The following is a 57,671-nucleotide window of genomic DNA, read 5'->3' on the forward strand; positions in this document are numbered from 1 at the left end:
TGGGTCGCATATTATAACTTTCTAAGACCTCATCCATATAACTATTGGAAACCACTTAATGAACTTGAAGCTCTTGATGGTATCGATAATATGCCTGCCAAATGGCAAATATTAATCAGATTAGGACAGCAAGCTATTTTAGATATCCAAGAAAAAAATGCTTCCTAACGGATTATATAACCAAATATAAATTTTTTTGCCTTCATTAAAGGTCTTTTTGTCATGCTTAAATTTAAATTATTTCTTTAATTTACTACCTTAAATTTTCAAAATGGTAGTGTTTTTTGTTATATTATTTTTTCATAGCAAACTTTACACTATCTATTCTAAAGATTATACCAGATATCCGGCGTATGTCAAATTTTTGAATATATGTAAAATGCGTCGCCTATATTTTCTAATTTTCTTAAACATAATTTACAAATAAATTAATATTTTCACCACTATTGTCATATTTTTAAAATTGCTATACTCTGTCTATAGATAATATGACTTATGTCTTTCACACAAACCTACATAAATTAATATAATATATTATTACTTTATGTATCTAAAAACTCTAAAAGGAGAAGAAATACTATGGATAAATTTAAATCTTCAAAAGAAATCGTCAATTCTATGGGTGTAGGTTGGAATTTAGGAAATTCTTTAGATTCTTATAGCCCATGGATTACAAGTAATAACCCTACTGATTATGAAATGTCTTGGGGCAATCCTGTAACTACTAAGGCTATGATAGACAAAGTTGTGGAAGGTGGTTTTAGAACCATTAGAATTCCTGTAACTTGGGACACTCATATAGGAGAAGCACCAGATTATAAAATCAATGATGCTTGGATGAAGAGAGTTAAAGAAGTTGTAAATTACGCTATATCAAACAATGTATATGTTATATTAAATTTGCACCATGAAGATAATTGGCTAATTCCTTCGTTGGAAAAAGAAGCTGAAGTTACTAATAAGCTTGAAAAAATATGGTTTCAAATTGCATATGAATTTATTAATTATAATGATCATTTACTTTTCGAATCTTTCAACGAAGTAAGAGAGAAAGGCTCTCCTCTTGAATGGATGGGCGGTACTAAAGAAGGTCGTGCCATTGCAAATAGATACAATGCTACTGCTGTAAAAACTATTCGAAATACCGGTGGAAATAATAGCAAACGATCTATATTAATACCAACCTATGCTGCTTCTGGATCATATGAAGCTATAAAAGATCTTATTATACCAAATTCTAAAAATATTATTGTATCAATCCATGACTATTTTCCTTATAATTTTGCTATGAATTGCTCTGATGAATATGCCACAGATAAATGGGGATCTATTGATGATAAAAAAGAATTGATAGAACGCCTCAATTCATTCTATTACACTTTTGTATTAAGAGGTATTCCTGTTATAATCGGTGAGTTTGGCTCTACTAATAAAGATAATTTGTCTTATAGAGTTGAACATGCCAAATCCTTTATTTCATATGCAAAGAAAAGGCATATTGGTTGTATTTGGTGGGATAATAATTCAAATTCTATTGGTGCTGAAAATTTTGGACTATTTGATAGAGATGCTCTTAATTGGTATCATCCTGAAATTCACAACGCTTTAATTAACTCATACAACAACACTTCTATTTAATAATAAAAGTAGGTATCGCATTAACAAATAAAAATTTGTTATTGATACCTACTTACTATATGACAAAAGATCCAGCCCTCTGATATCTCTATCCAACTTCTTTTTATTAACTTTCTATTTCTTCCTTTAACATATATTGAACAAATATCTTATGTGAAAATGACATTATCATAGAACGAAGTATTTCACTTTCATTACTTTTTACTTTAGCTGAACTAGCTGCTGAAAAATCCCTTGTAGTAAAAACTGATTTTAAACTTTCTTCTAACTCTCTACAAAAATAATCATAGCTAATTTCCAAGCTACAAATATCTTTTTGCATCTCAAAAAGTCTGTGAATTTCTTCTAGAGTAAATATTTGCTTCATTGTACAAATTACTATTAAATATGCAATATGTTCTCTATCATATTTTTTATCAATTGGTGGCAATATAATCTTCTTTTTAACGTAACTATTTATCATTGTCGCTGTTAAAATCTTTTCCTCTGAATCATCAAAGACATCAAAAACACTTTCTACAAACTTAATAACTTGATCCTTATATAATGGTATATTCGGTATTTCGTTATATCTCGGACAATGAAACTCTAAAATTTTCGTTATATTATCATCGTAGTCAGCAATCATCTAATTCACCTACTATACTTCTAAATATTAAGCTTTTTTATAGCTTGTATTGAAACCGCTCTTGGTCCTCCCTGCGCCACAAAAACTGGTCCTAATATATTAATTTCTATATCTGCCTCTGGAATCCTCTTATATATTATATTTTTAGCATCCATAGCAAGATTTTCTGCACAACCATGAGAAATATAGATCTTATAGCTACTATCTACACCTTCTTCTATTAATGATGCACATATCTTATCTATAGCTTTTTTAAAAGTTCTCTGTGTTGAGAATTTTACTAATTTCTTAGCATCATCAGCTAAAGTCATTACAGGTACTAATTTAAGTTTTTCTCCTATATTACCTACTAGTGAAGATACCCTACCCCCTCTAATTAAATATTGAAAATCATTTGGTATAAGAAATGACTTTGTTTGTTTCATCATTAAATTTATTGTACTGACTATTTCCTCTTTACTCTTACCATCATTAGCTAAATTAATAGCTGTATCTACTAAATATTTTTCAGGTCCACAAAGTGTTTTTGAGTTAATAACTTCTATCCTGTCTGGATTTTCTACAATAGCTTTTGCAGAGCAAGCTGTACTATAAGTACCAGATAACCCATCTGCCATTGTTATATTAATGATTTCGTCATCAGGGTACTTCTCATAAATATTTATAACATCACCTATAGCAGGTTGTGATGTTATTGGTAAATGTCCCTTATTTATTATATCTATAAATTTCTCTGTTGTAATTTCCTCATTTTCCTTATATGTATCATTGTCTATTGTAACTGAAAGTGGTAAAATCTCTACTCCTATTTCTTTTCCTTCTTCTATTGAATAAAGTGTGGACGAATCTGATACTATCCTAATCATTATATACCCTCCAATTTAAATTGCCGTTCTAATAAATCTATTTTTTCATTCTAATACATCTAGTTACCAAAACTATATGTATTAGAATATCACTCTAAAATGCTTTTGTCAACAAAAATAGGACTGCTGCACAATAAATCAATCTTGTACTTCAGTCCCAATTATTTAATATAATTCTTCTTTATCAAAACATCTCCACTTGCCAATTTCTATATCATTAAGACATAGGTTTAATATTCTTATCCTTTTAAGAATAACTACATTATATCCTAAAGTTTTGCACATCCTTCTTATCTGCCTATTTAGCCCTTGAGTCAAAATAATTTTAAATGTATCATCACTTACCTTTTCCATTTTACATGGTCTAGTTTTTACTCCTAAAATTTCTACCCCCGCTGCCATCTTATTTAGAAATTCTTCATCGTAACTTTTATCAACAGTAACTACATATTCCTTCTCATGCATATTTTCCGATTCTAATATTTTATTTGCCATTTCTCCATCATTGGTTAATATTATAAGTCCTTCAGACTCTTTATCTAATCTTCCAACAGGAAATATATAATCTGGATAATTAATATAATCTATTATATTATTTTCTACATGAGAAGCAGCAGTACATACTACTCCTACCGGCTTATTAAATGCTATATAAACTTTCTTTTTCGGTAGTAGTTTTTCATTATCAAGAAGAATATCATCACTTTCTTCTACCCATTGCCCTTGTATGCACTTACTTCCATTTACTATTATTCTTCCATCTTCGATTAGCTTTCTAGCCTCTTTCCTAGAACATATACCATAATTACTTAATAATTTATTTATTCTCATTTGTTTTTCCTTTATATCTTTTTATATTCCATTCATCTTCTAGCATAGACATTATAATTACATCATGATAATGTCCATTTATCAAAACTCCATCACGTCTACGCCCTTCTTCTACAAATCCTACTTTTTTATACATAGCCTTTGCTCTATTATTATAATCAAAAACTTCTAACTCCACTCTATGTAATTTTAATTCTTCAAAAACAAACCTTACAGCTTCTTTCGTTGCCTCGTATCCTATCCCCTGTCCAAAATATTGTGATTTAAAAATAGCTATACGAAAAATGCAGCTACTATTCTCATCATCAATATCCATTAAAGATATCTCTCCTAATAACTTGCCTTCTTTATTTCATATAAGAAAATGACATCTTTCTTCTTCATTAATTATTTTACGCACAAATGATATTATCCCCATTTTTGGATTTTACTAGTAGTTCTAGTATAATAGAGCATTTCTTTATCAGGATTTTTGAACCCTTCTTCCCAATATTGCTCTATATCTTCCTCTTTAATTTTTCTTAAAAAAATCTCCATAATAGTATTCTCTCTTTCGTTTATTACCAATGACGAGGTCTTTTAAGTGACTTCGGAAGTTTTGTATTACTATCTCCTTTTGCACTATTAACTTGTCCTTGCGTAAGATATATAGCTTTCTCTAAATTTGCTCCACTTAAATCTGCATCTCTAAAATCTGCTCCTAAAACATCCACATATGATAAATCACTTTTTCTAAGATCTGCTTCAATAAGTAAAGCTCCACTGAAATCTTCACCTACTAAATTTCTATTTCTAAGATTTGCTCCCATTAGATCCAATCTTCCTGCTATCATTCTACTTCTTTTCACTTTACTATTGCTACTTTTATAATTCCTTTTTCTTAAACTTTCACTAGTAGTGAGTAGCAGAGGGTTTACTTTTTTTCTGTATTCTTTTATATCTATATCTAAAAGTGATTTCCCATCCATATCAGTAAGTGCTATTATTTCCAATATCTCAGTTTCAATATTATTTCTCATAGCTTCATCTTTATTTATCCTATAAGCTTCTTTTAAGTACCATAACATCTCATATAATTGTCTCATTACAACAAAAACATCAAAGATTTCTTTTCTCTTATTAGGGTTATCCCTCCAACTTTCTCTCTTATATGTACTTTCTGCCACCTTTTGCCCTGCACCAAAACAATCATAAGCAATACATCCCTTAAGCCCTTTGCTCTTAAGATCTTCATGGACTTTACATCTAAAATCATCATTTAGATGTACACATGGTTTATCAGCCTCTTTATCTGTTGGAAATCCTTCTGATTTTGAAAAATATAGAGCAACACAACAAAGTCCAAAACATTCATCACAGTTTATTGATAATATTTCATCTAAATTAAACTTGTTAATCATATTATTTATCCCCTTAAATTAATTATATTATTTTATAAACTTAGTACAATCTCTTTTTCATAATAGTAACTAAAATGGTAGCTTCAAAAACAGTGTAAATTATCATTGTTATTATAGGCATTAATAACTTTATTAAAGAAAAATGATGTAAATGAAGAAATATTTCCGTAAACATATTTATAGGCGGCAAGATCCATATAACAAACTTCAAAAATGCTACTTCTTTTATTATTTGTTCCTTAAAAATAGATATAATTACTAGTAAAAAAATCAATAATCTCGATGTTTTTGTATTACTAATTATTCTTGGTTGAAAAAACATCCCAAAAACAACTCCGATATTTGAAAATACTATATGAATTATTAATATTGAAACTATATCAACTATTGTTAAGGGATATAAAAAACCGCCACAAGTTACTCCAATAATGGTAGAAAACAATGATAATAATACCCCAAAAAACTGTAGCATAAATATCTTTGATAATAAATACTGAGTATAACTTTTTGACTTAAGAATCAATATCTCTTCAGATGTGTTTTGCTCTGCATCAAAATATGTATATCCCATCCATGCCATTACAAAAAATAATAAACATGATGAGAAAATAAAAGTTCCTGTAATATCAATTGGTCTTAATGTATACGTAACAACCATATTTATAAGTGAACTACTCACCACTTACAGAAGTGGGAGCTTCTTGGTCAATATGCCTAATGGCACAAGTTTACCCAAGCTAACAAGGTAGTTCCTACCTCGAGAAAATACCAAAATTACATTACTAATTTCAGTAGATTTATACTAGCATTTATATCTCTATCATGGTTAGTACCACAATTGGACAAGTCCAATTTCTCAATGCTAGGTTTTTTACATCACTATTTTTATAGCCACATTCTGAACAAAGTTGACTACTAGCATAATTTGATGGAGCAATTATAATTTCTCTATCGTGCCAAATAGCTTTGTACTCTAACATTGTTCTAAACTCTGCCCAACTAAATTCACTAATTGCTTTGGCTAATTTATAATTTTGTAACATATTCTTAACTCTCAAATCTTCTAAAACTATCCCTTGGTTTTCGCTGATAATTTTAGTTGATAATTTATGTAGAAAATCTTTTCTTTGATTAGCTATCTTTGGGTGAAGTTTAGCCACCTTTAATCTTGCCTTATATCTATTATTGCTACCTTTAATTTTTCTGCTCAAATCCTTTTGTAGCTTAACTAATTTCTTTTCTGATTTTCTAAGGTTCTTGGGATTATCAAATCTATCCCCATTAGAGCATATAGCAAATTCTTTTAATCCAAGATCTATACCTATCTTGTTATCATTCTTAGGAAACTGTATATTTTCAGTATCTACTAAGATAGAAATATAATATTGGTTGCTTGGAGTTTTAGAAATAGTTGCAGATTTAATTAATCCTTTGAATTTTCTATGCAGAACTATTTTTATTTTAGATTTTAACTTAGGAATTTTAATATAATTCCCATCTATGCTAATAGTCCCTTTTTGATTGTTTGTTGTATAACTAAATCTATTGGTTTTCTTAGACTTGAACTTAGGAAATCCTACTGATTTATCCCTAAAAAAATTCTTATATGCTTTATCTAAGTTTATTTGAGCATTAGCCAAAGCCAAGCTATCCACTTCTTTTAACCAAGGATATTCTTTTTTTATAAGTCTACTACTGGCAGATTTATAAGCATTTATGAATTTAGATATTTCTGTATTTGGTGAACCTCTAAACAGTAAGTGAACATGGTCTTTATCATAATTCCATTCTTCTAAAGTTACATTATACTTAGTTGAAATACACTGAAATTATTCTATTGTTATCGTTGACTGTCGTCAAGTGCTATCCATCTCCCACTTTAGAAGATGGGAGAATTTCGCACATTCCTGTTAAAAATTCATTACTAATATCTGAATTTACTTTTATTGTTGCTTTTTCATCGTCTTCATTAAGACTAAATATTTTTTCATTATTCTCATCTAAAAAACTCTTTAATCCAATATTATTAGCGAAAATCATAGTGGAAAAATTTATTTATCTCTTCAAGATCCTCTTCTGATCCTTCTTTTATTTACTAATCGCCTAAAGTATTTTCAATTACCTTAACTCCAGTATCGGTACCAACAATAATACGATTACAAGTATTGATAAATAGACCTGTTTCTAAAACCCCAGTTATTACATTAACTTTACTATAAAACTCATTAATATTTATTGGGTTTCCTATGTATAAATCAACAATATAATTACCATTATCAGTTATAAAAAACTTATCATCCTGTATCCTTATTACAGGATTTAAAGAATAACTTTCTAATTTTCTAATTACATGTTTATAACCATAAGGTAATATTTCAACTGGCAAAGGAAATTTACCAATCCTATCAACTAATTTGCTATCATCCATAATCCATATTACTTCTTTTGCTAGGCTATCAACAATTTTTTCTCTAAATAATGCTCCACCACCACCTTTAATAGCGTTAAATTCTTTATCTATTTCATCTACACCATCAATTGCTAAATCAATTCTATCTACCTTATCTATAGGTACTAAAGGAATCTTAAATTCTTTTGCTAAGTTCTCTGTACTTTTTGAAGTTGCAACTGCCTTTAAATTCATACCACCTTGAACCATAGCTCCAACTTCTTTAATCATATAATACGCTGTAGAACCAGTTCCTAATCCTAATATCATTCCATCCTTTATATATTCTGTTGACTTTTGTCCAGCAATTCGTTTTTTCTCCATCCATCCACCTTCTAAAAAGTATTTACTATTTGCTTTATCCCTCTATTTTATTTTTATTCTATTGCCACTAACTACTATCCTATCAAAACTATTTAAAAACTTTGAAAATTGATTATATCCTTGTTCTTTAAAACTAAAATTAGGATACTTTCTCTTTATTTCTTCATGAATAATACTCATATTTTTAATTTCTTTATTATTCTTCTGAACGACCTCTATTATGAATTTTTCCATATCCTTTCTATTAACTTTCTTTTCTTTTTCGGATACATAAAATCTCTTAGTATCCTTTTGCAAAATTAGTCCATCGATATTCTCAATGAAAGTTGATAACTTATTATATCCATAATATCTAACATCAAATTCTGAAAACTTCTCATTGAGTTTTCTTCCCAATGTTCCTAAATCTGTTTTGCCACCAGTCTCACTATTACTATGTATTACCTTTACTATAAAACTCTTTATAACAGAGATATCTGTTACTTCTTCTTTTGATTCTTTATCATTATTTCTATTTTCTTCATCAACATTAGTTATAGCACTTTCTACTTCTTTTTCATCATCAGCTTGTAATAAATCTAAATACTTAAACTGATTACATGACCTAACAAAAGGCTTAGGCGTTTTGCTTTCTCCCATTCCAATAACAAACTTTCCCTCTTCTCTTAATCGCATAGATAATCTTGTAAAATCACTATCACTAGTGACTAAACAAAATATATCAATATCTTTTGTATAAAGAATATCCATAGCATCAATAATCATACTGGAATCTGTAGCATTTTTTCCTGTAGTATAACTATATTGCTGTATTGGATTTAAAGAATATTGTAATATACTTTCTTTCCATCCATTATTCCTTGACCAATCTCCATATATTCTTTTATAGTTTGCTACACCATATTCTTCTAGATCATCAAATATTGTTTTAACATAATTGTAGGATATATTGTCCGAGTCAATTAATACCGCTATCTTTCTTTTATCATCCATAATAATCCCTCACCATTCCTCGTAAAATTTCATATACCAAATAAAACCTTATAATTATAATAACGCATGAAAACTTAAATTCTTTATGATATTCATTTAAAATTAACTTATGTCTTAAATGTTCCCTAATATATTACCCACATATTCTGCTATTATTATCAAGTATATATATATAAGTTCTAAAAAACAATCTACATTGATAAGAAACTTATGTTAGAAGTTGTTTATCTTATTTCATTTAATGATGTAGATTTTCAAATAAAACATATATACTAAAAGCACTAAAAAAATTGGAGAAAAATATCATATCAAATTAATTAACTCTAAAAATATCTTTACTATAAGTGATCTTGTATATTGAAGTAAAATATCGCTAATACTAGAAAAGATATTTTGAAAGGACGTGATTCCATGACTATGAATCCATTTTTAGAAAGTGCTGCTTCTGTAGATTCTCACTTTAAAAGTTGGAAAGATATCTATGCAAAAGCTTATAATAAAAATGATGTAGATCCATATACAAAAACAAGGATAATTCTTGTTAATGGAGCAGAGTTTGAAGCTAATTGGTTTTCTCACCAATTCTCAAGACACTGTACTAACAATGAATTAAGAAGAGAGCTATCTCTTTCTAGAAGATTAGATAAACAGCAACAAATGCTAATAGGATCTCTTCGTCCTAAGGATGAAACCATATTGGAAACCACTATAAGCTATGAGCAATTAGCAGTAGATTTAACAGCTAGACTAGCAAAACGTGAACCAAACAAAGCTGTAAAAGATGCTCTTGATTTTGCCTTATTAGAAGATTTTGATCATTTATATAGATATTCTGACTTGCTTTATATGGAATCTGGCGTGAAAGCAGAAAACTTAGTCGGTCATTATACTGAAATAATGCCTGGTAGACCAACTATTTCAGAACACAGATGTCCAAAAGATAATATTAGAAACTTTGTTGATTTCAAAACTGCCGATTTAATCACTAAATTAGATGTATCAATAATAACTGCTGCAGAACAACAAACTATGAACTATTATATGAATATAGCAGGATTTTACTCAAGTGATATAGGAAGAAATCTATATCAAGAAATAGGTTTAGTAGAAGAAGAACATGTATCTCATTATGGCAGTCTTTTAGATCCTAATTGTACATGGCTTGAAAATTTGTTAATGCATAAGTATACAGAAGCATATCTATATTACTCTTGCTATAATGATGAAGTTGATCCTTATATAAAAGAAATCTGGGAACAATTATTTACTGAAGAAGTATCTATGCTTCATCATGCCGCTGACCTTTTAAAGAAATATGAAAATAAAGAATGGCAACAAGTTATTCCAGATGGAACTTTCCCTGAATTATTAACTTTAGGAGAAAATATTGCATATGTACGAGATATATTAAATAATACAGTAAATAATACAACTATAAAAGATGATTATGTTGATGTAAAAACTTTAGGCAATGACTCTTCTTTCTACAAGTTCCAAAGCAAGGTTAATAGTAATATAGAAAATGTACCAAGTCATAAAGTTATTGAAGAATATATCGCAAAATACAATGAAGATTATAGATTCGAAACTGCTGAAAATCCTATTGAAGAACTTAGAAATAGGACATCAGACAATACTAGTGTAGGTAGACTCACAAAATAATATTTCTCTTATTAAATAAAAAGAATGACTTTTCTCAAAGCCATTCTTTTCTACTTAAATCTTTAAATTGCTGCTAACTGCTTACCAAGATTTTTACACTCTTCTAAAACACTTTCATCAGGCATATCTTGACATATCAGTCCTTCTCCATTTAATACTTTTGCTCCCGCTGCAGTCATTCTATCTTCCCAGTCACGCATCCATTGTCCATCTCCCCATCCATAAGATCCAAATAGCGCTATTGTTTTTCCATTTGAAATTTTTTCCACTTCTTCAACAAATGGTTCCATCTCGCTTTCTTCTAACACTTCTACTCCCATCGCAGGGCATCCAAGTGCAAAAACTTGTACATCCTTTAAATCTTTTGCTGCTATCTTTGAAATATCTAATACTTCAGCTTCTTTTCCTGCAGCAATAACTCCTTCTCCTATTGCATTTGCCATAGTTTCTGTATTCCCTGTTTGTGACCAAAATCCTATAACTATTTTACTCATAATTTCTCCTCCTAAATTTCATATCTATTTAATGAACTTGTATAATACAAATCCAATAACTGCAAAATATCTTTCTTGCTTTTAACTGTTCTTATTGCTATCTCTTTTACAAAGTCATATTTTTGAAAAGTTTCAATTGCTTCTAAAAGATTTCCGTATACCTTCCAATATCCAACATATAAAAAATTCATACCTCTATTTTCTATAAAACCTTGTACATCATCTACTGGATATCCTAAGATTAATCCCATTTCATGGGGAAATTTTTCTCTACTACTTCTACAGTTTCTGTACCTTTTTGCAAATTGAATCAACACATCATCTATATTTTTATATCTGTATCCTAATCTATACATCAACTCTTTTACCCTTTCTGATTTTAAATATATTTCTAATTGCTCTTCGCGATAGATCAACAATATAGCTTTTTGCCCTATGGTATACAAGATATAAACATTTATTAATGTATCTCTAAACTTTTTTATTACATCATTTACCTCCAATTTATGAATGATAAGTAGATTTGAAATTTTAATACCTGTAAGTACAGGTGAACATTGCAAAGCAAGCTTCATGTCTAATTCTTGAAAATTATTTTTTTCTATAATTAAAAATCTTCACCCCTATAAAATTTCTTTAGTTAGTTATATCTAACTTAAGTATATTATAACTAACTATTTTCTTAAAATCAACAGATTTTAAGAATTCTTATCAATATTATATTTGATGTTATTTTTCAAATATGATATACTTACTGAAGTTTAAATCAACTAATTTTAACTATATTTAAACTGAGGTGATATATCCATGAAATTGAATGAATCTGCTGAAAATTATTTAGAAACTATATTAATATTAAGTAAATCTCTACCTGTTGTTCGATCCATTGATATTTCTGAGAAACTTGGTTATAAAAAATCTAGTGTCAGTGTAGCTATGAAAAATTTACGTCAAAAAAATTATATTACAGTTACCAAAGAGGGCTATATTTACCTTACCGAGTCAGGTATCGAAATAGCAGAAATGATTTATGAGAGACACAAGCTTATATCTTCTTGGTTGGAAAAAATCGGTGTCAATAAAGAAATTGCCTCTGAAGATGCTTGTAGAATTGAACATGTTATCAGCAAAGAAAGTTTTGAAGCAATAAAAAAATACATAAAAAAGTGATAAATAATAGAATTATTATATTTCAATTTTTATTTTAAAAGACTAATTTTATTAATTAAATTAGTCTTTTAAATATAATGAGAACTTCAATTTCATATATCATAGTTATCTCATTATTTCATAATTATTATATTAAAACCTCAATTTTCATTGTTAATCTCATCCACACTCGCTGTCCGCAGGACTATAATGCTTTTCCATATAGGAAAAGCCACCTTAATTGAGAATTGTGCTTTGTAAATTGTGAATTCTAAAAAGATGCATCTTACTAATCTTATACACATTTATTTAAAATTATATCTCCATAATTTACTTAATATATATTCTATCACCCAAGAGCTACATCCAACACCATCATTATTGCAAATCCTATTGCAAATCCAATAGTACATATATCGGTCTTGTTATCTTTTGAAGCTTCCGGAAGCAATTCTTCTACCACCACATAAATCATAGCCCCTGCTGCAAAAGATAAAAAATAAGGTAAAGCTATTGACATGACTCCTATTAATGCTAATGTAATTCCAGCTGCTATTGGCTCTACGACACCAGACATCATTCCATATAAAAAGGACTTCTTCTTACTATTTCCTTCACTCCTAAAAGGTAGTGATATTATTGCTCCTTCAGGAAAATTCTGAATTGCGATACCAATGGCCAATGCATATGCTGTCATTATGCTAATATCTCCAGTTTGTGATAATAATCCTGCAAACATAACTCCAATAGCCATTCCTTCTGGTATATTGTGAAGAGTAACTGCTAACATAAGCATTGCTGTATTACTGAGCTTAGTTTTAGGTCCTTCTAAAGATTTTCTATCTAAGTGAAGATGTGGAGTGATTTTATCAAGAAGAAATAGAAATGCTATTCCTAAAAGGAATCCAACTACCGCTGGCATAAAAGCAAGTTTTCCCATATCTTCTGACATTTCAATAGATGGTATTAACAAAGACCATACTGATGCTGCCACCATAACTCCTGATGCAAAACCTAATAATGTTCTTCTTAACCAATCCTTCATTTCATTTTTTATTAAAAATACACAAGCCGCTCCTAAAGTAGTTCCCAAGAACGGAATTAGTAATCCTATTATTATTTTCATAATACCAACCTCCTATATCTATTATTCGTCGTTAGTTAGTTTTAACTAACTCTATTGTATACCAAATAATCCTGTTTTATCAACAACAATATAAAAAGGTTGTCAAAATAAATAATCTAAGAACTTTTTATAATCTCAAAACTTCACTTATACTCCTATGACTTAAGACACAGCTCAATTAATCTGTACTCAAAAGTACGTAATGTTTTTATGTTTTTTATTTCCATTAAAGCTTCCTTATTATTCTTTAATCTTTCTATATATAATATAATTGCCATTGTCTTATAATTTACACTATTTCTATAAGTTATAAATTCTTGTTGTGCTTTTGTAAATTTTTCTTCTAATGCATCCATTTTTAATTCACCACCTACATCTAAATACTAACTCCTATTATCTTTGATTGTCTTATACATAAATTCTCTTAAAGCTGCACTAACAGTCTTTCCTTCTTCATTGGCTATTGTTTCAAATAACTTATACTTTTCTAAATCAACAATAAAATGTACATGTTTCTCTTCACCCTTATTAAGTCTTCCCAAAACTTATACCTCCATTTCTAAAAGATCATATGGCAATATTTTTTCAAGGCACCAAACCTCTGCTTCTATTTCACTAATAATCTTAATCCTTGAGCTACCTACTGTTACTATATCATTTATATTTTCCCCAAATATTGTACGCGGTCCGCCACCTTCGAAAATATAATACACTCCTCGCTGATTTTTGTATAATATTTCGAAGTTATAATCTGAAGTTAACTCTTTATCTTTCCACCATTGATATATCATAATATCTTTTTCAGTATCAAATACCTGATCTTTTATCTCTTTTCTCATAATTTCCTCCCTGAATTTTAAAATCTTTATACAACTTATTTATAATTATTACCACATGTACAATTCTTAAACATTTTATAGTTAGTTTTTTAACATTTTATGAATTTTAAATTGAAATTTGATTCTTTATCCCATATAATTTCAATATAAAGGAAGTGACATTAGATTAAAATATGAGGTGTTAATATGAAAGATAAATATGCGATTTTTACTTATGTTTCATCAGATATCGAAGCCACGTTTATAAAAGAAAATGATGTTCATTTTATCCCAATGAAATATATGATAAATTCTGAAGATAAGTTATATACAGGAATATACGATGAAAATATTCTTAAAGATTTTTATCTTGCTCAAAAAAATGGTGCTGTGACAAAAACGACTCAAATCGCCCCTCAAATATATAGTGATATTTGGGAACCGATAGTTAAAGAAGGAATATCTATAATTTACATTTCTTTGTCTAGCGGGCTATCAAGTACTTATCAATCAGCTGTACTTGCCGCTAATGAATTAATGGATAAATATCCTGATATAAAAATAATTCCTATAGATTCATTAGCTGGAACAGGTGGAATGAGTCTTTTAGTAGAAAGAGCTATAGAAAATAAAAAAAATGGAATGACTATTGAAGATAATGCAGCATGCCTTGATGAAATCAAACATAATATATGCCATTGGTTTATGGTAGAAGATTTAATGTACTTAAGACGTGGTGGCCGTATATCAGCAACAACTGCTATAGTAGGTACAACCCTTAATATCAAACCAATATTAAAGATAAATGATGAAGGTAAATTAGTACCTATTGCTAAAAAAAGAGGAATCAAAGCAGCATTAAAGGAACTTGTAAACTTATATGAAATGGCTAGTGAAGGTGGAGAAGAAAGAGTTTATATAACTCATGCCGATTGCATTGATAATGCAAAAAAGCTTGAAAAAGCAATTCTAGAAAAAAATCCAAAATGTAAAATAACTATACTTATGCTAAATCCTATTATCGGAGCCCATACAGGTCCAGGTATGATAGCAATTCTTCATTTTGGAAAGAAAAGATAATGTTATTAAGTAGCTATGACTATATTTTAGTCCTTAGCTACTTTTTCTTTCTCATCTTTTCCTCAAAAGATATTTCTATATCTTCAATATTGTATCTACTGATATCTAAAAATAACTACTTGTAAAATTCTTCAGTGGCATATATTTTGGATCCATTTTTATATACACCAATACCAGTACTAATATACTTGGTAGATAATATATTTTCTTTATGACCTGTTGAATTCATCCAACTTTTCACAAATTCTTCAGCAACTACTTCTGCATTTTCTTCAGCAGTTCTCCATGCAATATTTTCTGCCCATGCTGTATATGTTATGCCTTCTTCTCTCATCTTAACTGTAATCAAATTTCCAGACAAATCTTTATGATCAAAATACCCGTTATCCCCCATATCTTTCGATTTTTCCTTTGCATACTTTGCCATAGTTGGATTATTACTGTACTCTTGAATTCCTATTTTCCTTCGTTCCTCATTAATCTTTTCAAATATTAATCTTTCTACCTTAGTATCAAAATCCTCTTCTATCACCTCAATTTTCGAAATATCACTCATTGCCCTCGTTTCTTCTTCAACAACTACTTCCTCGGTTTTCTCTACCACTTCTTCGGGAATTTTCTCTTCTATAACTTCCGACTTTTTAGTTACTAATTTCTTATCTTCATCTTGTGCCATATGTAAATATAACGAATGAGTAATACAAGATACTGATACTACCACAGCGATTACTTTTAGAGTATTTATCACAAGCTTAGTCATTTTTCCTCCTAATCTACATTACATATCACTTTATGTAAAATTATAAATTATTTTGGAATTATTTTCAATATTTCTTTGATCAAGGATCCCTTTTAATACCTTGAGATTTATAAAATCGTCTACTTTTTATTTATACTTTGAGAACAGCTTATAAAAACAACAACCACTTACAATTTATAAGATCATATTTTAGATTATAGTTACTTTCTATCCCATCAATAATACTACTACAGGTAAACCTCCACATTGGATTTCCCGCTAATGTCTCATATTCCCTATTTAAAACTTTATTTATTTTTATAACTCTTGTATCTTCTTCCTCTTCAACTCTAAATTTTACAGGATTAATTTTACCTTTATCATCAAACCAAGCTACCATTTCCACTGTTTTAGATATTTTATTCATTTTTTGTCACTCCTTATAGTATGCTTCCCATCATCGGGTAATCTTCTTCTCCCACTCCACCATTTAAAGGTTTTACATCTGAATTTATAAATGTTGAACGTATTATAGCTGTATTACCGTATTTATTTCTTATATCATCAACTACTTTATCTATAGCTCTTAACTTATCTACCTTTGTATCATCAAAAAATGTCCTTTGATAAAATTCATTATCACAAAGGTTAGTTAACCTAATACCAATTTGACGAATACTTTCTCCTCTCCAAGTTTCATCAAAAACTTTCGTTGCTTCTCTAAAAATAATTTCTGTTGAATCTGTTATATTTTCTAATGTTTTCTGATGTGAATACCTACAAAAATCACTGTTTTTTATTGATACTACTATGACACTACACATTGAAGCATTATTTCTAAGCCGCATTGCTGCTGTTTCAATAAGAGATAATAATATTTTTAGTGCTTCTTCTCTGTCATTTACATCATGAGATATTGTAATGGAGTTTCCTATTCCTTTAACTTCTATGTAATTTTTATTTCTAACTTCTGAATTGTCTATGCCATTAGCATAATTATGTATTAATATTCCATGACTTTTTAGCTTACATTTTAAAATGCCTACATCACACCTTGCCAATTCCCCTATAGTTCTAATATTAAGCTGCAATAGTTTGCTCTCTGTAGCTCTTCCCACCATAAAAAGATCTCCCACCGCTAATGGCCATAGCTTCTTTGGTATTTCCTCTGTAAATAATGTATGTATTGAATTTTTCTCTTTAAAATCACTAGCCATTTTTGCTAATAACTTATTTGTACTTATTCCTATATTTACTGTAAAACCCAATTCTTTTTCAATTCTATCCTTTATCTCAACAGCCTTTTCCATATAGTTATAGTTAAAATGACTCATATCCATAAAAACTTCATCAACAGAATAACGTTGTATAAGTGGAGAATACTGGCATAATAATTGGTACATTGCATTACTACATTTCATAAATAAATCGTAGTTAGGAGAAAATATCTTAATCTCTGGACATTTTGTAAGAGCCGATAAAATAGTTTCCCCGGTTTGTATGTTGTACTCTTTAGCAGGAATAGATTTAGCCAATACAATGCCATGGCGATCCTCTGTGTTTCCCCCAATTATCGATGGTATCATTCTTATATCAATATCATTTTCTCCATATTGTCTTTGATAGACTGCTGTCCATGACAAATATGCTGAATTAACATCTATGTGAAATATAATCTTTTCCATATAAATCATCCTTTAGAAATATACTTATACATATATATTACAAGAACATTTGTTCGTGTGTAAAGGGGTAATTTAAATATTTGTATTATTGAAGATGTAGTTACCACTGGTGGACAAATATTACTAAGTGCAGAAGATTTGAAAAGTTGTAATGCAAAATTAGGTTCTGTGCTTTGCGTTATAGAAAGAAATCCTGAAGGTAGAAAAAGACTTTCTGAGGTTGGACTACAATTAAATGCACTTTTTACAATGGAAGAGTTAAAAAAATAGATAAAATTAAAATTGGGTTATTATATAATAAATTTAGATTTATAAGGCACATGTAACAGATCACCACTACTTAACTAGAACAGATACTAATATGCACTTAACTGTATATATTAATCCTATGCAAATATACTCAAAGCTACATGAAAGTGCAACTTTCATTAGCTCCATGTAAGACTGTGCTATACTCCCAACTCTAATTATAAAACAAGCCTATGTAATAAACTAATAACACAATACTTATAATCTCAGAAATTCCGCAGGAATTTCCTCCAAACATGTGCCTTGTGCCATGCAACCTGTGACCTGACATACAAATTTTCATTTAGCCACCTAGTAATATAATACTTTTATTATTGCAACATCCTCATTTTTAATTTAAATATCCATAGGACTTTAATTTTCCTACTCTATTGAAAGGAAAAATCGTAAATTGAGCTTTTCCTTCTATATCTTTTTCTTTTATATAAGGACTAGTTACCCACTTTCTAGAATCTTTAGAATTATTCCTATTGTCACCAAGGAAAAAATATGAATCTTCTTGTACTTCATACTTTTGATATACATCACTTACATTTTCTCTTTCATATACATAAGAATCATCTAACTGCTTTCCATTAACCTTAACACTACCATCTTCAAATATTTCTACTGTATCACCAGGCTTTCCTATAAGCCTCTTGACAAATTTTTCATCCTCCTCTTTAAAATAAAAAACTACTACATCTCCCGTTTGTAATTTTTCAGGATTATATACTCTTGTTACAATTAACCTATCACCTTCTAATATCGTTGGTCTCATAGACGGCGTTGGTACTGAAGCAACGGTAAATACATATTTCTTTATAATAACAGATAGAAGAATTGCCGATAATATTGGTATAATCCAATCTAAAAAAATCCTTTTCATATAATCTCTCTCTATTACAATTTTTTGAATACATTATATTAATTGCACTATAAAAATGCCTTTTATGGTATAATTTACTATAACACTTGAAGAATCTTATACTATGAAAGGTTTAATTTTTATGATTTTTATAATGTTTGCTATTTTACTTGGGATATTCTCCATATCTTTCTTCTTTATCAACTTTATATTTTTATTAGAAGATGTCCGAGATAAAAAATCCACATCTAAACAGACTATTAGATGCATAATTTCTTTAATACTACTATGGTTTTCCTCAATTATGATTTTTATTATATAAAATAAGGATAGCTATGTGAAACACAAAGCTATCCTATATATTAAAATTTCACTAAGTATAAAATATAAGCCGCTATCCCTTTAAAAACACTTGATAATGATATACTTAACCAAATTCCTGACACACCTATAAAGTTTACAAATAGTAATGCCATTGGAATTCTAAGAGTAGTAAATATTATGCTAATATAAGCAGGTATCTTAGGCTCTCCCACACCTGTAAATAATCCATTAGATACCATTTCTACTGCACTAAAAACTTGTGATATTGCAATTATCCTAAGATATTCACTAGATAGTTTTATAGTGTTAATATCCCTTATAAATATTTTTGATAAGAATTCAGGGAAAAAAATAAATAACATTGTTGTAATCATAGAATATATAACTGCAATTATAATCGAGCTTTTGTACCCTTTTAATACTCTATCAAGATTTTTAGCTCCAAAATTTTGACCTGAAAAACTAGCTACTGCGCCATTTAATCCGCCTATAATCATAAATGTAATTGACTCTATTTGTAAACCTATTTTCTGTGCTGCAATAGCATCTGATCCAAATATGGCAATAATTCTAGCTAATATTATATTTACCAATGTAAATAAAACTCTTTGAAATGCCATTGGAAAACCTAATACTATTATTTCTTTAATCTTATCTAAATCAATACTAATATTAAAATCATATCTAAAAATATCATTTCCTTTATATCTAAATATAAAAAATAATACTATATTTGATATTAATGTAGCGATAGCTGATCCAATTACTCCTAACTTAAGTCCATATATAAAAATCGGATTTAAAATTATATTAATAACAATACCAATAGCATTAATTTTTAATGCACTTTTATTACTTCCATAGCTATTTAATATTCTAGTATACAAAGTATTAAAAAATATAAATACCATATTAGGACCATTTATAACTAAATACCAATATGCTTTTATCTCAACATCTGGATTATTTAATTTTAAAAATCCAATTAGAACCTTACCGGCAAATATTAATATACTACAATAAATTAACCCTATAATTAAATTAAGTAAAATGCCAGAATTGATGTACTTCTTAATATCTAAATCGTTTTTGCTTCCTATAGAATGAGCTACTTTTATTCCAGTTCCAATGACAACTAATGCATTAATTGAATATCCTAATCCAATAAAGAAGCTTGAAGAACCAATGCTGGCAACAGCATTGCTTCCAAGAGAACCTACACAAAGCATATCTACTAAGTTATATGAAAATTGTAATAATGAGCTTCCCATTATAGGTATTGCTAAAGAAAGTATTACTTTTGTTACGTTACCCTTTGTTAAATCAAACTTTTTCATAGTATCTCCATGTATATTACATTACGATTATAAATTATTATTTTTTATTCTATCTACTAATTCCTTAACTTTACACTCTATCATTATTGCTGTATCTATAAAAGCCTTATCTTCTTTTCCAGTTGGATCTTCAAGTCCCCAATCTTCAATATGACTTGCCGGTAACGATGGACATACAACATTACATCCCATTTTTATAACTATATCTACAGCTGGAATATCACTTAACAACTTTGATTTTTGAGTTTCATTCATATCAATATTATATAGTTTTTTAATTATTCTTACTGCGTCTTGGTTTATTTTAGGTTTTGTTTCTGTTCCTGCAGAGTAACTTTCAAAAACCTCTCCACCATATAGTTTTCCTAATGCTTCAGCCATTTGTGATCTACAGGAATTGTGAACACATACAAATGCCACCTTTGGTTTATTCATAACTTTATTTTCCTCCTCTTTCATTACATATACATTGCTCTGTTTCATTTAGTATATTAGTTAAAAATGATATTAATTTCTCCGTATTATTTTTATTTAACTTATAGTGATTCCATATACCTTCTCTTCTACACTCTACCAAACCACAGTCCATTAAAACCTTCATATGATGAGATAAAGTAGGCTGAGTAAAATTAAAATCTTCTAATATTTTACATGCGCATTTTTCACCACAAGACAATATATCAAGTATCTTAAGCCTATTAGCATCACTTAATGCCTTTAATATCTTTGAATTTTGGTCATATATACTTTCCATAAATCTCTCCCTCATATATAGATATTCATCTATATATAATATAGATGAATATCTATATATAGTCAACAAGTAATATCTTCATAACCTCAAATCCCCATTATAATATTTGTTAATTTTGCCTTAAAATGATATGATGTAATCAGAAGTATCTGAAATTTAAGAAAATCAAACCAGTATGAGAAAAATTAAATCTTACATATAGGAAGTGTGAAGTATGAATTATACAATTGAAAAAATGGAAAAAGAGCATTGGGAAAGTGTAGCTAAAATTTATAAAGAAGGAATTTTAACTAATAAAGCAACATTCCAAAATGCTGTTCCATCTTGGACAGAGTGGGACAATAGTCATCTAAAAGAAGATAGATTAGTGGCAATATTTAACAATGAAATATTAGGTTGGGCTGCTTTAACTAAAGTATCAAATAGATGTGTATACTCTGGCGTAGCCGAAGTTAGTATTTATATTTCTGAAAAGTATAGAGGTCAAGGCATTGGTGAAAAATTATTAAATCAATTAATAATTGAATCTGAAAAAAATGGTTTTTGGACATTACAATCAGGTATCATCGAAGAAAATCTTGCTAGTATAAACCTTCATAAAAAATGCGGTTTTAGAATAATTGGTACAAGAGAAAAAGTAGCTAAAATGTCTAATGGTATATGGCATAATGTTATATTAATGGAGAGAAGAAGTACTACAGTAGGACTTGAATAAAAATTAATATTATGGATATAATCATAGATAAACTCCTTTAAAAAGAACAATTATTTTTATCACATCACCAAAGAAACCACTAACGAAAACTGTTAGTGGCTTTTTTAGATTTAAGATATCACCTACATATAAATTGATGGAAAAAAGTAGATAACCCCACAAATGAAAAATGGTATAATATTTTTACACCTGTATTAAAAGAAGTTAATAAATATGAATTAACAAATATAGCGCCTAAACCAGAATATAAATATAACATAGTAAAAAAATATTAAAGATTGATTAGTTTGAAAGGAATCATATATATGGAATTGACAAATATAACATTTAATGAATTAGATGGGGAACTTAATATTTCTAATACAATAATAATAAATAAAGATACAACAATTCAAAGTTTTCTTGATTCTATAAATAATGAATATGTTGAAGAATTAATAAGAAAAGATGCCAATATGATCTGTACCTTAAAAAAAATAAATTTTAAACTTAATGATGTGTATCTTAAATTTAGAGATAATAGAATTTCATCAATAGCTTTACGTAATTTTCAAGGTGTTATAGGTTGGGAAAATTGGTCTATAGAAAATGTTCGTCATGACTTAGAGATACAAAAACAATGGCTCGAAGATAATATAAATCAACTTCCATCAGTAATTAGTATTGGTGAAGGTTTAGAATCAAAGCGTATTAATTATACTTTTAGTTGGGGTGAGATAACTTCAAGTTATGATAGTAGAAGTGGAGATTCTTCAATATTTATAAAATACAATAGATGTTGAAACAGGTACCATATTGTTGTTTTAACTAAAAATTAATTTTTTTATGTCTCATACCAACATTTAAAACAAGTGCTAAACTCATAAAATATACAAGCATAGAACTACCTCCATAACTCATAAAAGGTAGTGTTATTCCCGTTATGGGCATAAGTCCAATATTCATACCCATATTCTCTAAAATTGAAAATATCATCGATCCAGTTACTCCAGATACCATAATAGATCCAAAAACATCTTTTGAGTCTCTAGCTATATTAATCATTCTAAATAGCATTACTCCATAAAGAGTTAAAAGTCCCACAGTTCCAATAAGACCCCAATCGTCTCCTACTACTGAAAAAATAAAATCAGTCCATGCTTCTGGAATAAATCCTCCTTTAGTTTGAGTTCCATTTAAATATCCATTTCCTGTTAGCCCCCCAGAACCAATAGCTATCTTTGCTTGAATTACATGATATCCATTTCCCAAAGAATCTTCTGATGGATTAAATACTGTTATAATACGCTTTTTCTGATAATCTTGAATTAATCCACTATTCCAAACGGCAGCAATAGTAATAAATAAAATTAAAAATCCACCACCAATAATCTTCCAATCAAGTTTACCTACTACTACCATCGCTAGCACTGTAAAGAAAATTACCATACCCATCCCCATATCTGGCTGTATTATAACTAAAGATGTGGGAATAATAGCATAAATAAAGATAGTTAATAGTTTTTTAAATGAATCTATTTTTCCACCCATATCTTCTATTTTCTTTGCAACGATAATTATTATAGCTAATTTTGCAAATTCTGAAGGCTGTATTGCAAAAGAGCCTATCTTTATCCATGATTGCGCCCCTTTACTCTCTGTACCTATAAATTTATTTATCAATAATAATATAATAGACGCTCCATAAATCACATATGCATAGTTTTTAAAGAACGAATAATCGATAGTTAGGATACAATATACTACAATTAGCCCTATTACAAGCCACATTAGTTGTAATTTTGAGTATCTAAAACCGATAAGCACACCATCTAAAGTTTTATTGTATGTAGCTGAATAAATGTTAAGTACTCCAAAAATAACAATTGCAACTGCTATCATAAGTGTTGTAAAATCTAGTTCACTTATTTGCTTTTTATCTATTTTTAGATTTGACAATATTTTTTTAATTTTATAATTTTGCTTCATTATTTCACCCCCTCTATATATAACTATTTATTTTTTATAGTGTAAAATTATCACTTTATGTGAAAAGGACCAACTAACTTTAAAAATTAAGGCAGTTACAAAGTTTTTTCATTGCACTTATTACTTTTTATAATAAATAAACCAATATTATCTTCTCACCTTATATCACTTGAGTCAAGTAAAAATGTACGTGACGTACATTTGTAATGTTGATGGTGAAATTACTACTGAAATATATCGTAGTGATTTATTAACTTTTAATAGAAACAAATCTAAAACACTAAATAATGGTACTATTAAATTTAAATTAAATAATAACGTAACATATAACTTAAAATCTGAAGGTAGTGTAGCTTATAAAAATGAACCATCTTATGAAAATAAATTTACTGTTAAAAGATATGTTATAGCGAGTAAAAGTAAATATAATACTTGATTTATAATATTGGAAAATATTGTTGACACATTATACTATGTAATGTATAGTATAATGTATAAGGAGGTGTGATATGGATATACAATTAAAAAAGGGTTTGTTGGAATTCTGTGTATTATCTGCTTTACAAAAATCTGATTCATATGGGTATCAAATAATTAAAGATATCTCAAGCTGTATTGAAATATCGGAATCTACATTATATCCAATATTAAAGCGTTTAGAGGCAAATAATTATGTTGAAACATATTCAGTTGAGCATAATAGCCGTTTAAGAAAATATTATAAAATAACAAATACAGGAAAAGAACGTATAAAAGAATTTTTAGATGATTGGAAAGAGGTTATGAAAATTTACTATTTTATAAAGGGGGAAAATTCAAATGACTAAAACAACATTTATTGACACCTTAAGAGGGCTATTACAATCTCTCAATGAAGATGAATGTAATAAATTCATATCTTATTATGAAGAAATAATTGAAGATTATAAGGAAAGTGGATTAACAGAGGAAGAGGTTATTAAAAAAATTGGAACTCCGCAAAGTATAGCAGATAACATTTTGAGTGAACAAGATAGTATTGATATTAAGGTGCCATCATTTAGCAGTAAAATATTAAATGCAATTTTACTAATTTTAGGATTCCCATTATGGGGGAGCTTACTATTAGCGTTAGTTTTACTTATTTTATCTGTATATATTATTATTTGGTGTATTCCATTTACAACAGGAGCAAGTTCTATTGCATTTTTTGTAGCAGCATTAATTAGTATAATAGGATCTCCATTTATGATGGCTGATGTGTTAACTGTAGGTATTGTACAATTAGGCTTAGGGGTTTCATCAGTAGGGCTTTCTATTTTATTAGGATGTATAACTATATATTTATCTAAAAAACTTGTAATTATTACAAAGAAATTAACTTTTAAGATATTTAAATCATTTAATAAGAAAGTGGTGAAAATATGCTAATTAGAAATTTTAAAAGAAAAATTATTAATATAAGTATTGGTTTAATTGTAATAGGATTTATAATATCAATGGTTGGCTTTGGAATAGATGGATTTGATTTAACTTCATTCAAATCAAGTGATACTCACAAATGGTATAGAACAATTAATATTGATGAAAATTCCTTTTCATTTGATATAGGATTTTAGAAAATACTATACATTTTACAAGGAATACCAAAACCCCGCAGCTAGTATGAAAAAAGGGCCTATTATAAGACCCCAGAGTGAATTGCTAAATACTTTGGACAAACAGCTTTGATACGTAACTAGCTATGATTTATAAGAATGTTTAAAGAACTCTTTGTCCAAAGTTTCCTTTTTACATAACCAAAAAGAATGATCCTATAAAACCATCGTCATAATATTACCTATTTGATAATTGTTTTATAGAATGAATTGTCCGATAACATTTTTTTAATTGATCCAAACTTGCAATCGCATAATTTCTCGCATAAACTTAACACTTCATCATTTTTATAATAATTAACTTCATATCTTTTAAAGCCATCTTCTAAGTGAAATAAAAATATAACTTTATCCTCTGCCAAATATTCATTCCAATATTCCACTTCCAAGTGTTCTTTAATAAATTCTTCCCACAATTCTGCTTTAGTCTTTGGGAAAGATACCTTATAATTATCTCCATCATTTTCTATGGAAAATCCATGTTGTTCCAAATTTAAAATACTTTCATCTATCCCCATAACATATGTATGATACACCTTTAATTACCTCCACAAATTCTAATTTGTAATAATATACCTATATTATATACCAACAACTTTTTAGTTCCAATATCCTCTATCCATAACCGCACCGGTTCTCTACGTTCACCCCTGCTACTGTTCTATATAATATCTATACTTATAAGCTTCCTTAAACTTTATATATCTCATGTGCTGAAGCTAGAGCTACTCTCTTAAGACACATCAGATATATAAAAATATAATTTCTTATAAACATATAAATAAAATTATATATAAATTAAATTGCTTATAATTATATTTATATATGTATTCTCATGTGTTCTTGTCAGGAAGTCAAAGATCTTCCCCCTTATTCTGCTGCTAAATACTTTAGATAAACTCTATAAATACATAATTAGATGTAGATTATAAGTAAATCTAAAAAACTTTTTATTCCAAATTTTCTTTCTCTACATAACAAAAAAGAATGATCCTTAAAGACCATTCTTTTTATAAAAAGGAAAATGATTTAAAAAAATTAACTATTATTAACTACAATTACAATATAAGAATTTAATATGAATTTCAAAAGTTACGTCACGTATATTTTTAAACTTACCTTTAGTTTTTTAAAGGTAAGTTAACTTCCTTTAAAATTTTAAATTTATATCCCTATAATAGTGAATACATCATAAGTTTCAAAAATAGTTTTAGCCCAACTATCTACTTCTTTTATAGCCCCCTTTATTTCTCCACCAATTTCTGATGCTCTAAAGCATATTTCATTCCATTGACTTAAAGTTATCTATGTTTCTCCTGACTCATCATATGAAGTAACAACACTATAAAATAAATCTGCCAAATTTAGAATATAAAAAATATCATCGTGTATTAAAAGAGAATCTTTCTCCCCAAAAAAATCATTGAACTTTCCTTTCTGGAATTCATGATAACATGTTCCTTTTCTCTCTAATTCAGTACAACAATATTTCATTAAACATCCTCCATATAAATTTTCTATTTAACTATTAAATAAATGTGTAACTAAAAATTGAACCATTTACACTCTCTATACTTCTCAGGAATATCTGATTTTGAGTTAATCCATCCAATTGTTTCAATTAATACAGATGGCTCATCTGGAAAAATCCATGTGTTAATATATTCAATAAAGTCCTTTTCATTATAACAAACACTACCACCTATGTGATATTTTTTTGCATATGAGCTTTGATATAACCATTTGTTACAGAAATCTATACAGTATTTTTTTAAGTTATTAGCCACTTCATCTGGAACTAAATACACAGATGTATCACTATCAGCACTTAATAATACATATTTCAATTCAACTCACAACCTTAGAAATTTATTAATAATCTTCATTATAAGTCCCTATTTTTTTACTTGTTCTTAAATTCTCATTTGTAGTAATATATCTAAATTATATACTAATACAATTTTATATCCAACTTTTTCTATCAATTGCCGCACTGGTTCTCTACGTTCACCCTTTCTACTGCTCTATATAATCCCTATATTTATAGCTTCTTGAAATTTTCTCTCTTAGTATAAAGTTATAATTATAAAAATAAAATATAATATCTTTTACTTCTATTTTACATTCTCTTTACAGTTTTCATCTATTTCATAAATAGCCTGTAATGGATTATGCCCCAATACCCGATCCTTTACTGCCAAAACAGTAACAGGAGCTTTGGAATATTTAAAAAACAATGAGTCATGTCCCACACATAATCCTAAAACAATATTTAAATCTGTTTGTTTATCATTTAAATATTCTGCTTGAGCTATAGGATTACACATAGGTACTTCACAATTATATATTCCTATTAATTCTCTATTTACTCCCCCTACCTTACAAATAACTGACTCAATATTTAATCCATGCTGTCTTAAAATTTTTTCTACAGCAAATGCTTCCTTTTGTAAACCAATACAAAATGCCAAACCAATTTTTTGATATTTGCATTTTTTTGCAAAATCTATAGTTTCTATGATTCTTGTTTTTGAACCATAATCCTCCATTACTATATTGGCTGATACTTGCGCAATTTTATAGTTTTCTTCTTCTAAATAAACTTGCTCTATTTCCTTACCTCTTTCATTTAAGCTAGGACAATTTCTGGGTGCTTTTTTAAAATCCTTCTTATTACAAGCATGAATATTACAACTTGAACAAGTATATCTCATATAATCACTCCTCATATGCTTTTCTACTTTTATTTATTATAAAAAATATGTTTTCGTAGACACTTAAGATAACAAAATAATCTCATCGCTAAATTAGAATTTATCGCATTTAGAAAATATCAGAATTTTCCTTATAAATCAAATGTTTCTATAAGATAATCTGCTATTCCGTCATTATCATTAGTTCCAATTACTACGTCAGCAATCTGTTTTACATCTCGTATAGCATTTCCCATAGCAATTCCGATACCACATAATTTCAGCATCCCTATATCAACAAAGTCATCACCAAATGCAATGATGTTCTCCGGTACGAATTTACATACATGACATATTTCTGTGATTGCCTTTTCCTTTGTGACTCCTTTTTTAGTGAATTTATACCAATAGCCATCAGAAAATCTGACACAATCACAATCTGTTAAAATACTTTTCAATTTTTCGGCTTTGTCAGAATCAAATATTTCTACACACATTTTTAATGATTCTTGATTAAAATCCTTAAAATCAGTATAAATACTATCTCCCCAACTCTGGTCTTGGTTTTTAGGGTCAATCTTATAATTCCAATAATGATTTTCCATTGTATCCACTGTTATTTCACAATCTGCTCCACATATTTCTCTAACTTTCCTAATCATATAATTTGTTTCTTCTGTTGAAAATTCTGCTTTATAGATGTATTCACCATTCTGTTTTACTAACGCACCTCCACTAGAAATGAGTATATCTGGGAGAAGTTCTGAAAGAAAGGTCATAGAATTTTGTTCACTTCTAGAAGTGGAAACACCTATCATCATTCCTTTACTTCTACAAGCATTCAAAACAGAAAGTGTATGTTCTGATATGGTCTTATCACTTTTTAGTAATGTCCCATCTAAATCAAAGAGTAACAATTTACATTCCATAACTAATATCCTCGCAAATTCCTATTTATCTACTAGCTTTTAAATGCTAATTTGTAATAATATTACTATATTATACACCAAAAACTTTTTATCTCCAATATCTTCTATTCATAACAGCACTGGTTTCCTACGTTCACACCTACTAGTGTTCTAATGACCCTAAACTTCTATAGGGTTTATATATCCCATGTGCTGAAACTAAAGCTGTTCTCTTAAGACGCATCTTTACATAACAAAAAAGAATGATCCTATAAAACCATTCTTTTCATTATTTATATAAAGGGAAAATGATTAAAAAAACTAACTACTATCAACTACAATTATAATATATCAATCCTTTGTGACAGGTCTATGACCAGTATAAGAATTTAATATGAATTTCAAAAGTTACGTCACGTACATTTCAAAATTCACTCAAAAACTACCTTGTACTTCCTCATTAAAATTGCTTTATTCTAAATTACAAACTGAAATTTAATTTTTACACTCTAGTCTGTTTCTTGATATTAAAATAATTCCCAAAATGAAAGTTATATTCAATACCAGAACAACTACGCTTCCTTCAATTTTGTAGATTCCTCCAGACAACAATTCGGTTCCTGAAAATGTCATATTGATCAAATTAGGGTAATCTTCTGCTAAAGATACTCCTCCCAGAATGATTGCACCAATGCTATTCCAGAAAAAATGCATAACTATTGGAGCAAATAATGAACCCGTAAATTCTAAGACAACAGTCATAAGAAGACTCATTGTTAAGACATTCAACACAGGAATAATTCCTGCTTCAAATGCTCCTCCATGTGCAAATGTAAATAGAGCTGTAGAAACTACAGTTGCAGCAACTACATTATAATTTTGCTTTATCATTTGATATAAATAGCCTCGCACCAGTAATTCCTGCATAATTGTATTGATAAGTGCAGACAATATCCATAACCATAATAGGACAATTTTATTAATTCCCTCAAAATGAATGTTACCTAACAGTGCTAACAATCCAATCGCTAATCCTAACCACAAAATACCCCCAGTAAGACCAAATAAAGCATCCTGTACTGGTTTATTAATCAGGCACAAAGGTGTTTTTCTTTTTTCAATCATTGTGAAAACTAGTGTAAATGCAACAATACTCAAAAATGGGATAAGTTCTGCAAAGAAACGCCAGATTGCAGGGTTGGTGAAGTGAGGGAATGGAATAATGCTGGCAACTATAGCCCATCCAATAAAAAATATAATTGTTTTCACTGATACTATTAATAACTTTTTCATATCTGTACTGCTCCTAAATTCCTATTTATTCACTATCTTTTAATTGCTAATTTGTAATAATATACCTATATTATACACCAAAAACTTTTTTAATACACCAAAGCTTGTAATTATAGAATTCAAAACAAAAAAGATTAGTAGCATATCATAATACTCCTAATCTTTTTACTGTAACTATCTTATTTTCATTTAGGCGATAATTACCTTCAAGTTTTTCCTTTATTATATCTAATGTTTTAAAATATATTATTTTAATCTCATCCTCATTGAACTCTCTTCCTAATCTTTCAATTACATGTTCATTAGTAAGCAATGCTCTAAGATCCTTATCGTGATTAAATCTATATATTCCTTCACTTTCTCTTATTTCATATATTACTCCGTCTATATAACTTTTAAGTACTGGTTTTAAGGTTCTAGAGCAGATAATAGCTTTATTGAAATCTTCATTTCTTACCATAGTACCACCCCTTTATGAAAATTATTATACTACAATTTTCATGTTTACTTAATATATCATTTCTAATTTTGGGGCATAAAGCCTACTTTTATTTTAAATAAAGAATCAATTGGATTAAGAATTTAAATAATTCCTATTACCATAACAATGAATTTTAAAGCAGATGAATTATTAAATTTAAAAATACGGAAATACATAAAAGAATGTAAGATAAATAAAGCAGAAAATGCTTTATTTCAAGCCATAAAAGTTAGGCAAACAAAAGAGAATTTAAAAACAGCTTTATTATTTTATGAAGAAATCAGTAAGTGGGATAATGAAAAACTTATTCAGTCTAATTTTTCAAAATCCGAAATTGAACAAGGATTAAATGATTTAAAAAAAATTGTATGCTAAAAAGTAGTCTTTTTAAAGATTAAATAATATTCTTTACACTCCTTAATATGCTGAAATTTCAGCTTAAAGTGAATCATCTTTTTTATCTACTTTAGCTGAAAATTTTTTCACCTCCTATAAATACTAGAGCTATCATCATTAGGAGGTTATTATATGTGTAATTTATTTAAAAATAAATCTTTTATATTTATATCCATAATATTGTTTTTAATTGTTATTTTTTTTATTCATGATTTATATCTTAAATCTAAAATTCCAGATAATAAATATGCTATTTATAAAAACGCAACAGACTCTGTATATAACATAAGAAATTGGAGATATGCTATTTATAAAGTAGGTGATAACTATGACTTATATGATAGAAATAAAGATGTAAAAGTGGGCTGTATTGAATATAGCATATACAAATACGTTGATACTATTGATAAATATATAAACAATACTGAGACTAACTATTTTTACGGTATATCCAAAAATAATTATTATAAAATTAGTTATAGTTATGATTAACCACACATAACCCAAAAATGTAAATTAGAAAACTATTCAGAAATGGATATCAGAGAATTTAAAAAAATAGATTCCAAAGGAGTTATTCTACAGTAATTATATATATTTCACTTATGTAATTTAACTTAAATAAAATTTGTATAATATATGGAGGCAAAAATGAAAACTAAGATGCTAACATTTTTTAATCTTCTGTAATATCAGTTATTAACCTTTATTTCAAATGATATCTACGCTGGTTTTATACTTGATTTTGCTGTTGACACAGATAAAGATGGTATAGGTACTTTAATACTATATATGCTAACTTAGATTTAACATTATCATTTCTTTAAAGCTGTAGTATTGAAATTTATTTTTTTAACTTTTATATATGAAACTATTGTAGACAACACATCAAAAAATAGAATGAAACTTAGTATACTGGCACAAATACCATATAAAATAGATATTTCATTATTTTTAATAGCTCTTATGAGTCCACAGATTGTATAAAAAGAAGATGGAATAAGAACAATATATCCAAATATAAAAAAAGTCACTGTAATCGGTATACCAATTATTGTATAAAACATAATAACTTCAATAATAAAATATACTATATATAGTAATATAAAACTAATTTTAATCATCATTGCTATAAATAATATTTCTTTAGACGGCTTGTTAATTTTTAAAATATAAATGGCGTTTATAATATTAAACAGCATTAAAAATCCTGTTAAAATTAATCCATATCTTAAAGGAAATATATACCAACGAGGATTGCTTACAATTTCAGAATAACCTGCAAATTCATACATAATTCTTATAGAAAATAAATATATAAATATAATATATATTACTGGTAGTATATATTTTTGCTTATTATTTTTTAAAAACAGTTTGATATCCATCTCATTTCCCCCTTTTATAAACTCTTACGCTTTTCTATTTGTGGTAACATTTTGTTTCTTGTATACACTAAGATCATATATATAATAATCTTCCATCTCAATCAATTCCCCTATTTGCTATATTTACCAAATTCTCCCCTAATATATTATCACATAAAAATGATTAATGTATATAAAGAAAAAGACATCATTAATTATAACTTATAGTATCACTTGATTTCACTATATATCTATCTTCACTACAAGGTTGCGATATAGCTCCGCTGATATTTGAATCATATTAAATTAAGTTATTTTTCCCTATAAATGTAACAATTAGCCTATAACCATCAGTGGCTTTGATACTAATCAAGTAGGTTATTCTGCCCTAATAGTTGCCATAAACAAATATAATGTTAACTCTAATACATTTTGTTCCTATGCCTACAGAGCAATTAAGAATGCTATTAACTATACTATAAGATCTAATGTTAAGCATAATAACCTTTCTTTAAATAACACCATAGATGAAGAAAAAACAATGACTATTATAGATAACATACAAGATGAAACTACTTTAGAAGATACATATTTAACTAAGCTTAATAATAAACAGTTAAGTAAAGTTTTAAGTAATTTAACCTATGAAGATAAAGAACTGATTAAAGAAATTTACTTTAATAAAACATCTGTAAGGAAGTATGCTGAGAAACATCAGATATCTTATCAGAAGGCGCTAAGAAGGAAGAATAGAATACTTATGGAGCTTAGGGATAAGTTTCAGGGGGAAGGGTAAAGGCATTGGAGTGATTGATTCCAATGCCTTTATAAATAATATTTAATAATAAACAGTTAAAAGAATTTGTGAAAAAGATAAGGGTTATAATTGCTCTATGTAGGAGGGGAATATGATTTATATCTAATACATTTAAAGGACAAAGATTATTATACTCAAATACTAGTTGGCCCTTCAAATTTTTAAATTCAATAGTTAACTTTGGTATTTTAAAAATTATATATTGCTTCTATAGAAATACATATATAAAATAGTGAATTTGCATATAATAGAATTTATTCTAAAGTTTCTTCTATTTCCTCTATACTAGGTAATGTTCCTTTTAAATCTTCTGGTATTTTTTCTAGTAATTTATATTCACTTACCCCAATTGGTTTTGTCATATCTTTAAGAGAATATTCTGCAACTAATCTATTTTTTTCTTTACATAATATAATTCCTATAGATGGATTATCCATATCTGTTTTTAAAATATCATCTACAGCAGAAAGATAAAAATTAAGTTTTCCTGCATATTCTGGTTTAAATTTTCCTGTTTTTAATTCTATAACTACGTAACATCTTAACTTTAAATTATAAAATAATAAATCTAAATAATAATCATCGCCACCTACATTTAACTTATATTGATTACCGATAAAGGCAAATCCAGAACCTAATTCCAATAATAGCTTAGTAACTTTTTTCACTAGTTGCTTTTCTATATCACGCTCATTCATTTCTTCAGTCATTGATATAAAATCAAAAATGTATGGATCTTTTAATGCTTCAACAGCAAGTTTATTATTAGGCGCTTCTAATTTTTCCATAAAATTTGTTGTTTTTGTTACATTATTTTGTCTTTCAAATAAATTGCTTTCTATTTGATGTACTAAAGTATTTCTACTCCATCCATTTTCTGTGATTTTATCAATATACCAAATTCTCTGATCTATGTCTTTAACCTTTTCTAAAAGTGTTATATTTTGATACCAAGTAATTTGTGCAAGTACCTCTTGCACAAATTTAATGTCTTTATATTCTAGTGCAAATTTTCTCATATATTTTAAATTTCTTGTGGAAAAACCTTTTAAATCTGGGAATTCATTTTTTATCTCTTTTGATATATTATCAATTACCTTTGATCCCCAACCTTCTTTATCTTGAAATTTTAATATTATATTTCCTATATTCCAATATAATATTAATAGTTCTCTATTTACTGATAATAGAGCTTTTTGCCTTGAGTTTTTTATTTGAGTTTTTATCCCAATTATTAATTCTTTATATTCAATAGACTTTTCTATGTTCATCTATATTAAACCACCTTCTATTTTATTTGTTGATGATATGCTAATTATAACATAAGAAAATGACTCTTTTACTAGTATTCAATTTATTTAATAAATCGTTATATCCTATTCAGCGGATTCCCTTCAATAGCCATCCTAATATCTTCATCATTAACATGAGTATAAATAGATACAGTATTAAGACTTTCATGATCTAATATTCTTTGTAGTGTTCTTACATCAGTTCCGTTTTTAAGAAGTAATGTAGCCATAGTATGACGTAGTTTATGAGGAGTACAATCTTCATTTATATTGGCCATACTACAGTATTTTTTAATACTAAGTTGAACTGTTCTAGGACTTAGTTTAGTACCCCTGGTACTTATAAATAAGTAATCTTCTAAATTACTATTCCACTTTTTATTTCTAGTTTCAAGATATTGATTTATTGATTGTTGTGATACTTCATTAAGGAAAACAATTCGTTCTTTATTTCCTTTGCCAAGAATCTTAATAGAATCATTATGAATATCCTTAAATTTAATATTAAGAAGTTCTGATATTCTAAGTCCTAAATTAAGTAGTAATGTATATATGCAGTAATCTCTTTCTCTATTTACAGTATGGGAATAATCAATGATGTTAAGTAAATTGTTAGCTTCATATTCACTTAAATAAACAGGCATGGTCTTAGTTTTCTTAGGTGTTTTTAAATCTTCTGTGATATTTGTATCTATTGTTCCTATGTTAAATAGATACTTATAAAATACTCTTATAGATGTTATCTTCCTGGATCTTGTAGTATTCTTATTACCTTTTGTAGTATCCAGATATTTAATAAGATTATGGATATCTTCTATAGTAATACTATTTATAAATTCTTTATCAATATCAGATATAGTAATATAATCTATAGCTACATTACTTAATGATGCTTTCTTTTCTTTTTTCATATATCTTAAAAATAAGATTAAATCACTACAATAACCATTTACAGTTCCAGCTGCTCGTCCTTGGACTGATAATAAGTAATGTAGGAATTCTTCTAAAATAGAAGGAAGTTTTATAATTTCTTTCATTGGTTCACCTCTTTATATACTATATTTTATATAAAAGTTATAATTTAGATTATAAATCTAAAATAAAATCTTACGTGACGTAAGTTTTAAAAAATGTAGATAAAATTATATGAATTAATTATATTACACTAAATTATAAATTAATACTAGAACATAATCTTTTTATTTCTAAAATGATAATCAAAACTAAAATTCTTGGAGTTCACATAGAATTTAATGGCAAAGAAAAAAAGCACCCATCCAACCCAAAATAGTGCTTTTTTCTCTTAAATTCAAATAAATTTTATCCAATAGCCCTAAAACAAAATAAATGTTCTAAGACTTGCTTAGTGTTCCAGCACTAAGCTCTTCTTATTTATATTATATCAAATTTTTATATAATATAAATTGCCTTATTTTTATAATATAAAAGCAGCATCTATTGGCTATAGTACTGCTTTTCTTTACATATTCCCTTTGTATATTCAGAAAAAGTATTCAAATGAAAAAATACTATGTCTTTATTATACATATTTTTCTATGTATTAATCAACTATTACTATCTTAATTTATAAATTCAAATATAATCGAATTAAGCTATAGAAATTATTAACGTACAATACCTTCATTAGATCTTAAAATTATATTAGGAAGCCACCCCTTATATAACATAGCTTCATTCTCTTTATAATTAATACACCACTTATCTAATTTTACTTTATCTTTACTGTGTATTTGATAAAGATCATTTAATTTGAATTTCTCGATATACTTATTTTCTATCGTTTCATAACTAAAAAAACATTTTTCTTCATTATACATATTCTATTACCTCCTCAATATATATACTTTAAATAGTCTTCTTAGAAGAAATCTTAGTATATTCTAAAGTAATTACATTCTAAGTATATATGAATTTCAATGTAATACCATAATATAGAAATAAGAATGTACGTGACGTACATTCTTATTTCTATATATCCATATTATTAAGTAACTCTTTTAATGCTTTTAACTCATCTACAGTAAGAGTAATACCTTTACCCATTTTGTCATGCTCTGGAGCCCATTCTCTTAAATCATATTTAGCGTCTCTACCATTCCAGCTAATAAGGTTTAATTCTTTCTTCCATCCTTTAGCTGATTCTGATATTGAGCCTAATTCTTTTTCTATTTCATATTTTATATCTGCCATTAAATGTACCTCCTTCAGATTATAACTTTGCAATTAATACTAAAACTATGTACCCATGTTATTATTTTTATACTAATTCTTCTGCTTTACTTAAAGCTATTTCTTTAGCTTGTACACCTTCGATTCCTGAAGATTTACCATCAATTAAATCTTGTAATTTATCTAAATATTCCATAATCTCATCTATCTTAGCTACTATACGTTTTTGTTCTTGGAGTGGTGGTAAAGCAAATAACATCTTTTTAAAGATATCAAAAGGTGGTATATTTTTTATAGCAGAGCCTTTACTTGATTCTTTTGCAGTAATCTTAAGTATAGATTCAAAATAAATTAAAAAATAATCAATATTTATACCATCAAAAATATTCATTTTCATTAATGCTTGGTTAATAACACCTCGTTCTATTCCCTTTGGCATAATATATGTTTCACCTATAGTACCTGCACAACTTACTATAATATCTCCTTCAAATACTTCAAATCCTTTCAATTTGGATTCAAAATATTCCTTTGTTACGTAGTAATCACCTAATTTCCAATTTTTATTAATAGCATTTTTTTGTTCATATACTTTAATTGTATTTTCTGATTTAGGAACAAACATACTTTTCGTAATGGTACTACCAAATGGTCCTTTTTTATAGGAGCCTATTTCACCCAATCTACACCATTCCCACCCCTCAGGAATCTCAAAAGCTTTCTCTTCTTCACTAATCTCAGGCAATAGCTTTTCTTTCTTTATCTTTTTTTCTTTTATTAGCTGCTCTTTTTCTTTCTTTATTTTTTCTAACAATACTGATGCAGGTTCATCATCTGGATCTTGTGGCACCAATTTACCCTGTATTGCTAGTTGTAATACTTTATCTCTTGTAATATCGATATTTTTAGATAATGCTTCTTTATTTTCACCTAACTTATCTATTATAGAAAATAATTCATCTACCTTTGCTACAATACGTTTTTGTTCTTGGAGTGGTGGCAATGGAATTATTAGACTTCTCAATGCTTTTAAAGATAAATTCTTTATTGTGGTGCCTGTTAATTCAGTATTTATTTGTTTTATGATAAAATTTGTTTTGAACACCTTAGCAATATACCCCTTGGTTATTTTGTTAAAGACATTTAAATAAGCAGCACTCTTTCCCAACACAACTTTTTCTTTATTATAAAACGCAGTATTTCCAATAGTACCATTTATTGAAATAAGAATAGTATTTTCATTTAAGTCTTTCCTATACTTAAAATATTCATCATAGGATACCTTTTTTGTATCTTCTTTTATTTTGATTTTATCGTCTACTAGATTATTACCATTTATGAAATAATACTCTCCATCATTACAATATTTTGGTGTGCCGTGTAAACCATCCCCAATTTTACTTGTAATATATTCAGCTCTTACCCATTCCCACCCCTCAGGAATCTCAAAAGCCTTCTCTTCTTCACTAATCTCAGGTAATGGCTTTTCTTTCTTTATCTTCTTTTCTTTTATCAGCTGTTCTTTTTCTTTCTTTATTCTTTCTAATAGTACCGATGCCGGTTCATCATTTGGATCTTGTGGCACTAGCTTACCTTGTATAGCTAATTGAAGAATTTTATTTTTAAGTTCATCTACTCTCATTATTCTTCAATCCCTTCTAGTGCTTTTTCTAGTTTATCAACTAAAGATACTATATTAGTAGCCCTTGTATCTAAATCATCTAAAAGCTCTTTTAATGTATATTCATGTTCTATCGTTACCTTATTAGGATTTTTAATATCAAGATTATATCCATTGTTTTTAATTTCGTCTATAGTCACTGAATATGCATTTTCATCATTATTATCTCTATTATTCCACCAGGCTCTAACACCATCTAAATGCACTGATTTAAAAGGTTTTGTTTTACTAAAGCTTTTATATCCTTCTGGTAATGGAATGTCGTAATAATCAATTTTTTTAGTTTCTCCAGTTTTATCAAAGAAAAGCATATTAGTAGTTATTGAAGTATATGGAGCAAAAACACCTGCTGGTAACTTAATTATAGTATGTAGGTTACATTCTGTAAGTAATCTTTCTTTAAGAATCTTTTGACTATTTTCTGTACCAAATAAAAAGTTATCAGGAAGGATTATTCCTACTTTACCATTTTTCTTTAATCTATAAAGAATTAATGCCACAAATAAATCTGCTGTTTCACTTGTTTGAAGCTCTGTTGGAAAATTCATTTGTATAGCTTTTTCTTCTGTTCCACCATAAGGAGGATTCATTAAAATTCTATCGAATCTATCATTTTCTTTATATTCTCTTACATTTTTGCCTAAAGAATTGCCATGCAATATATTAGGTTCATCTATATCATGTAATAATAAATTAGTCATACATAATAAATGTGGTAATGCCTTCTTTTCGATTCCATAGATACTACTATTAATAATTTCTTTATCCTTAGGAGTCTTAATTTGCTTTTCTAATATATTCATAGCAGATGTTAAAAAACCACCAGTACCACAGGCTAAGTCAGCTATCTTTTGTCCTATTTTTAAATCTAACATCTCAGCAATAAAATCTGTAGTTGGTCTTGGAGAATAAAATTCACCAGACTTTCCTGCACTTTGTAAATCTTTTAAAATAGTTTCATATATATCATTAAAAGAATGTCTTTCAGTATATTCAGTAAAATCTATTTCATCAATAAGGTTTATTACTTGTCTTATCAACACACCATTTTTCATATAATTAAAGGCATCTTCAAAAACATCCTTAACTATCGCACTTCTTTTAGGTGTAGTTTCATCTACTTCTAAATTTTTTAATGTAGGAAATAACTTATCATTTATAAATTCTAATAAAGCTTCTCCAGTTAATGCTTCCCCATCTTTTTTATCTACAGCCCATTCTCTCCATCTAAGTTCTTCTGGAATTATACTTTCATAATCATCATCATATAACTCCCAAAGTTCTTCTTTAGAATCATATACCTTTAAAAATAATATCCATACAATTTGCGCTATTCTTTGTGCATCACCATCTACACCACTATCTTGTCGCATGATATTTTGTAATCTTTTTATTAAATTATCTATCCCCATCTATATTTCCCCTTTTATCTTTCTTAATCTACACAAAATCATTATAAAATATATTAATTTCTAATTCTATAAAAAAAGGAATTATTTCTAATTCCTTAACAATCTACATATATATTTCTTTTTCCAGTTCCATAACAGCTTCGAGATATTTTTTCTTGTTCCCAAAGAGTTTTACTATCTTCAAAGGACTTCCAAACTCCTTAAAATCATCTAATTCTAATACTTTAGTATCTTCTAAATTAACGATACCTTCATTCATATATCTATCTAATAACTTTTCTAAAACATTCTTTGCCATATCAGAATACTTGTATAGATAGCCCCTTTTCTTTACATTATTAGCTCTTTCAGCTTTAGTTAATGGTTTCTTATCAAAAGCAATATGACATATTAAATCAAAATCATCAATATCAGGATTTCCTATATCTTCTCTAAGAGCATCCAATAATACCCCTTGCTCCTTCAATTCCTCAATAATAGCAGCCTTTTTTTCTTCACTATTCCAACGGTTTAAAAAGTGATCTAATGTAGCAAATTCATTAAGAATATTTTTCTTAGAATAATCCTTAATAGATTCAGTAATTAACTTACCATCTTTATCATAATACTGAACTCTCTCACTAATAATCTTTACTTCTACATCATTAACATAATACTTTTTAGGTTTGTTATCTTCTCCTTCTTCAGAAATATCTCCACCACCATTATTAGGATATGATCCACTATCTGTATCGCCACCTTCTCCATCAGTTGGAATTACATCGTCATCATCATCGTTTGGCTCATAAATCTGAACTGGTTCCCCATCCCAATCGGGATCTGCAAAAAGTCTTGAAGCATTTCTAAAGTCCATAATAGTAAAATATTCTTTACCATACTCTGGTTTTAATCTTGTACCACGTCCAATAATCTGCTTAAATTCTGTCATACCATTATCACCAAAGATATTATCAAGAACAATAAGCTTGCAAGTCTTGCAATCAACGCCAGTAGTCATAAGTTTACTAGTGGTTACTATAGTTGGATAAAGACTTTCTTCATCAATAAAATTATCTAGTTGTGCTTTACCTTCTGCATTATCTCCAGTAATAGTCATAACATATCTATAATCTTCAGCTACTAAATCTCTATTTTCATTTCTCAATGCCTGTGCCATTCTTTCAGCATGATTTATATCAACACAAAAAACTATAGTTTTACTAAATCTATCTGTCTTCTTTAAAAACTCAGTAACCTTCTGCGCTACCTTTTTAGTTCTATCATCTATAACAATATTTTTATCAAAATCTTTTACGTTATATTCTCTATCCTCAATTACATTACCATATATATCAACCTTACCTTTAGTAGGTCTATATCCTTCTAAATCCTTATCAAGACCAATTCTAATAACCTTATAAGGAGCTAAAAAACCATCTTCTATTCCTTGCTTTAAACTATAGGTATAGATAGGTTTCCCAAAGTAATCTATATTACTAACATCCTTTGTTTCCTTTGGAGTTGCTGTAAGACCAATTTGTGTAGCAGTAGTAAAATATTCTAGAACTGCTCTCCATCTACTTTCTTCTCTAGAGCTACCCCTATGACATTCATCTATTACAATTAAATCAAAAAAATCAGGACTTAATTGTTTCAATACTTCTAATGGATCATCACCATTACTTGATAATTGATGATAAAGTGATAAATACACCTCGTAGGAACTATCAATAGTTCTGTTTTCTATCTTTGTCATTACTTTAGAAAAAGGACTAAAATCATTTTGCATAGTTTGATCAACTAATATATTTCTATCAGCAAGAAATAATATCTTTTTCTTTCTTCTTGATTTCCAAAGTCTATATATAATATTAAATGCAACATAAGTTTTACCAACCCCAGTAGCCATAACAAGAAGTATTCTATTTTGCCCTTTAGCTATTGCTTCAATAGTTCTATTTATTGCATTTCTTTGATAATATCTAGGTTGCTTATCACCAGCTTGAAAATAATAAGGCTCAGTAATTATTTTCTCTTCTTCTTCAGTTAATCCTTTATTTTCTATATATCTATTCCACAATTCATCACAACTTGGAAATTCATCTAAAGATAATTCTCTTTCTGTTCCCTTCAACATATCATGTTCTAAAAATCCATCTCCATTACTACTATAAACAAAAGGAACATCTAATATAGCGCCATACTCTATACCCTGTTGCATACCTGAACCAATAGAATGTTTATTATCTTTAGCTTCAATAATAGCTAAAGGAATATTAGGCTTATAAAATAATATATAATCAGCTCTCTTTTTCTTTCCCCTACTAGTTATATTTCCCCTTACAATTACACGACCATCAGTAAAAGTATACTCAGCTCTAACCTGTCTTTTTATATCCCAACCAGCTCTTTCAATAGCAGGAGTTATATATTTCATTTTAATATCTTCTTCACTCATAGACTTTTTATTGAATACCATAGCCCCAACTCCTTTAGTAATATTTTATATATATTAAATATTTTATTCAATATGTAAATTACTAAAAGCTGAGTGTGTATAACATACATTAAAATTTTCATTTTACTTTTAATATTATAAAAGCACCGAAAAAATTATAGACTTTCATTCCTCAACATGTTAAAGCAATAATAAAAGACTGCATATACTGCAGTCTTTTCATCTTATGGGTAAGAACTAATAGATTTTAATTTATTAGAACTTTTTTATACTCATTTTCATTATTTATAACTATATTACCATGAGTGTCAATTGTAAATGAATTGCTAAAGTTAATAAAATCTATTAATTCACTTAAAATCTTAACTTGATTATTATTAATAATTATTAATTGGTCAATTAATTCATCTAAATCTAATAATTCCATTGCAAAGTCTTCAGTACCTCTAATCTTATTACCTTTGCAATCTTCTAATAACATAGTACCAAAAAAGTCGTCTAATCCTTTATATCTCAATCCTCCTTTATGTTTTATAAAATTAGCCCATTTATTTACATTAGAATTCTCATTTTGACATTTAGATAAAAGCTTCCATAACTCCTTAAAATGAGGGATATCCTTGTTTTCTCCGTAAAATTCGCTTAAATATCTATAATCGCATAATTTCAATATGCTTTCATAATTTAGATCTTCATTATAATTAGGATGTTTTTTATAAATACCAAAAGCAATAAAAATTATTTGCATAATAGAATCAAAAAAGTTATTATATCACATTATTGCATTATTTATTTTTATGCTTCTTAATAAAAATAATCCTGAATAACCACAGCCCCAATTAATGTTAAAATTATGTTCTAAAATAGTCATACCTTCAATTAATTGATATCTTCCATATGACAACATATTTTCAGCAGATTTAATTAACTGTGAAGCACAATAATAATCTTTATCTACAACAAATAATTTATATTGTAATGGATAAATTTTTTTTTCAAATTGCTCCGATAGCTCTATATTATTAATTTTATTACAAATAAGATTTTCTAATTCATCATAAGAAAATCTATTTCCTTTATATTCTATATTACATTTTCTAATAAGTCTGTCAATATAAAAAATATCATTAGGATTTTCAAATTTGTCTGAAAATTCATTTATTCTATAAGTACTTCCTTCATAAATTATTTTTAAATATAAATTTGATTCTATCTCTTTATGCAAAGTAAGTTTCACAAAATCACCACCTTATTACAATTTATCAATTATATTGAATTATAAGATATTATTGGTCTAATTTCAATATTATACACCTTCCTTTTTAATTCACAAATGTATACTTTTATGAACTATTAAAAATATATCGAATTTTAGCACATTATTGTATACATATATACTTTATGAACGTTCGCATAAAGGTCTTTATATTTATGTCCATATTTGCTACAATATTAGTATCAAAAATGAAATTATGAGGTATTTTAACTATGGCAACTTATGGATATCACAGAACAAGTACAACAGAGCAACATTTAGACAGGGGAATTAAGGAAATAACAGATTTTTGTAATTCTCACAATATAGCTTTAGAAAAAATTTACACTGATCAGAATACTGGTAAAAATTTTAATAGGCCAAGATACACAGTATTAAGAGATGACATTTTAAGAAAAGGTGATACTTTAATCATCACTGAACTAGATAGACTAGGAAGAAATAAAAAAGATACACTAAAAGAGCTGCAGTTTTTTAAAGAGAAAGAAATTAGAGTTATGATCCTGGAGCTACCAACAACACTTCAAGATTTATCTAAATTAAATAACTCTATGGCAGAAATGATAATGGAAACTATAAATAATATGTTAATTGAACTTTATGCAACAATGGCACAAGCGGAAGTAGAAAAGAAAGAAAAAAGACAAAGGGAAGGAATTGAAGCAATGAAAGCACGAGGGGAATGGGATAGATATGGTAGACCAAGGATACAATTACCTGAAAATTTTGATGAAGTTGTAGGGAGATGGAAAGCTGGTGAGATAACAGAAGTAAAAGCTATGAAGCTTACGGGACTTAAAAAAACTACTTTTTATAAAGTCGTAAAAAACAAAGAGTGCTAAGGAAAGAAAAATTTAATTTTTCTAGATACTGAATATTAATGGAATATAGTTAATCACGTTAGGGGTTGCCAAAATGTATTAACTTCATTATTTATAATGATATGAAAAGTTCTTTCCTTCACTTATATATAATAAGCTTTATATCTAACCTTTTATTAATAGATTAAACCATTCAATTGAGGAAAGGTTTATAGAGAACTATCAATAATGTATAAAGACAGAGTATCGGAATAAACCTATGGGTTTTACAACTGAAAAAAAATTGCACCCGTTTAAGGGTGCTTAACATGTATATTTTTATTTATTATATTATAATCAAGATGCGAATGTTAAATCATGGTGTTTGCACATCTAAAATAATTGTTATAGAGAACTTTTTATACATTCGATTTTTATATTATTCAAGGAACGTAATATCATTTTTTTAATTACTTGATATAGTAAATAATGAGTAAAAGTACCCCTTATTATCAATAAGGTCCTTAAAGGTACCTTTCTCTTTTATACATCCATTTTTTAATGTAATAATTTCATCTGCTTGTTCAAGTATATTTTTATCAAGATCGTGTAAAATCAATACTCTAGTTATATCTTTGAGAGCTATAATAGATGACATTACGTAGAAGGATGTCTTTGCATCTAAGGAGGCGGTAATTTCGTCTGCAAGAATTACATTTGCATGTCTAATAAGACTTCGTGCTATTGAGATTCTTTGCTTTTCACCACCAGAAAGAAAACTACCATTTTCACCACAGCGATAATCTATACCCCTTTGATTTACAAGGTCTGTGAGTCCAGATTGCTTTATCACGGTATCTATTTCATCTTTTGAAAAGTTTTGATACATAGTTATATTGTTTAGTATGGAAGTATCAAAAATAACTGTTTCTTGCTGAATATAGGCGAATGATTTATATACCTCATCATCGCTAACATTTCTAAGATCTATACCATCATATAACACTTCTCCGGTATATGAATTAAGCATTTGCATTATCAATTTTAGAAGAGTACTTTTTCCACTTCCTGATGCTCCTACTATAACATAACATTTACCTCTTTTGAGATCTAGGTTTATATTATTTAACGATATTTCAGTTGTATCTTTTGACAATTTATCTACATAACTATACGAAACATTTCTTAATTTAATAGAATCATTTAGTTTGACAAGCTTTCCTGATGCTTCCTGATTTTCTTCATTATCAAGTATGTTTCCAAGTTTATCTACTAGTGATAATGATGCTTTTGCATCTGCAAGCATTGGTGGAAGATTTGTTACCGGATCAATAAGATAATTTATAAGTTGAGAAAAAGCAATAATTGTTCCTGCTGTTATCGTGTCATCATAAAAAGAAAATAGTACACATGCAAAAAGTATGCTAAATAGTGTTATGTATCCTGAAATTGCTGCAGTATAATTTACTTTTTCAAGTATCTTTTCTCTATTTTTCTGAGATTTTCTAACGTTTTCACATTGTTTGTGATGAATAATATTAAAGGCAGTTTCAGATTTAAAACTTTTTATTGTAGAAAATCCACCAAATATATCTTTTAAAACAGCTATATATCCAGAGTTTTTTTCAGATAAGGAAACTTCAGCATTTGATAACTTTTTTCCGGACATAAGTGATGCTATAAGTGGGATAAGTGAAATAATTACTGCAATAATCGTAAGTTTAATATTATAACTTGCCATCATAACTATAGCACCAAAACAACATATTAAAATTTGGCTGATAATTGGAATCATATCAAGATACTTTTCTTTTATAGAACTAATATCATTTACTAGTGCAGACATGTAAGTCGATGAGTTTTTCTTATGGAAACCTTGGATATTTTTATTTAGAAATTCTGAAAACGCATAATTTCTGTATTGTGCTACTGCCTTTGTGCTAAATGAGGTTCTAAAATAATATGTACATATTCCAGAGAATAGTTCCATAAATATTATCGCAATACCTATCAAAAGTAAATGACTCCAATCACCTTTGGATGTTCCTGCAATAAGGTCTATTATTTGCTGCATAAGATAAGGTACACACAAAATTGCCATGGAAAGAACAGTAGTGCCCATAATTGCCATAATCAAATTGAGTTTATTATTGTCATAAAATTTATTACGTAATATTCTTGCCTTTGATATTTGTTTTTTCATAGTTAAATTCCTATAACCTTTCTTTTATAGAGTGTCAGATATTAAGTCTTTTCTGAGTTCATTTATTTTAGGATAAAATATTTTATTTAAAAAGTCTTCAAAATATTCTTTTTCAATCTCACACTGTTTATTAAAGTTTATTCTAGCAGATTGTTCACAACCACCACCACAATATCCACCTATTTTACATGTACTACATTTTTTATTATCTTTAAACGTTCTATTAGGTTTTTTATATTTTTTCAAATTTTCAAGTGAAAATTTGAATTCTGAAAGTTCTTTTCGTCCCACAGTATATGTACATCTAAAGGTATCTAAATCAGAATCAACATAAAAGACATTTTCATATGGTGCAACAGCCCAACAATAATTACCAAGTCCCTTTAATTCATTTTGCCTATAACTAAGTCCTATCTTATTACACAATTCATATGGTGCTCTTATAAATGAAGCAAATACATGTTCAGGAATTTCACCTAATTCTCCTAATTTTTTTAGTATATCTGCTTCGCTAAGTATATCTTTATAGTTGGTTTCGTAAAATCTATCATCAACTCTTCCTATGACAAAGGAGAACTTTTCGTTATTCAAAAAACCTTCTTGTTCATAAAAGTTTATCATTTCACCAATTTGATTTATATTATGTTTATCAATATTTGCTGCTATGCTTACTTTTACACCATTGTCTATAAGTAATTTTGTATTTTCTAATATTGAATTTGTGTGTTTATTTGCTATATTTTTATTTATTTCACACCTAGTTGCTTCATTATCAAAAATACTATCTACTGTCGTAAATATGTGCATATTTAAACCACGATATATTACAAGTTCCTTTAGATAATATCCTAAAAAAGCTCCATTTGTTGTTATGCCCACACTAATTTCATTTTCAAAGCAGAAGTCAAATATTTTTATTATATCATCATGATTTTCGGGTAATAATGGTTCTCCTCCAAATAATTCTATAGATATTCCTTCACTTTTATGTTCATTTTTATATTCAATAATTGTATTTAGAATATAATCTAAATTTTCCTTTGTAATCTTGTTTTTTCTCAACTTATCATTATGTTGTTGATAACAATAGGTGCATTTAAAATTACATGCATAGCTTAATGCTATAACAAAACTTGTAGATTTACTTCTATTATTAAAGAATTTATCTAAGCTAATATCACACTCAGTAATATTAGACTTATATTCTAAAGCTTCTCCTATAATTTTCGGATATTTACCACAACCATTCCAATCTGACTGATTAAGCAAGATACATTTATTGGTATATGAATTTATAACACATATCTTCTCTCCTAAAGGTTTTATAATCAAGTGATCTAGTGAAGATAAATACATATCAGGTTTGTCGTCTATTTCTATTACGTTTAACTTTCCATTTGAAATTTCTTCAATTAACATTATTTCCTCCTCAGTATTTTTAGAATCTATTATATTATGATGGATTTCCTTAAGTTAAGGAAATCCAATAAATAGGCTATTATAAAATGCTCATAAAATAATTATTATAAAATATATAAATGTGATTTAACAACAAGATAAACATTATTTTTATATAAGAAATTAGTATTATATGTATGGATAGTAGTATTAATATTTGTTATATAGATAATAATTTAATAGATTCATTTTAATAATTTAGCTTAACTAATAAATTTATATTGTAGTAATAAGGCATTATATAAAATATTATGATATTTTATCATAATATATTGATAAATTCATTTTTAATAAGGAGGCGAAAAACTTTTCTACCTCCTTATTTTTTTCAAGATATACTATAGTGTTGTAACATATCTACGACTACATGGTGTAGCTACATTTGATTTAGCAGATGCTGAATCGATTTTTTTCATTTTTTCCATTTCTTTTTTTGTTAAATTTAATTTTGTCATAATCTTCTCCTTGCTTTGCATGCCCTAATTATGAAATAATAAACTATTTATGTTTATTATTTTTAATTTATATTAATAGAATAACTACTATAGTTTTTGAAAAAATAACTTTTTTGCAATTTTAACTATGCAGAAATACTATAAGTAGAAGTTTAGGTATGCAATTATAATTTCTACTTTAAAATAATACCATGTTTTTTTATGTAAGTAAATATAAAATTTGATAAAATTATATATATTTTTCAAAAAAATATTATTTTGTTAAAATACACAAAATAATAAAATAATAGCTTTTTTAACCATTTATTTCAATGTAACGATTAAATCGACAAAACATATTTTATGTTTTTACATATTAACTGTGATTTAAAGCATTAAAAGTAAGTGATTATTAAATTTAATTAATAATTTTGTATAAGTTACACATAATATGCAATATAGTATATTACATATAAAAAAATAAAGATCCACTAATAGTGGACCTCCATTATTATAAGAATTTTTATGAAAATACATTAATTAATTATTTCCTTTTTCCCTTTAAATATTCTACTCCAAAACTTTTCTTTCTCTTTTTCTTTTATCTCAATATCAACTTTTCTACGTTCCTCTAATTTTTCTTTAAGTTCTAAGAGCTTCTTATCAACTTCTTCAAAATGAGTTTCCATAGAAAGCTTCCTTATTTCCTTATCTTGTTCCTGCTTTAAAAGTACCTGGCTATTTTCTATTAATTTTTGTAGATTTTGAATCTGTTCATCTTTAGCTTTCATTTGATCATCTTTGGTCTTTAACTGTAGATCCTTTTCCTTGATTTGTTCTATAACAGTATTAATTAAGTTTTGATTTAACTCACTTAAATTACTTAAATCATCGTTATCTTCAACGATAGAGCCATTAATACTCACTTTAATATCTTCTAAATTTTCATTTCTTTTAACATTTAAGTCATCCTTAATTAACTTAAATAACTTCTCTGTAACATACTTCTTTCCTTGCTTCACTACCACTTCATCTTGGAACTTTTTTAACTTCGAATATATTGTTACTTTACTAACACCTAATTCTGTAGCTACTTCTTCTACTGTATACATACTCCCCACCTACTTTTTAATTTAAATCTATACTTTAATTATTCTTTATTTTCCATTAATTTCCTTTTTATATATAAAACATTCTTTTATTAGATTTGTATTACTGTGTATTACATTACAAATACATAATTAAAAGGAAAGTTTGGACAAGATGTTCTTAAAACTCCATATACTCAAAAGCATATCTATCTCAAGCTGCTTGTCCAAACTGTATCAGAAATTCATCTCTGTAGGTCTATAATAGGGCTGTTTCTTATTTCATTTGCTGAAGCTAGGGGTATTCCTTTTAAGACAAATCAAATAGAAACATCCAAGGAAGCTTTTCCTCCGCTTACCGCAATAGCAGAGCTTTTAAGTAAGGCTTTGTAGGTCCTGCTATTGCCGAAAGCTACAGAAAAGCAAATAAAAAATATAGTACTTACAATTTTTCTAATGATATTTTTGATTATTTTCTTATAAGTATATTTTCTTATTTATATATAAATATATTTATATAATTTCTTATAATTAATATTTTTTATAAATATATAATTATACAAATAAATAATTAAATTTATGTATTTATAAGTTTATATATTTTTATATTAAGTTATTAATTGATACTATTACTATATACCTATATTCTAAAGGACACCTTCTTTTGCTGCTATTCCCACCACCCTAAAAAGTACATGCTGATTAGCTAGTATATGTAAGAATAAATAGGTTTTCCGGCAAGCTCCAACCCTATTTATCCTAACATCTACACACAACAGCTTGTCCTTTATAAGGGTACCCGGTGGAGCAGGTTTCTTAGGCAGTGCTCTCTAGAGTGCTGTCCACCTATATACAATCCAAGTGTCCACCCACTAAGGATTCTATATAGGTGGACATATATGAAATGATAGACAAGCCTATTCTTATATATTTCTTATTTAACATGATCTTATTTTCTTCATAATAGGGGCTTGTCTATCATAAAAAATCCTTCGATACATTTTGAGCACAAAATTTAACGAAGGATTTTTATTTATATAGTTCTATTCTAATATTTCTTTTACCTTTTCTTCAGATATTTCACATATCTTTGCAATGTTACTTATGGATTGGCCTTTATTAGCAAGTTTAAATACCTTTTTTGTAAGATGAATCCCTTCATCTTTTCCTTTTTCTTCTAAATATTTTTCTCTTATCTCATCAACACCCATTTTAATAACACCTCCTGCATTATCTTTAATTTCCTTAAACTTATCAGATAAATTGTCATCTTGTATTAAAAATAAATATTCTAAAAAATATGTTAATGCTTTTCTTTGATCTATTGTTTTTACTTTATTGTAATTAACTAGCTCATTAAATAGTTCTACCTTTGCTAAGAATATATCATTATCATTTGCATCAGTATATAATAACCTTTTTGCAATTTTAAAAACTAGTTTTAATGGATTATCATCATTAATATTATTTAAATCTAATTCTTCTACATCCATTGTTCTAAAATTATATACTAAAATATCATCATCTAAATCTGGAATCTTATACACATATCCTTTATCCTTACCAGCAGAACCTTTATAAGTATTTCTATTTATCTATAAATTTAATGATATTATATCATACAGAAATATTACTTTTAATATATAAATTAAGTCTTCTTAAATATTGTTTTAAGCTCAAAAAATGAATTGCTAGATTTACGACCTTTAGAATATTTCTTAAAGAATATAATTAGTTTACATTTCATAAATAAGATTATGTTAACTAATATGATATTAAAACTTTTTCTCGCACATAAGTTAAATAAAATCTTACGTCACGTAACTTTTAATTTTTATATTAAGAAGAATTCTATGAAAGAAACAAGAAATCTAAATATAATCTTTTGTCAAAATGGAAAAAGTACTAGACAAAAAGAAAATAACAGGCATTTTCAGCCTGTTATTGGTAAGATTTATTGTATGAAATGCGACACAATACTAATTAAAAAGAATAAATCTTAATTATTTTTCTTTTTATCCCCTCCCATTTTCCCACCTTCCATCTTCTAACAATTCTTTTATTTGCTCCAAATCATAGCAGATTAAAAATTGAAATACTATATCCCTATCTCTGTTAAAGTATGCTAACAATTCTATAAAATCTTGTCTACCATCAGTATCCATATCTGATTTAATTTCTACACGATATATATTATCTTCCAAATCATCGTTATCAATTTCTTTTGTGTCTACCAATTCCACAACATTAGTTCCATCTTCATATTCATCTGCACATGTTATAATTACAGAATTACTTTTAGAAAAGTCCATGCTTTTTACTTTTTTAACTAGTGCTAAATCGTTAAAAAGATCTGATTTTTTAAAATTAGCATCTATAGCTTCAGTGTTCACAATGTTAGCCGGAAATATGTATCTATCTTCATCTATTTTCACAGCCATAAATTTGTTATATGCTTCTCTTTCTATTTCTTCAATTCTTTTACCATTTAAATCTAATATATTATCCATTAGTAATACCTCAATACATTTTTTGTACATAATATCATGCTAATATATGGTAAGTCAATATTTTTAAATGTGTACTATAATACCTGTATTTTTGTATGCATGACTATATCTTTAATGATGAAATAACCTCACATTTGTAAATGCCATAGCTATATCATATTTATCACAAACTTCAATAACATTATCATCTCTAATTGATCCACCTGTTTCTGCTATATACTTAACGCCACTTTTTCTTGCACGTTCTATGTTATCTCCAAATGGGAAAAATGCATCTGATGCTAATGAAACGTTATCTAAATTCTTTAACCATTCTGTTTTCTCTTCTCTACTTAATGGTTCTGGTTTAGTTGTAAAAATGTTTTCCCATACCCCATCACTTAATATATCCATATAGTCCTCTGATATATATACATCGATGGCATTATCTCTATCTACTCTTTTAACATTTTCTTTAAAAGGTAAATTTAGAACCTTTGGATTTTGTCTTAAAAACCATATATCTGCTTTGTTTCCTGCTAATCTTGTACAATGAATTCTTGATTGTTGTCCTGCTCCTATACCAATTACTTGTCCATCTTTTGCATAACATACTGAATTAGATTGTGTATATTTTAATGTTATCAATGCAATAATCAAATCTCTTTTAGCGCTATCGCTTAATGTCTTATTCTTAGTTGGAAAATTACATAAGATATCTGCAGATATCTTAACGTCATTTCTTTTTTGTTCTAAAGTAATTCCATAGACATCTTTTTTCTCTATATCACTTGGTTCATAATTGCTATCAATTTGCATTATAAGGTAATTACCTTTTCTCTTCTTTTTCAATATCTCTAAAGCTTCTTCAGAATAAGATGGAGCTATTATTCCATCTGAAACTTCTCTTGATAAAATTTTTGCTGTCATTTCATCACATTGATCAGATAATGCTACAAAATCTCCATAGGAAGACATTCTATCTGCACCTCTTGCTCTTATATAAGCAGTAGCAATATCTGATAAATTATCATCTTCAACAAAATATACCTTTTTTAATGTTTCAGATAATGGAATAGCCACAGCCGCTCCTGCTGGACTTACATGTTTAAATGAAGTTGCTGCTGCAAGTCCTGTAGCAGCCTTTAGTTCTTTTACTAGTTGCCATCCATTTAATGCGTCTAATACATTAATATAACCGACATTACCATTAAGAATTTTTATAGGAAGGGCGCCTTCCTTCATATAAATTCTAGCTGGTTTTTGATTAGGATTACATCCATACTTAAGATTTAATTCTTTCATTAATTACACCCCTTGAAAAACAAAAAAGCCCACCATCTGGACTTTGCCCAGACGGTCGGCTTACAATTCTTGTTATACTTCATGTGGTTAATTCCACTTCCGTCAGTCATATAACTCTATAATTAGAATATCATTAATTAGTTGCCCTGTCAAAATCTATTATTTTCTATTTTGATAGTATTCTTCTCTTTTCTTATTCCAATAAACTTTGTCTTCTTCATTTATTTCTCTTAATACTCTACAAGGATTTCCAACAGCTATAACATTATCAGGAATGTCTTTTGTAACAACAGAACCTGACCCAATTACAACATTATTTCCTATAGATACTCCAGGATTTATTACAGTATTTCCACCAATCCAAACACTATTTCCTATAGTTACTGGCTTTCCAAACTCCAATAATTCATCTCTAACCTCTGCATCTATAGGATGACCTGCCGTAAATATAGATACTCTTGGTGCTAAAAATACATTGTTTCCAATACTTACATCACATACATCTAGAATTATACAATCATAATTGGCATAAAAATTGTTTCCTACAGATATATTACTTCCGTAATCACAGTGGAATGATGGTTCTATATATATGTTTTCTCCTACAGTTTTAAAAAGCTGCTTTAGTAAATCTGTTCTATATTCTAAATCATCTTCATTAGAATTATTGAATAAACGAGTTAATCTTCTAGCTTTCCTACTATCTTTGAATAATTCATCATCAAGTGCTTTATATAACTGCCCTGATAACATTAATTCTTTTTCACTCTTCATCCTTATTCCTCCTATTTAGCTTCTAATACTACAACACCACATGATTCCAATTTAACATTATCATTATTTATTGTTATATTGTCTATATTACTCAATAGTATCTTATTTTCTTTACTTTGCAATTTTATTATAGATTCTTCCTCACCAAAATTAGCTATTACAATCACTGTCTTATTATCTAATTTTCTATAGTAGCTATATATATTATCTTTATCTTCATAAGCTGCAACAAAGTTACCATAAGTAAAAACTTCTTTATAATCTTTAGATTTTCTTAATGCTATAAGCTTTTTGTAATAGTTTAATACAGAGTTTTCATCATTAAGTTCATCTTCAACATTAATATAAAGATAGTTTGGATTAACCTTAAGCCATGGTGTTCCTGTAGTAAATCCTGCATTTTCATTTCTATTCCATTGCATTGGTGTTCTAGCATTATCCCTACTATGATGATAGCATGCTTCCAGTGCTTCCTCGCTAGTAAGTCCTGCTTTAATTGCTACTTTGTATTCATTTTTAGTACTTATATCGTCATACTCTTCTATACTTTCCATTTTGCAATTTCTCATACCTATTTCTTGACCTTGGTATATAAATGGAATTCCTCTAAGTAATATATTTACTGTAGCTAACATCTTTACCCCTTTATCATTTTGTCCATAGTTAGGTAAATAAGTATTTGCACCTCTTGGTTCATCATGATTTTCTATAATGTTAGCTAAAAATCCAATATTATTGCACTTTCTTTGTGCATCAAAAGTTGATGCCCTATATTGCTTAAATTCTATAGGCTTGCTATCATACCAACCATGGTCTCCATTAGTTAATACATGAGCAGAGAAATCAAACATTGTTGAGAAATGTCCCTCTTCACCTATAAACTCCCTTAACTCTTCTTCCTTCATATTAAAAACTTCTGCAACAGTAAATGCATCATATTTTTCAAAAGTATTCTTCTTAAGATCTTCTAATAATTTCCCTACTCCTTCAACTTCATCTACCATTTTTTGTTACTGAAACTAATCCATCATTTCCATCTGGTGCAAAGCTTGGGAATGATAGATCCTTTTTAATATTTATTATTGCATCGATTCTAAATCCAGCAAGACCTTTATCGAGCCACCAATTAATCATTTTATATAATTCATCTTTTACCTTTTTGTTATTCCAATTAAGATCTGGTTGCTCCTTTGCAAACATATGTAAATAATATAGATCAGTTCCTTTTACTTTCTCCCATGCACTACCACCAAAATATGAACGATAGTTGCTTGGTGGATTGCCATCTTTTCCTTTTCTAAAATAGAAATAATCAGCATATTCTCCATATGGATCTTTTAACGCTTTTTGAAACCAGATATGTTTATCAGAACAATGATTAATTACTAAATCCATTACAATATACATATCTCTTTTCTTTGCTTCCACAAGCAATTCATCAAATTCCTCCATAGTACCAAACTCTTCAGCTATACTATAATAATCTGATATATCATAACCTTGATCTACAAAAGGTGATTTATACATAGGTGAAATCCATATAATATCTATCCCTAAATCTTTTAAGTAATCTAACTTTTTTATTATTCCTCTAATATCTCCAATACCATCCCCATTAGTATCATTAAAACTCTTTGGATATATTTGATACGCTACTTTATCATGCCACCATTTCTTTTCCATAACAAAACCCCTCCTTATTGTTTACACTTGTATTATATATACATAAAGAGAGTTTTTCTTATATAATTTTGATAAAAAGTTGTACTATTTTGACTTTCTGTATTCTGATGGTGAGATATGCTTTTCTTTCTTAAATCGCTTTATAAAATAGCTTATGTTATCATAACCACAACTAATAGCTATATCAATAATTTTCATATTACTATTAAGTAACAGTTCTGCAGCCTTAGTTATTCTAATATCATTTATATATTCCGTTGGTGTCTTTCCTATAAGCTTTTTGAAATAACGACAGAAATACTGCGGATTCATAGCTACCTGTGATGATAAATCCTCTGTTGTAATTTTTCTACTATAATTATTATGAATATACGATAATACCTTTTTTACATTATCAACTTTATATATATCAACATACTCCATATCTTCTGACGATATAAATCTCTTATTTTCATAAAGTAAAGCAATAAGCTGATAAAAATACCCTTTTACTCTTAGAAATGATGCAATATCTTTTTCCTTTGATTCTTGTAATATTTTCTTGTAAATCTTTTCAGTATCTTTCCATATTTCATCATCTGTAAAAACAAACTGAGGAAATTGAATTTTACCTTCTAATAATGGCCTTATAATTTTGTATTGTATTCCATCAAAATACTCGAAACTAAGCATTTTAAGGTCAAAAACAATAACACTTTCTCTACATCCTTCTTCTCCTACAATTGAATGTATATCTCCAGCACTTATAAATACAAAAGCCGGTGCTAATACCTTATATTCTTTCATATTTATATGAATAGTAAATTTTCCTTTCTTAAAATATATTAACTCCGTTTCATCATGCCAATGAAGATCAACAACAAATCTTTTATCACTGTTCCATCTATATGTAGCTAACGGAAAATTTACACTGCCATGAGCTATATCCTCTTTAAGTTCTTCTTTTTCCACCTTTTCTCTCCTCCACTACATATAATATCTTATACTATTTTTTAAAATAGTTTCATTTGCACTTCCTCTGTTTTAATATGTGATGTAACCATCGTTTCAACTTCTTCGTCACCTACTAAATGCTCAGATTTTATAACTTTTAACCCACTCTTTAATTTACTACCAACAAGATTCAAAACATAAATATTATCAAATCTATTAATTATAGAATCTCCACCTAATCCCGTTAAGCAAATCAATTGAGTTTTACTCTTTTTTGCCACCTCAATTAATGGCTTTAATAAATGTTCTGCATTAGTTTGTGCAAATGGATTATCCATGATTAATACTTTAGATACTTCTTTTCTTACAAAAATATCTTTATCTTCTTTTCTCATATAAGAAAGTAAACTAGATAAAATTACGAAAGCTGATAAAAAACCTTCTCCACCTGAATTAGTTGCAACTTCATCCCATGTTATTTGCTTTTG

Annotated in this window: 65 protein-coding genes, 4 pseudogenes and 1 riboswitch (1 of these 70 running past the window's edge); of the genes and pseudogenes, 17 read left to right on the top strand and 52 right to left on the bottom strand. The window is 27.8% G+C overall.

Annotated elements, in window-relative coordinates:
- Positions 1-168, top strand: a pseudogene (locus KQI30_RS17670) (transposase); the annotation flags it as partial.
- A 411-nt stretch (positions 169-579) separates the two neighbouring features.
- Positions 580-1,638 carry a glycoside hydrolase family 5 protein gene (locus KQI30_RS08055; protein WP_216462795.1) on the top strand — a complete coding sequence of 353 codons (1,059 nt, stop codon included), beginning with the start codon at positions 580-582 and terminating at the stop codon, positions 1,636-1,638.
- 106 nt (positions 1,639-1,744) lie between these two features.
- On the opposite strand, the gene KQI30_RS08060 is transcribed toward KQI30_RS08055, so the two are convergent.
- The 11 genes and pseudogenes from KQI30_RS08060 to KQI30_RS08110 form a co-directional block, all read right to left on the bottom strand.
- Positions 1,745-2,266, bottom strand: a complete 522-nt coding sequence (locus KQI30_RS08060; RefSeq protein ID WP_216462796.1) for a DUF1836 domain-containing protein — start codon at positions 2,264-2,266, stop codon at positions 1,745-1,747.
- A gap of 20 nt (positions 2,267-2,286) precedes the next feature.
- Complete coding sequence (locus KQI30_RS08065) at positions 2,287-3,132, bottom strand: DegV family protein (RefSeq protein WP_216462797.1); 846 nt, start codon at positions 3,130-3,132, stop codon at positions 2,287-2,289.
- 165 nt (positions 3,133-3,297) lie between these two features.
- On the bottom strand, positions 3,298-3,963 hold the full coding sequence (locus KQI30_RS08070; protein WP_216462798.1) for a pseudouridine synthase: 666 nt from the start codon (positions 3,961-3,963) through the stop codon (positions 3,298-3,300).
- A pseudogene (locus tag KQI30_RS08075) lies at positions 3,950-4,300 on the bottom strand (GNAT family N-acetyltransferase); the annotation flags it as partial. The pseudogene KQI30_RS08075 and the gene KQI30_RS08070, both read right to left, overlap by 14 nt.
- Before the next feature lie 71 nt (positions 4,301-4,371).
- The gene (locus KQI30_RS17335; protein WP_301281814.1) at positions 4,372-4,500 is read right to left on the bottom strand and encodes a hypothetical protein; all 129 of its coding nucleotides are present in this window, start codon (positions 4,498-4,500) and stop codon (positions 4,372-4,374) included.
- A 23-nt stretch (positions 4,501-4,523) separates the two neighbouring features.
- Positions 4,524-5,363, bottom strand: coding sequence for a pentapeptide repeat-containing protein (locus KQI30_RS08080; protein ID WP_216462800.1), 840 nt, complete (start codon positions 5,361-5,363; stop codon positions 4,524-4,526).
- 40 nt (positions 5,364-5,403) lie between these two features.
- Positions 5,404-6,021, bottom strand: a complete 618-nt coding sequence (locus tag KQI30_RS08085) for a hypothetical protein (RefSeq protein ID WP_216462801.1) — start codon at positions 6,019-6,021, stop codon at positions 5,404-5,406.
- Between the two features lie 151 nt (positions 6,022-6,172).
- Positions 6,173-7,192 (bottom strand): annotated as a pseudogene (locus tag KQI30_RS08090) (RNA-guided endonuclease TnpB family protein); the annotation flags it as partial.
- Positions 7,193-7,226: 34 nt separating this feature from the next.
- Positions 7,227-7,403, bottom strand: coding sequence for a hypothetical protein (locus KQI30_RS08100; RefSeq protein ID WP_216462802.1), 177 nt, complete (start codon positions 7,401-7,403; stop codon positions 7,227-7,229).
- A gap of 55 nt (positions 7,404-7,458) precedes the next feature.
- On the bottom strand, positions 7,459-8,136 hold the full coding sequence (rpiA, locus tag KQI30_RS08105) for a ribose-5-phosphate isomerase RpiA (RefSeq protein ID WP_216462803.1): 678 nt from the start codon (positions 8,134-8,136) through the stop codon (positions 7,459-7,461).
- 42 nt (positions 8,137-8,178) lie between these two features.
- The gene (locus tag KQI30_RS08110; RefSeq protein ID WP_216462804.1) at positions 8,179-9,129 is read right to left on the bottom strand and encodes an NYN domain-containing protein; all 951 of its coding nucleotides are present in this window, start codon (positions 9,127-9,129) and stop codon (positions 8,179-8,181) included.
- 417 nt (positions 9,130-9,546) lie between these two features.
- On the opposite strand from KQI30_RS08110, the gene KQI30_RS08115 reads away from it, so the two are divergent.
- On the top strand, positions 9,547-10,791 hold the full coding sequence (locus tag KQI30_RS08115; RefSeq protein ID WP_216462857.1) for a hypothetical protein: 1,245 nt from the start codon (positions 9,547-9,549) through the stop codon (positions 10,789-10,791).
- Between the two features lie 62 nt (positions 10,792-10,853).
- Here the strand turns inward: KQI30_RS08115 and KQI30_RS08120 are convergent, their stop codons facing one another.
- Both KQI30_RS08120 and KQI30_RS08125 read right to left on the bottom strand, forming a co-directional pair.
- Positions 10,854-11,285 carry a flavodoxin gene (locus KQI30_RS08120; RefSeq protein WP_216462805.1) on the bottom strand — a complete coding sequence of 144 codons (432 nt, stop codon included), beginning with the start codon at positions 11,283-11,285 and terminating at the stop codon, positions 10,854-10,856.
- 11 nt (positions 11,286-11,296) lie between these two features.
- Positions 11,297-11,860 carry a DUF3793 family protein gene (locus tag KQI30_RS08125; RefSeq protein WP_216462806.1) on the bottom strand — a complete coding sequence of 188 codons (564 nt, stop codon included), beginning with the start codon at positions 11,858-11,860 and terminating at the stop codon, positions 11,297-11,299.
- Positions 11,861-12,092: 232 nt separating this feature from the next.
- Here KQI30_RS08125 and KQI30_RS08130 point away from each other — a divergent pair, with 232 nt between their 5' ends.
- Positions 12,093-12,455, top strand: coding sequence for a metal-dependent transcriptional regulator (locus KQI30_RS08130; RefSeq protein ID WP_216462807.1), 363 nt, complete (start codon positions 12,093-12,095; stop codon positions 12,453-12,455).
- Positions 12,456-12,783: 328 nt separating this feature from the next.
- Here the strand turns inward: KQI30_RS08130 and KQI30_RS08135 are convergent, their stop codons facing one another.
- From KQI30_RS08135 to KQI30_RS08150, 4 genes are all read right to left on the bottom strand, one after another.
- Complete coding sequence (locus KQI30_RS08135; RefSeq protein ID WP_216462808.1) at positions 12,784-13,560, bottom strand: ZIP family metal transporter; 777 nt, start codon at positions 13,558-13,560, stop codon at positions 12,784-12,786.
- A 155-nt stretch (positions 13,561-13,715) separates the two neighbouring features.
- Positions 13,716-13,916, bottom strand: coding sequence for a hypothetical protein (locus tag KQI30_RS08140; RefSeq protein WP_216462809.1), 201 nt, complete (start codon positions 13,914-13,916; stop codon positions 13,716-13,718).
- Positions 13,917-13,943: 27 nt separating this feature from the next.
- Positions 13,944-14,102, bottom strand: a complete 159-nt coding sequence (locus KQI30_RS08145) for a hypothetical protein (protein ID WP_216462810.1) — start codon at positions 14,100-14,102, stop codon at positions 13,944-13,946.
- A gap of 3 nt (positions 14,103-14,105) precedes the next feature.
- Entirely contained in the window at positions 14,106-14,399 is a 294-nt protein-coding gene (locus KQI30_RS08150) for a hypothetical protein (protein ID WP_216462811.1), read from the bottom strand.
- 186 nt (positions 14,400-14,585) lie between these two features.
- Between KQI30_RS08150 and KQI30_RS08155 the strand changes: the two genes are divergently transcribed.
- Positions 14,586-15,458, top strand: a complete 873-nt coding sequence (locus KQI30_RS08155) for a DegV family protein (protein WP_216462812.1) — start codon at positions 14,586-14,588, stop codon at positions 15,456-15,458.
- 115 nt (positions 15,459-15,573) lie between these two features.
- On the opposite strand, the gene KQI30_RS08160 is transcribed toward KQI30_RS08155, so the two are convergent.
- The 3 genes from KQI30_RS08160 to KQI30_RS08170 form a co-directional block, all read right to left on the bottom strand.
- Positions 15,574-16,218, bottom strand: coding sequence for a CAP domain-containing protein (locus KQI30_RS08160; RefSeq protein WP_216462813.1), 645 nt, complete (start codon positions 16,216-16,218; stop codon positions 15,574-15,576).
- 148 nt (positions 16,219-16,366) lie between these two features.
- Positions 16,367-16,624: a hypothetical protein gene (locus KQI30_RS08165; RefSeq protein WP_216462814.1), complete on the bottom strand. Its 258-nt coding sequence runs from the start codon at positions 16,622-16,624 to the stop codon at positions 16,367-16,369.
- 13 nt (positions 16,625-16,637) lie between these two features.
- Positions 16,638-17,891: a Y-family DNA polymerase gene (locus KQI30_RS08170; RefSeq protein WP_216462815.1), complete on the bottom strand. Its 1,254-nt coding sequence runs from the start codon at positions 17,889-17,891 to the stop codon at positions 16,638-16,640.
- Between the two features lie 129 nt (positions 17,892-18,020).
- On the opposite strand from KQI30_RS08170, the gene KQI30_RS17340 reads away from it, so the two are divergent.
- Positions 18,021-18,152, top strand: a complete 132-nt coding sequence (locus tag KQI30_RS17340) for a hypothetical protein (protein ID WP_301281815.1) — start codon at positions 18,021-18,023, stop codon at positions 18,150-18,152.
- 370 nt (positions 18,153-18,522) lie between these two features.
- Here KQI30_RS17340 and lepB read toward each other — a convergent pair whose 3' ends face one another.
- The 4 genes from lepB to KQI30_RS08190 form a co-directional block, all read right to left on the bottom strand.
- Positions 18,523-19,059, bottom strand: coding sequence for a signal peptidase I (gene lepB, locus KQI30_RS08175; RefSeq protein WP_216462816.1), 537 nt, complete (start codon positions 19,057-19,059; stop codon positions 18,523-18,525).
- Between the two features lie 341 nt (positions 19,060-19,400).
- Positions 19,401-20,699 (bottom strand): MATE family efflux transporter, encoded by a 1,299-nt coding sequence (locus KQI30_RS08180; RefSeq protein WP_216462817.1) that lies wholly within the window; start codon positions 20,697-20,699, stop codon positions 19,401-19,403.
- A gap of 27 nt (positions 20,700-20,726) precedes the next feature.
- Positions 20,727-21,134 (bottom strand): arsenate reductase ArsC, encoded by a 408-nt coding sequence (locus tag KQI30_RS08185; RefSeq protein WP_216462818.1) that lies wholly within the window; start codon positions 21,132-21,134, stop codon positions 20,727-20,729.
- A gap of 4 nt (positions 21,135-21,138) precedes the next feature.
- Positions 21,139-21,453 (bottom strand): ArsR/SmtB family transcription factor, encoded by a 315-nt coding sequence (locus KQI30_RS08190; protein ID WP_216462819.1) that lies wholly within the window; start codon positions 21,451-21,453, stop codon positions 21,139-21,141.
- 214 nt (positions 21,454-21,667) lie between these two features.
- Here KQI30_RS08190 and KQI30_RS08195 point away from each other — a divergent pair, with 214 nt between their 5' ends.
- Both KQI30_RS08195 and KQI30_RS08200 read left to right on the top strand, forming a co-directional pair.
- Complete coding sequence (locus tag KQI30_RS08195) at positions 21,668-22,168, top strand: GNAT family N-acetyltransferase (protein WP_216462820.1); 501 nt, start codon at positions 21,668-21,670, stop codon at positions 22,166-22,168.
- Positions 22,169-22,473: 305 nt separating this feature from the next.
- Positions 22,474-22,950, top strand: coding sequence for a hypothetical protein (locus KQI30_RS08200; RefSeq protein ID WP_216462821.1), 477 nt, complete (start codon positions 22,474-22,476; stop codon positions 22,948-22,950).
- A gap of 25 nt (positions 22,951-22,975) precedes the next feature.
- On the opposite strand, the gene rodA is transcribed toward KQI30_RS08200, so the two are convergent.
- Entirely contained in the window at positions 22,976-24,109 is a 1,134-nt protein-coding gene (gene rodA, locus KQI30_RS08205) for a rod shape-determining protein RodA (RefSeq protein ID WP_437177723.1), read from the bottom strand.
- A 211-nt stretch (positions 24,110-24,320) separates the two neighbouring features.
- On the opposite strand from rodA, the gene KQI30_RS08210 reads away from it, so the two are divergent.
- From KQI30_RS08210 to KQI30_RS08225, 4 genes are all read left to right on the top strand, one after another.
- Positions 24,321-24,572 (top strand): hypothetical protein, encoded by a 252-nt coding sequence (locus tag KQI30_RS08210; RefSeq protein WP_216462823.1) that lies wholly within the window; start codon positions 24,321-24,323, stop codon positions 24,570-24,572.
- 73 nt (positions 24,573-24,645) lie between these two features.
- Positions 24,646-24,963, top strand: a complete 318-nt coding sequence (locus tag KQI30_RS08215; protein WP_216462824.1) for a PadR family transcriptional regulator — start codon at positions 24,646-24,648, stop codon at positions 24,961-24,963.
- Positions 24,956-25,546 (top strand): DUF1700 domain-containing protein, encoded by a 591-nt coding sequence (locus KQI30_RS08220; RefSeq protein WP_216462825.1) that lies wholly within the window; start codon positions 24,956-24,958, stop codon positions 25,544-25,546. The genes KQI30_RS08215 and KQI30_RS08220 overlap by 8 nt, the downstream gene beginning before the upstream one ends.
- On the top strand, positions 25,540-25,734 hold the full coding sequence (locus KQI30_RS08225; protein ID WP_216462826.1) for a hypothetical protein: 195 nt from the start codon (positions 25,540-25,542) through the stop codon (positions 25,732-25,734). Before KQI30_RS08220 ends, KQI30_RS08225 begins: the two co-directional genes overlap by 7 nt.
- 221 nt (positions 25,735-25,955) lie before the next feature.
- Here KQI30_RS08225 and KQI30_RS08230 read toward each other — a convergent pair whose 3' ends face one another.
- The 7 genes from KQI30_RS08230 to KQI30_RS08260 all read right to left on the bottom strand — a co-directional run bounded on the left by KQI30_RS08230 (position 25,956) and on the right by KQI30_RS08260 (position 31,127).
- Positions 25,956-26,309, bottom strand: coding sequence for a hypothetical protein (locus tag KQI30_RS08230; RefSeq protein WP_216462827.1), 354 nt, complete (start codon positions 26,307-26,309; stop codon positions 25,956-25,958).
- 769 nt (positions 26,310-27,078) lie between these two features.
- The gene (locus KQI30_RS17075; protein WP_253287444.1) at positions 27,079-27,267 is read right to left on the bottom strand and encodes a hypothetical protein; all 189 of its coding nucleotides are present in this window, start codon (positions 27,265-27,267) and stop codon (positions 27,079-27,081) included.
- Positions 27,268-27,317: 50 nt separating this feature from the next.
- Entirely contained in the window at positions 27,318-27,620 is a 303-nt protein-coding gene (locus KQI30_RS08240) for a hypothetical protein (protein ID WP_216462828.1), read from the bottom strand.
- Positions 27,621-27,887: 267 nt separating this feature from the next.
- The gene (locus KQI30_RS08245; protein ID WP_216462829.1) at positions 27,888-28,487 is read right to left on the bottom strand and encodes a DUF1847 domain-containing protein; all 600 of its coding nucleotides are present in this window, start codon (positions 28,485-28,487) and stop codon (positions 27,888-27,890) included.
- A gap of 131 nt (positions 28,488-28,618) precedes the next feature.
- On the bottom strand, positions 28,619-29,395 hold the full coding sequence (locus tag KQI30_RS08250; RefSeq protein WP_216462830.1) for an HAD family hydrolase: 777 nt from the start codon (positions 29,393-29,395) through the stop codon (positions 28,619-28,621).
- 474 nt (positions 29,396-29,869) lie between these two features.
- Entirely contained in the window at positions 29,870-30,667 is a 798-nt protein-coding gene (locus tag KQI30_RS08255) for a CPBP family intramembrane glutamic endopeptidase (protein ID WP_216462831.1), read from the bottom strand.
- Positions 30,668-30,812: 145 nt separating this feature from the next.
- A complete protein-coding gene (locus KQI30_RS08260) occupies positions 30,813-31,127 on the bottom strand; it encodes a hypothetical protein (RefSeq protein WP_216462832.1) in 315 nt (104 codons plus the stop codon).
- A gap of 147 nt (positions 31,128-31,274) precedes the next feature.
- On the opposite strand from KQI30_RS08260, the gene KQI30_RS08265 reads away from it, so the two are divergent.
- Positions 31,275-31,523 carry a DUF6483 family protein gene (locus KQI30_RS08265; RefSeq protein WP_216462833.1) on the top strand — a complete coding sequence of 83 codons (249 nt, stop codon included), beginning with the start codon at positions 31,275-31,277 and terminating at the stop codon, positions 31,521-31,523.
- Positions 31,524-31,676: 153 nt separating this feature from the next.
- Entirely contained in the window at positions 31,677-32,036 is a 360-nt protein-coding gene (locus KQI30_RS08270; RefSeq protein WP_216462834.1) for a hypothetical protein, read from the top strand.
- A gap of 323 nt (positions 32,037-32,359) precedes the next feature.
- Here KQI30_RS08270 and KQI30_RS08275 read toward each other — a convergent pair whose 3' ends face one another.
- Complete coding sequence (locus KQI30_RS08275; RefSeq protein WP_216462835.1) at positions 32,360-32,932, bottom strand: hypothetical protein; 573 nt, start codon at positions 32,930-32,932, stop codon at positions 32,360-32,362.
- 328 nt (positions 32,933-33,260) lie between these two features.
- Here KQI30_RS08275 and KQI30_RS08280 point away from each other — a divergent pair, with 328 nt between their 5' ends.
- Positions 33,261-33,707, top strand: a complete 447-nt coding sequence (locus tag KQI30_RS08280) for a sigma-70 family RNA polymerase sigma factor (RefSeq protein ID WP_367397839.1) — start codon at positions 33,261-33,263, stop codon at positions 33,705-33,707.
- Positions 33,708-33,982: 275 nt separating this feature from the next.
- On the opposite strand, the gene KQI30_RS08285 is transcribed toward KQI30_RS08280, so the two are convergent.
- The 9 genes from KQI30_RS08285 to KQI30_RS08325 form a co-directional block, all read right to left on the bottom strand.
- Positions 33,983-34,999 carry a PDDEXK nuclease domain-containing protein gene (locus tag KQI30_RS08285; protein WP_216462836.1) on the bottom strand — a complete coding sequence of 339 codons (1,017 nt, stop codon included), beginning with the start codon at positions 34,997-34,999 and terminating at the stop codon, positions 33,983-33,985.
- Between the two features lie 98 nt (positions 35,000-35,097).
- Positions 35,098-36,057 carry a tyrosine-type recombinase/integrase gene (locus KQI30_RS08290; RefSeq protein WP_216462837.1) on the bottom strand — a complete coding sequence of 320 codons (960 nt, stop codon included), beginning with the start codon at positions 36,055-36,057 and terminating at the stop codon, positions 35,098-35,100.
- Between the two features lie 588 nt (positions 36,058-36,645).
- Positions 36,646-36,858 (bottom strand): hypothetical protein, encoded by a 213-nt coding sequence (locus KQI30_RS08295; protein WP_216462838.1) that lies wholly within the window; start codon positions 36,856-36,858, stop codon positions 36,646-36,648.
- Between the two features lie 151 nt (positions 36,859-37,009).
- Positions 37,010-37,231, bottom strand: coding sequence for a YdbC family protein (locus tag KQI30_RS08300; RefSeq protein WP_216462839.1), 222 nt, complete (start codon positions 37,229-37,231; stop codon positions 37,010-37,012).
- 67 nt (positions 37,232-37,298) lie between these two features.
- Entirely contained in the window at positions 37,299-38,852 is a 1,554-nt protein-coding gene (locus KQI30_RS08305) for a restriction endonuclease subunit S (protein WP_216462840.1), read from the bottom strand.
- Positions 38,852-40,303 (bottom strand): HsdM family class I SAM-dependent methyltransferase, encoded by a 1,452-nt coding sequence (locus KQI30_RS08310; protein ID WP_216462841.1) that lies wholly within the window; start codon positions 40,301-40,303, stop codon positions 38,852-38,854. The genes KQI30_RS08305 and KQI30_RS08310 overlap by 1 nt, the downstream gene beginning before the upstream one ends.
- 103 nt (positions 40,304-40,406) lie before the next feature.
- Positions 40,407-42,761 (bottom strand): EcoAI/FtnUII family type I restriction enzme subunit R, encoded by a 2,355-nt coding sequence (hsdR, locus tag KQI30_RS08315; protein WP_216462842.1) that lies wholly within the window; start codon positions 42,759-42,761, stop codon positions 40,407-40,409.
- A 226-nt stretch (positions 42,762-42,987) separates the two neighbouring features.
- The gene (locus tag KQI30_RS08320; RefSeq protein ID WP_216462843.1) at positions 42,988-43,488 is read right to left on the bottom strand and encodes a hypothetical protein; all 501 of its coding nucleotides are present in this window, start codon (positions 43,486-43,488) and stop codon (positions 42,988-42,990) included.
- 24 nt (positions 43,489-43,512) lie between these two features.
- The gene (locus tag KQI30_RS08325) at positions 43,513-43,977 is read right to left on the bottom strand and encodes a hypothetical protein (RefSeq protein WP_216462844.1); all 465 of its coding nucleotides are present in this window, start codon (positions 43,975-43,977) and stop codon (positions 43,513-43,515) included.
- 251 nt (positions 43,978-44,228) lie between these two features.
- Between KQI30_RS08325 and KQI30_RS08330 the strand changes: the two genes are divergently transcribed.
- Positions 44,229-44,858 (top strand): recombinase family protein, encoded by a 630-nt coding sequence (locus tag KQI30_RS08330; protein ID WP_216462845.1) that lies wholly within the window; start codon positions 44,229-44,231, stop codon positions 44,856-44,858.
- Between the two features lie 424 nt (positions 44,859-45,282).
- Here KQI30_RS08330 and KQI30_RS08335 read toward each other — a convergent pair whose 3' ends face one another.
- The 4 genes from KQI30_RS08335 to KQI30_RS08350 form a co-directional block, all read right to left on the bottom strand.
- Positions 45,283-47,019, bottom strand: coding sequence for an ABC transporter ATP-binding protein (locus KQI30_RS08335; RefSeq protein ID WP_216462846.1), 1,737 nt, complete (start codon positions 47,017-47,019; stop codon positions 45,283-45,285).
- 24 nt (positions 47,020-47,043) lie between these two features.
- Positions 47,044-48,438 (bottom strand): radical SAM/SPASM domain-containing protein, encoded by a 1,395-nt coding sequence (locus tag KQI30_RS08340; protein WP_216462847.1) that lies wholly within the window; start codon positions 48,436-48,438, stop codon positions 47,044-47,046.
- 1,009 nt (positions 48,439-49,447) lie between these two features.
- Complete coding sequence (locus KQI30_RS08345) at positions 49,448-50,023, bottom strand: hypothetical protein (RefSeq protein WP_216462848.1); 576 nt, start codon at positions 50,021-50,023, stop codon at positions 49,448-49,450.
- 1,019 nt (positions 50,024-51,042) lie between these two features.
- Entirely contained in the window at positions 51,043-51,546 is a 504-nt protein-coding gene (locus KQI30_RS08350; protein WP_216462849.1) for a hypothetical protein, read from the bottom strand.
- A 306-nt stretch (positions 51,547-51,852) separates the two neighbouring features.
- Between KQI30_RS08350 and KQI30_RS08355 the strand changes: the two genes are divergently transcribed.
- Positions 51,853-52,002 carry a hypothetical protein gene (locus KQI30_RS08355; RefSeq protein ID WP_156930605.1) on the top strand — a complete coding sequence of 50 codons (150 nt, stop codon included), beginning with the start codon at positions 51,853-51,855 and terminating at the stop codon, positions 52,000-52,002.
- A 12-nt stretch (positions 52,003-52,014) separates the two neighbouring features.
- Here KQI30_RS08355 and KQI30_RS08360 read toward each other — a convergent pair whose 3' ends face one another.
- The 6 genes and pseudogenes from KQI30_RS08360 to KQI30_RS08385 form a co-directional block, all read right to left on the bottom strand.
- Positions 52,015-52,509: a hypothetical protein gene (locus KQI30_RS08360; RefSeq protein ID WP_216462850.1), complete on the bottom strand. Its 495-nt coding sequence runs from the start codon at positions 52,507-52,509 to the stop codon at positions 52,015-52,017.
- Between the two features lie 111 nt (positions 52,510-52,620).
- On the bottom strand, positions 52,621-53,793 hold the full coding sequence (locus KQI30_RS08365; RefSeq protein WP_216462851.1) for a phosphoribosylaminoimidazolecarboxamide formyltransferase: 1,173 nt from the start codon (positions 53,791-53,793) through the stop codon (positions 52,621-52,623).
- A gap of 38 nt (positions 53,794-53,831) precedes the next feature.
- A riboswitch (ZMP/ZTP riboswitch) is annotated at positions 53,832-53,913 on the bottom strand.
- A gap of 39 nt (positions 53,914-53,952) precedes the next feature.
- Positions 53,953-54,567: a sugar O-acetyltransferase gene (locus KQI30_RS08370; RefSeq protein ID WP_216462852.1), complete on the bottom strand. Its 615-nt coding sequence runs from the start codon at positions 54,565-54,567 to the stop codon at positions 53,953-53,955.
- 11 nt (positions 54,568-54,578) lie between these two features.
- Positions 54,579-56,250 (bottom strand): annotated as a pseudogene (locus KQI30_RS08375) (glycoside hydrolase family 13 protein).
- An 84-nt stretch (positions 56,251-56,334) separates the two neighbouring features.
- Positions 56,335-57,201 carry a helix-turn-helix domain-containing protein gene (locus tag KQI30_RS17540; protein WP_216462853.1) on the bottom strand — a complete coding sequence of 289 codons (867 nt, stop codon included), beginning with the start codon at positions 57,199-57,201 and terminating at the stop codon, positions 56,335-56,337.
- Positions 57,202-57,242: 41 nt separating this feature from the next.
- On the bottom strand, positions 57,243-57,671 hold the 3' portion of the coding sequence (locus KQI30_RS08385; RefSeq protein ID WP_216462854.1) for a hypothetical protein. 3,954 nt of this gene lie beyond the right edge of the window; the window shows 429 of its 4,383 coding nt (coding positions 3,955-4,383); its start codon lies off the right edge, out of view; its stop codon occupies positions 57,243-57,245.

This window comes from Clostridium bornimense (assembly GCF_018917145.1).
Taxonomy (GTDB): domain Bacteria; phylum Bacillota; class Clostridia; order Clostridiales; family Clostridiaceae; genus Clostridium_AN; species Clostridium_AN bornimense_A.

Excerpts from the sequence above, each read along its gene's own strand:
- KQI30_RS08055 (WP_216462795.1), top strand. The coding sequence starts at position 580 with ATGGATAAATTTAAATCTTCAAAAGAAATCGTCAATTCTATGGGTGTA.
- KQI30_RS08060 (WP_216462796.1), bottom strand. The coding sequence starts at position 2,266 with ATGATTGCTGACTACGATGATAATATAACGAAAATTTTAGAGTTTCAT.
- KQI30_RS08065 (WP_216462797.1), bottom strand. The coding sequence starts at position 3,132 with ATGATTAGGATAGTATCAGATTCGTCCACACTTTATTCAATAGAAGAA.
- KQI30_RS08070 (WP_216462798.1), bottom strand. The coding sequence starts at position 3,963 with ATGAGAATAAATAAATTATTAAGTAATTATGGTATATGTTCTAGGAAA.
- KQI30_RS17335 (WP_301281814.1), bottom strand. The coding sequence starts at position 4,500 with ATGGAGATTTTTTTAAGAAAAATTAAAGAGGAAGATATAGAGCAATAT.
- KQI30_RS08080 (WP_216462800.1), bottom strand. The coding sequence starts at position 5,363 with ATGATTAACAAGTTTAATTTAGATGAAATATTATCAATAAACTGTGAT.
- KQI30_RS08085 (WP_216462801.1), bottom strand. The coding sequence starts at position 6,021 with ATGGTTGTTACGTATACATTAAGACCAATTGATATTACAGGAACTTTT.
- KQI30_RS08100 (WP_216462802.1), bottom strand. The coding sequence starts at position 7,403 with ATGATTTTCGCTAATAATATTGGATTAAAGAGTTTTTTAGATGAGAAT.
- rpiA (WP_216462803.1), bottom strand. The coding sequence starts at position 8,136 with ATGGAGAAAAAACGAATTGCTGGACAAAAGTCAACAGAATATATAAAG.
- KQI30_RS08110 (WP_216462804.1), bottom strand. The coding sequence starts at position 9,129 with ATGGATGATAAAAGAAAGATAGCGGTATTAATTGACTCGGACAATATA.
- KQI30_RS08115 (WP_216462857.1), top strand. The coding sequence starts at position 9,547 with ATGAATCCATTTTTAGAAAGTGCTGCTTCTGTAGATTCTCACTTTAAA.
- KQI30_RS08120 (WP_216462805.1), bottom strand. The coding sequence starts at position 11,285 with ATGAGTAAAATAGTTATAGGATTTTGGTCACAAACAGGGAATACAGAA.
- KQI30_RS08125 (WP_216462806.1), bottom strand. The coding sequence starts at position 11,860 with ATGAAGCTTGCTTTGCAATGTTCACCTGTACTTACAGGTATTAAAATT.
- KQI30_RS08130 (WP_216462807.1), top strand. The coding sequence starts at position 12,093 with ATGAAATTGAATGAATCTGCTGAAAATTATTTAGAAACTATATTAATA.
- KQI30_RS08135 (WP_216462808.1), bottom strand. The coding sequence starts at position 13,560 with ATGAAAATAATAATAGGATTACTAATTCCGTTCTTGGGAACTACTTTA.
- KQI30_RS08140 (WP_216462809.1), bottom strand. The coding sequence starts at position 13,916 with ATGGATGCATTAGAAGAAAAATTTACAAAAGCACAACAAGAATTTATA.
- KQI30_RS08150 (WP_216462811.1), bottom strand. The coding sequence starts at position 14,399 with ATGAGAAAAGAGATAAAAGATCAGGTATTTGATACTGAAAAAGATATT.
- KQI30_RS08155 (WP_216462812.1), top strand. The coding sequence starts at position 14,586 with ATGAAAGATAAATATGCGATTTTTACTTATGTTTCATCAGATATCGAA.
- KQI30_RS08160 (WP_216462813.1), bottom strand. The coding sequence starts at position 16,218 with ATGACTAAGCTTGTGATAAATACTCTAAAAGTAATCGCTGTGGTAGTA.
- KQI30_RS08165 (WP_216462814.1), bottom strand. The coding sequence starts at position 16,624 with ATGAATAAAATATCTAAAACAGTGGAAATGGTAGCTTGGTTTGATGAT.
- KQI30_RS08170 (WP_216462815.1), bottom strand. The coding sequence starts at position 17,891 with ATGATTTATATGGAAAAGATTATATTTCACATAGATGTTAATTCAGCA.
- lepB (WP_216462816.1), bottom strand. The coding sequence starts at position 19,059 with ATGAAAAGGATTTTTTTAGATTGGATTATACCAATATTATCGGCAATT.
- KQI30_RS08180 (WP_216462817.1), bottom strand. The coding sequence starts at position 20,699 with ATGAAAAAGTTTGATTTAACAAAGGGTAACGTAACAAAAGTAATACTT.
- KQI30_RS08185 (WP_216462818.1), bottom strand. The coding sequence starts at position 21,134 with ATGAATAAACCAAAGGTGGCATTTGTATGTGTTCACAATTCCTGTAGA.
- KQI30_RS08190 (WP_216462819.1), bottom strand. The coding sequence starts at position 21,453 with ATGGAAAGTATATATGACCAAAATTCAAAGATATTAAAGGCATTAAGT.
- KQI30_RS08195 (WP_216462820.1), top strand. The coding sequence starts at position 21,668 with ATGAATTATACAATTGAAAAAATGGAAAAAGAGCATTGGGAAAGTGTA.
- KQI30_RS08200 (WP_216462821.1), top strand. The coding sequence starts at position 22,474 with ATGGAATTGACAAATATAACATTTAATGAATTAGATGGGGAACTTAAT.
- KQI30_RS08210 (WP_216462823.1), top strand. The coding sequence starts at position 24,321 with ATGTACGTGACGTACATTTGTAATGTTGATGGTGAAATTACTACTGAA.
- KQI30_RS08215 (WP_216462824.1), top strand. The coding sequence starts at position 24,646 with ATGGATATACAATTAAAAAAGGGTTTGTTGGAATTCTGTGTATTATCT.
- KQI30_RS08220 (WP_216462825.1), top strand. The coding sequence starts at position 24,956 with ATGACTAAAACAACATTTATTGACACCTTAAGAGGGCTATTACAATCT.
- KQI30_RS08225 (WP_216462826.1), top strand. The coding sequence starts at position 25,540 with ATGCTAATTAGAAATTTTAAAAGAAAAATTATTAATATAAGTATTGGT.
- KQI30_RS17075 (WP_253287444.1), bottom strand. The coding sequence starts at position 27,267 with ATGAAATATTGTTGTACTGAATTAGAGAGAAAAGGAACATGTTATCAT.
- KQI30_RS08245 (WP_216462829.1), bottom strand. The coding sequence starts at position 28,487 with ATGAGATATACTTGTTCAAGTTGTAATATTCATGCTTGTAATAAGAAG.
- KQI30_RS08250 (WP_216462830.1), bottom strand. The coding sequence starts at position 29,395 with ATGGAATGTAAATTGTTACTCTTTGATTTAGATGGGACATTACTAAAA.
- KQI30_RS08255 (WP_216462831.1), bottom strand. The coding sequence starts at position 30,667 with ATGAAAAAGTTATTAATAGTATCAGTGAAAACAATTATATTTTTTATT.
- KQI30_RS08260 (WP_216462832.1), bottom strand. The coding sequence starts at position 31,127 with ATGGTAAGAAATGAAGATTTCAATAAAGCTATTATCTGCTCTAGAACC.
- KQI30_RS08265 (WP_216462833.1), top strand. The coding sequence starts at position 31,275 with ATGAATTTTAAAGCAGATGAATTATTAAATTTAAAAATACGGAAATAC.
- KQI30_RS08270 (WP_216462834.1), top strand. The coding sequence starts at position 31,677 with ATGTGTAATTTATTTAAAAATAAATCTTTTATATTTATATCCATAATA.
- KQI30_RS08275 (WP_216462835.1), bottom strand. The coding sequence starts at position 32,932 with ATGGATATCAAACTGTTTTTAAAAAATAATAAGCAAAAATATATACTA.
- KQI30_RS08285 (WP_216462836.1), bottom strand. The coding sequence starts at position 34,999 with ATGAACATAGAAAAGTCTATTGAATATAAAGAATTAATAATTGGGATA.
- KQI30_RS08290 (WP_216462837.1), bottom strand. The coding sequence starts at position 36,057 with ATGAAAGAAATTATAAAACTTCCTTCTATTTTAGAAGAATTCCTACAT.
- KQI30_RS08295 (WP_216462838.1), bottom strand. The coding sequence starts at position 36,858 with ATGTATAATGAAGAAAAATGTTTTTTTAGTTATGAAACGATAGAAAAT.
- KQI30_RS08300 (WP_216462839.1), bottom strand. The coding sequence starts at position 37,231 with ATGGCAGATATAAAATATGAAATAGAAAAAGAATTAGGCTCAATATCA.
- KQI30_RS08305 (WP_216462840.1), bottom strand. The coding sequence starts at position 38,852 with ATGAGAGTAGATGAACTTAAAAATAAAATTCTTCAATTAGCTATACAA.
- KQI30_RS08310 (WP_216462841.1), bottom strand. The coding sequence starts at position 40,303 with ATGGGGATAGATAATTTAATAAAAAGATTACAAAATATCATGCGACAA.
- hsdR (WP_216462842.1), bottom strand. The coding sequence starts at position 42,761 with ATGGTATTCAATAAAAAGTCTATGAGTGAAGAAGATATTAAAATGAAA.
- KQI30_RS08320 (WP_216462843.1), bottom strand. The coding sequence starts at position 43,488 with ATGCAAATAATTTTTATTGCTTTTGGTATTTATAAAAAACATCCTAAT.
- KQI30_RS08330 (WP_216462845.1), top strand. The coding sequence starts at position 44,229 with ATGGCAACTTATGGATATCACAGAACAAGTACAACAGAGCAACATTTA.
- KQI30_RS08335 (WP_216462846.1), bottom strand. The coding sequence starts at position 47,019 with ATGAAAAAACAAATATCAAAGGCAAGAATATTACGTAATAAATTTTAT.
- KQI30_RS08340 (WP_216462847.1), bottom strand. The coding sequence starts at position 48,438 with ATGTTAATTGAAGAAATTTCAAATGGAAAGTTAAACGTAATAGAAATA.
- KQI30_RS08345 (WP_216462848.1), bottom strand. The coding sequence starts at position 50,023 with ATGTATACAGTAGAAGAAGTAGCTACAGAATTAGGTGTTAGTAAAGTA.
- KQI30_RS08355 (WP_156930605.1), top strand. The coding sequence starts at position 51,853 with ATGAAAGAAACAAGAAATCTAAATATAATCTTTTGTCAAAATGGAAAA.
- KQI30_RS08360 (WP_216462850.1), bottom strand. The coding sequence starts at position 52,509 with ATGGATAATATATTAGATTTAAATGGTAAAAGAATTGAAGAAATAGAA.
- KQI30_RS08365 (WP_216462851.1), bottom strand. The coding sequence starts at position 53,793 with ATGAAAGAATTAAATCTTAAGTATGGATGTAATCCTAATCAAAAACCA.
- KQI30_RS08370 (WP_216462852.1), bottom strand. The coding sequence starts at position 54,567 with ATGAAGAGTGAAAAAGAATTAATGTTATCAGGGCAGTTATATAAAGCA.